The sequence below is a fragment of the Echinicola sediminis genome (assembly GCF_054777495.1).
Genome location: NZ_BAAHAP010000043.1, coordinates 1 through 45,915, shown reverse-complemented (window position 1 = coordinate 45,915; position 45,915 = coordinate 1). Strand labels below are relative to the sequence as shown.

The window sequence follows — 45,915 nt, the reverse complement described above, 5'->3', positions numbered from 1 at the left end:
GGACACTGGTGTCTATTAATAATTGATTCCCTTTCACTAGTCAACAGAAAAGCTCCGTTATCAATTTTGGAGCTTTTCTCATCTGTATATTTTTCGTTGGATGGTGACCTTCCATTATAATCCCAGCTTATTCATGTACAAGCAATATTTAAACAAGAAATAACTTAACCAATATTCCTCCAGCCAACCAGCCATAACATACAAGGGCCATCAATTTAAGGAAGCTTTCCAAAGCGGGACTTTTTGGAGCCATTTCTTTATGATAATTGACTTGTTTGTTATGGTAAAAGCCGAAATAACCCAGTAATCCAGACACCGCGAGGAAGCCAAGGTTTAGGAAAAAAGTATAATCAATTTTAAAATGCTGCTTTTCCGTAATACTTTTACCAGTACTCTCAGGTAACCAATCCAAAAGAATAAAACCATAATGCAACAACAGAGAGGTGACAATCAAACTAGTAAATAGTAAGAAGAGGATAAATAGCGACATTTTCCATCCATAGTACTTGGCATTGATCCTCAAAACCGGAAATACGACCAGATCACTGAAAATAAATGCCATCACTCCGGCAAAACTCACTCCCTTGCCAAATAATAGGGCTGCCAGGGGAATATTGCCCATAGAGCCTATAAAGGTGAGGAATGCGGCCAATGGACCTACCACCACATGTTCCAAAAGGGTCAAAAAACCAAAACCGTCGCTACCCTGTCCGGTGTTGATGAACAGGGTCTGAAAAAAGGAATCAGGGACAAAAGCGGAAACAATGCCGGCAATGGTAAAACCAACCGTAACATCCTTCCAAACCATTTTCCATTCCATCGCATATTGCTTGCCAACTTTAACCCAATTTTCACTAGAGGACATCCTTTCCTTTATTGAACCTTTGTCAGCCTTACCCTCATTGGATTCTCCCAACTGCTTTCTTGCCTTATCAATTAATTTCTTTGGACGAATCAATCGGATAAGCACCCAACTGCAAACAATTAATAATATCCCTCCCACATATTCTCCGACTACAAATTGCCAACCAAGGAAAATGGAAATGATTATCCCCAGTTCGATGACCAGGTTGGTCGAGGCCAGTAAAAATGCCATGGAAGAAGTAAAGCTGGCCCCTTTTTGGAACAGGGATTTGGAAGTGGCCAAGGCCGAAAAGCTGCACGAACTGCTGATAAAACCGAAAAAGGTAGCCAGAATCATACTTTTAGCGCCCGTATCGCCCATGGTCTTTTGCATTCTTTTCTCAGTGACAAATACCTGTATCATTGAACTGACCAGATAGCCCAGCACAAATGCCCAAAGAGCCATCCAAAAAAAGCCTAAACTAGTATAAGCTGCATCTCCCCAATGCTTTAGAAAATCATTCATAAAGAAAAGGTGTTAATTCAACATACCTACAAAATCAACGGATCAAAATATCCATGCCCATTAAGTTGGCAACTTAATTTATAAATGTCATACGGTATACTGCAAAAGCTTTACCACTTTGTTGATATCAGTCCCTATTAAAAGTAGCCTAAAAATTATAACCAAGCATAGATGCTTATTTTTAACTAGCAGATATAGAACTAACTTCCGTGGTGGCTACATGTTATTTTCCAATACCGATTTCCTTAAGCTATTTAAAATATTTCCCCAGTCTGTACGCATTTAGAGCATTCAGGTATAGCTTGGGCACCTTTATAGCTGTGGCTTCCATCTAGCATCATTTACCTCAGTAGGCCATTTGAAAGGGTCAATATAAAAGTCCAGTAGCATGTTACAAACATCCAATTACTTACCTGAAAATCATAAAATAAGGTATTTCTTGATCTGATATGCATCGTCCTAATTGAAAAACAGTGGACAGCTATTGGAATTGGAAATCCTAGGGACAGGAAGGTAAAGCCACAGCTTACAATCAGTTCGGTAATTTACTATGAAACAAAACTTAAAAAAGCCCGAAAGTACAACTTCCGGGCTATAGGTTTAGTAGGTTCGGTAATGACTATTCACTGTCCCACCATATGCGTGTGGTGAAAGTGTCAGGGCCCTGTCTTTGGATGGCCTGGTTAAGATGCTCCGTATTGATACTGTATTCTTCTCCCGAATAGGTCATCCTACGAGGGATTTGACCACCGGTCACATTTCCGGGGTAGTTGATCGGGGTGAGTTCAGGATAGCCTGTTCTTCTCCATTTGGCGTATCCCTCCCAATTTACCAAAAATGTCGCTGCCCAGTATTGCTCACCGATCATTTCCATGCCATTACTTGGATCAAATGGATGAGCGGCCAAGTAGGCATTGATTGCTCCGGTAGTAGGTGTGTCTACGCCAAATATGGACCACTGTTCCATGGAAGCGCTTACCCCTTTTTCGTAATGGACTGCTGCATTGCCACTGTGCCAACCTTTTAGGGCTGCCTCAGCCAACATCAGTTCCACCTCTGCATAAGTAAGGTGCAGAGAAGGGGAATCCCATTGCCTGATGGCAGGGTTGACATTGGAGTAAGTGCTCAAATCCGCCCCGCCTTCATAATCAATGATCGTGGAGTTATCATATCCATTGGGCAGTCCCTTATGTGTTCCGCCACTTTCTACCCAACTGATAATATCCAGTCTGGGATCATCATTGGATGCCATCCAATCCACAAAGGTGGCGGACAAGCGGATCCTGTCCCTGGTATTAAATCCGGCATTGAAGGGATTTCTATGCCCTCCCACCTGGTGAATGATGCGGGCCAAGTCATCATTGCTGCTCATTACGCCGCCGTTAATGGCCTTTTTTACCCACATTTCTGCATCCGAAGGACTGACATTAGAAATCCTCATACCCAATCTAAGCATCAGTGAATAAGCCAACTTTTTCCATTTCACAATGTCTCCGGAATACAAAAGATCATTGTTTTCCGGGCCCCTTAAATTAGGGTCAAATGATTGGGCTGCCTCTTCCAGCTCCTTGAGCATATCAGCATAGATGGCTTGCTGGGCATCATATTGGGGCAACCACTGGTTGTCGATATAGCCTTTCCCTGCTTCAAAATAAGGGACATCCCCATAAATGTCCGTCAGCCTATGGGCAGACATTACTTTCAATATCCTGCCCATGGCATAATAATTTACCGCCGTCGGATCCATGGAAGTACGGTTGACATAATCTGCCAAATCACGGTATTCATTAATATAGGCTTCGTCAAAGAAGGCCGAGGCAAATAAAGGATCGTTCAGGTACTTATCTCCGGGAAGAAATACCCCGGATACCGGGCTTTCCAGATCCGCCATTTGTTGGATGGAAGAAAAACAATAGCCAAGAGAGGTCCTAAAGATTTCATGGCTGCCTCCGGTATAGCTCAGCTGCATTTTGGTCAGCTGCATCCCGTAATCCAGGTCATTGATGGCATTGGGGTTTTCGTTCATTTCCTTAAGATCCTCGATGCAGCCAACCCCGAGTGTCAATGCCACAAGTGGTGCAAAAACACGTTTTATAATTTTATTTTTGATGGTATTTTTCATGATAATGACTTTTAAATCCAGAATGGTTTAGAATGAAAGATTAAGGTTGACGCCGTAGCTTCTGCTTTGGGGCAACTGGAAGAAATCCATTCCTTGGGCATTCCCTTCATTATAGGTAGACTCAGGATCGATGTTTTCCACTTTGGAGTGTAAAAGCAGCAGGTTTCTTCCCACCAGGGAAATCTTTGCGCTTCTGACTTTTAACTTGCTTAAAAAGGTGCTGGGCAGTTGGTAGCCAAAGGTCACTTCCCTTAATTTGACAAAGTCTGCGTCGTAGATGAACTGTTCTGCGATTTTGTTCCTGATTTCATTGTAGTAGGCGGACATTTCACTGGCCGGCACATCTCCGATACCATTTTCCCTGCCGACCAGGGTGTTTTTATGCATTCCCCTTCTATACAACCAAGAGTTGGTACCACTAAAGATCACCGCTCCCATCTTATAATCCACCAAGAATCCTAAATTGAAATTCTTATAAGTGAAGTTATTGGAAAGACCTCCCGTAAACGGATGCACACCGGATCCGAACGGTACGATCCCTGCAGCTTCATCCCTCATCGGTAGTCCAGCCGCATTGTGCACAATGTTTCCAGATGCATCCCGCAAATACATCCATCCTGTCACCTGTCCATAAGGAAGTCCTTCGATGTTGTGCACATAGGCTGTCTGTGCCCTGTTTTGGTCCAATTGCAGCCTTTCCCCTTCTACCTCCGGATCGATCAAACTCAACACTTCACTTTTATTATAGCCCATGTTCAAGGAAGTATTCCAACTAAAATCTGCTTTGTTTACTAATGCACCGGTGATCAACAATTCAAAACCTTTGTTGATGACCTCTCCCACATTGATCTGGGCAGAACTGTAACCTGAGGTTTTGGATATGGTCGCTGGAAGGATGTCGTCTTCGGTTTTACGCTGATAAAGTGTAAAGTCTATCCCTAAGCGGCTATCAAAAAACTGGGCATCAAAGCCGAATTCCACTTCTGTGGCCAATAAAGGCTTCAATTGTGCATTGGCTACAAAACCTTGGGCTATGCCTCCCTGGGCTACCCCGTTATGGGGCAGACCTAGACCATAGGTTTGGTTGAGCACATAAGGAGAAGTGTCCCCTCCTACTTGCGCCCAGGCTGCACGTAACTTAAAGTAATCCATGAAACCCGGCATTTTCAATAATTCGGAAAGCACTGCACTGGTACTTAGTGATGGGTAAAAAATGCCGCGACCGTTCAGGGTACTGAACCAATCTTTACGGCCAGTGGCTGTAAGGAACAAGGCAGTTTTATAGGAAATCTCTGCCAGACCATAAGCTGAATTGATGCCCTTTTTATAAAAGTCAGCTCCTCCGGTCCTTCTGATGGTATTGGATAAATTATCGAAGAAAGGAATGGCAAATTCGTAACCATTGGTACTATTACTATACCGCTCCTGTCTCATGCTGGCAGCACCTACCAGGACATTGTACTCCAGTCCATTGTCAAACATTTTGTTGGAACCCAACATAATGTCGCTGTTGATTTCCTTATGCTTGGTCTGTGACTGCTCTATATAGCCTTCTGGGCTTTGTGCACTGCCATAAGGCCGGAGGTTCACATTGCTCCTGTTCCACTGATCAATCCCTGCTCGCCCTTTGATGAACAACCAGTCCGTGAAATCATAGTTAAGGCTAAAACTGCCCAATGTTCTGGTCCTTTCACTCTCATTGTTTTTCTGGTAAGCACTATAATAGGGATTCTCAAACCAAACTGTCTGAGCCGGCAAGAACTCAAAACCATTGTCCGGTCTGGCACCCAGCCTGTTGGGATCACCTTTTAAGTCCAGTACATTGATGTTAGGGGCCAAACTCCAAACGGTATAATTGACATTGCTGACCAGATCCCCCTGTGCCGGTGGATTTTTTACATTTTGGATGATATAACTACCGCTGGCCTGGAAAGTCAGCTTTTCGTTTACTTTGCCCTGAGCATTCAGGGTAAAGTTGTTTCTGTCCATACCAGAATTGGGAACAATGCCCTTATTGCTCAAATCTGAGGCAGAAAAGCGGAAGCCCATTTTATCCGATCCCCCGGAAAGGGCAATGGTATTGGTAAAGGTATGTCCTACATCATAAAACCTTTCGAAATTGTCACCTGAATAAGCATAAGGCCTTTCCACTCCATCAAACTGGATCACTGAAGAACCATCCAGCTTTCCACCCCAGGCGGTATCACCCCCTGCCAGGGATTCTTCCAGTGTTGTAGGCTTCTTGCCATTGAGCCCATGTCCATATTCTCTCTGGGTGTCCAAGCGGTTGATGGCTTTGTCCATCACAAAATTGGAATTGACTTCCAGCCTCAGTCCCTCTTTGCTCTTTCCGCTTTTGGTGGTAATCAGGATTACCCCATTGGATGCACGGGAGCCATAAAGTGCGGCAGCGGTATTTCCTTTCAACACTGTCATGCTTTCAATATCATCGGGGTTGATGTTGCCTATACCGTCACCTTGGTCACGGCCGCCCCACATCCCTGCAGAGCCAAGGTTGCTGTTATCGATGGGAATACCGTCCACTACATAAAGTGGCTGGTTACTTTGGGTCAGGGAGGTATTCCCCCTGATCACTACCCTGGAAGAACCAGCCGGACCGGAGGCGATATTACTTACGTTTACCCCGGCCACTTTTCCTGCAAGACCATTGGCTATATTGGTTTCCCTGGCCTGGGTAAAGCCCCTGCCATCCAGCTCAGTGACCGAGTACCCCAGCGCTTCCTTTTCCCTTTCTATACCTAAGGCAGTCACCACCACTTCGGACAGGGCCTGCTCGTCCTGACCCAGAGTCACATTGATGATACTTTGATTTTGAACGGGTACCTCTTGGCTTTGGTAGCCGATAAAACTAAATACCAGAACACCGTTTGGGGAAGCCTGTACCTCATATTCCCCGTCGATATTGGTTACCGAACCCTGTCCGGTATCCTTGACCAGGATATTTACTCCCGGGAGGGGTTCTCCATCATCTGAGGAGACCTTGCCCTTAACCGTGGTTTGTGCCTGGGCAGCACTGTACCAAAGAGCCAAACAAATAATACCTAGCATCCTTAATAGGGATGGTTTGGTAATGGAAGAGTTAAGTTGTTTCATAATTTTTTGGGTTAGAATTGACATTATATTGATGAGGATATTGCTTATCCTTAAGTCCGGATTAATTGATCATGATCAACAATACTGCTATCGCTAAGATGATGACCACACAAGTGATCTCCAGCCATAACCACCGCAAGTACTTTCGTTTGGTTTTATTATTCATGGGAGATTGGAATCAGATAAGTCTTGAATACGTCTCCAATTTTAGCGACAACAGGAAGGATCAGCGGGATATAATTGGTCAAAATGGGGGCTGATATGTGTCATTTGTTTCCGGAAAACCGTCGAGAGAATCATTTAAATCACTTATTTACAGTCTGTTTCAATACTTTCGCCTTATACCTCTTTTAAAAATGGTTTTGGGGACTTTCTTCAAACTCCGTAAATTTTTATCTTTCATAAATAATTACCCAAAAGCCTGATGCCCTCATTAACATCTTTCAAACAATTTGTGCTGCTTTTCCTATTCTTTTGGATTGGTCCGGTTACGACCTGGGCACAATCTGATGTGGGCCATATCACCACGGAGAACGGGCTCTTGAACAATTATGTCAATTGTATCTATCAGGATTCGAAAGGATTTATATGGGTTGGCACCAAAGAGGGACTCAGTCAATTCAATGGGATGGAGTTTACCCATTTTACCCACAATCCGGCGGACTCTTTTTCTTTGAGCAGTAATATCGTCTTGGACATTACTGAGGACCAAAATGGAAGAATATGGATCGCCACCAATGAAGGGCTAAACCTGCTCAATGAAGATCAGGACCGTTTTGAGCATTTTTTCTTTGATGCTGAAGCGGCCAACACTACCAAGGAGAACTATATTTCAAAACTCCATGTGGATAATAACGGGCAGTTTTGGGTGGGCAATGGCAATGGGAACCTCTATCTTTATCGTCTTAAAACACGCTCATTTAGCCAGTTTCCAACTGAAGGTATGGCTGAAGTCAGGGATATCCTGGATGGACCGGACAATAGCCTGTTTGTGGCTTATGGGGCCTGGGTCTTAAGAAACAAAAAGGGGGGCATCAAGTGTTTCGACAGAAACCAGCTAAAATACCTTGACCATCCGGTCAGCCCCCTGACAGAAGAATTGTCGGTCACACAAATTTTGCGGGAAAAGTCCCTTCTTTATTTATCCACCTACAATGGCGGTTTTCATGTGTTTGATCTCAACTCTTCCCTCTTGACCAAGGAAAGCAGTGAGCTGAACCATACGGATTTAAACTATCATATGTTGGCTACCAAAGCGGGAAAGCTACTGATAGGCACTGATGGTGAGGGCATCATGGTATACGATCGCTCCAGCGGCCATTTTCATCCAATGGCCGAGAATAACCAGATCAACAGTAAGGCGGTCACCTACTTACTGGAGGACCAATCCGGTATCATTTGGGTGGGCACCGTCAACGGTGGTTTAAGTAAAATTGATCCGCACAAAAGTAAAATCGAACATTGGGGCTTTACAGACGATCCACTGGACGGCTTGAGCGGGAAGTCGGTCCTGAGCCTTGCCGAAAGCAAAAAAGGGGGAATATGGATCGGTCTGGACCACGGAGGTTTGAATTATTACCAGCCGGACCAAAACCGCTTTACTCATTATTTGCCTTCCAGTAGCCCGGAAAAAGGTCCTGCGGACCAAGTTATCAACGGTCTCTATGAAAGTAAAAAGGGAGACCTCTGGCTGGGATATTACCTTAATGGCATGGGCGTTCTCGAAGACCAGACCGGTAAGTTTGGTCATTTCATTGGACAGGATTGGCTCTATGGAGGCACCTATGTTAAGGCCTTTTGGGAAGAAGCGGATGGCAGCATGTGGATAGGCACTAGAAATCAAGGCCTTATTCATTATGACCCAAAGTCAAAAGCTTCCAGGAACTTCAGGCATCATAACGATGCCCCAAACTCCCTAAGCCATAACCATGTATCCGTTCTCCTTCCCTACGATAATGATAACCTATGGGTGGGGACCTTCCATGGCTTTGGTTTGTTCGATAAGTCATCGGGAAATTTCACCAATTATATCAATGATCCCTACAATGATAATTCCCTGCAGGGTAATTTGGTTTATTCCATGTGTTATGATGATCAAGGAAACCTTTGGATAGCTACAGACAAAGCCCTTAATTATTTTAACCCTGTAACGGGTGATTTCAGGCAATTTAATGTATCTCATGGATTGCCAAGCAATACCATCAAAGGAGTTATTTTGGATAACAACCAAGAGCTATGGATAAGTACCAATAGAGGACTTTCTCATTACTCGCAGCAAAGCGGTAAATTCAGCAATTATACTTACCAGGACGGTATCATCGGAGTAGAATTTAATGAAAATTCCCTGCTCAAAGACAACAACGGAAAGCTCTATTTTGGCAGTGTCAACGGGGTAAGCAGCTTTCATCCTTCCGAAATCAAACGGAATACCCTGCCCCCTCCGGTTTATATCACCCAGCTGTCCATTGCCAACAGCCCCGTAAAAATAAGACAGGAAAAATCAGTCCTGACACAGGCTATCACTGAGACAAAAAGCATCAAACTGGCACATCATCAGGCTGATTTCACCTTTGAATTTATAGCCCTCAACTATACTTCGCCGGAAAAAAACCAATATGCCTATTATCTGGAAGGTTTTGATAAAGAGTGGAATTATGTCGGCAAGCAAAGAATGGCCACTTATACCAATATTGATCCGGGTGACTATACCTTCATGGTAAAAGCCGCCAATAATGACGGTGTCTGGAATGAAAACCCGGTCACCATTGCTGTGACGGTGCTTCCTCCCTGGTACAAGACCTGGTGGGCCTATGGCCTGTATTTGCTGACGCTCTCTTTGGCCATTTTTGGGATTAGCAGGGCCTCTTTAAACAGGCTAAGGTTGCTCAACACCCTGAAATTGGAAAGACTGGAAAAGCAGCAACAAGCAGAATTGAATAAGTTGAAGATTAATTTTTTCACCAATATCTCCCATGAATTCCGTACGCCACTTACCCTGATCATCGGTCCAATAGAACGGTTGATTGCTTCCTACAGACTGGATGAAGAAGGGAACCGTCACCTCCATGTCGTCCAGCAAAATGCCCAGCGACTTAAAAAACTGATAAACCAATTGATGGATTTTAGAAAAGCCGAAGAGAAGAGAATCAGCCTAAACCTCGTAAGACGCGATATGGTTTCGTTTTTAAATGCCACCTTACATCAGTTTGATTACCTCGCGCGTCAAAACAATATTGCAGTGCTGAAGGATTTTGAAGTGGACGAGCTGGAGATGTGCTTCGATGAAAACAAACTGGACATTGTTTTTTATAACCTCCTGTCCAATGCGTTCAAATTTACCAAGCCGGGAGGTAAAATCAGCTTAGGGCTAAAAAAACCGGACCAAGAAGGCTTGGTAGCTATTTATGTAAAAGACAATGGGATAGGCATCCCTGCTGAGGAACAAGATAAAATATTTGAGAGTTTTTATCAGGCCAATCACCAGTTTGCCGGAACGGGCATAGGTCTTTCACTTTCAAGATCTTATATTGATCTACATCAAGGAAAAATCAACCTTAAAAGTACTTTGGGCAAAGGAAGCACTTTCACCGTTACCCTTCCCATCAACCATGCAGTAACGATTGAACATCAATTGCCAGCTTCCGATTATCCTGCCCAGATACCGTCAAAATATTATCAGGGGAAATCTTTAGCAATAGAGAAGTCAAAGCATAAAGTTCTTGTCATCGAAGATGAGGCCCAGATGCAAAACTTTCTATATGATCTGCTTAAAGATCATTTTGAGGTCAAAACCGCCAATAATGGAGCCGAGGGGAAAATCACCGCAGAGAGGTGGCAGCCAGACCTTATCCTCAGTGATATCATGATGCCGGAGATGGACGGGATGACACTCTGTAAACTGCTAAAGACCAATTTCATCACATCACATATCCCCATCATCCTTCTGAGTGCAAAATCCAATGAGGACAGTATTGCAGACAGCTATGAGTTAGGCGCCGATGATTATGTTACCAAGCCTTTCAACCTGAAGATTCTCATTTCCAGAATATCCAATATCATAGATAACAGAAGAAAACTCCAAGAAAGGTACTCCCAAGCAGCTACCCATGCTGTAGATACACTGGAACTTACGGATATGGACAAGGAATTCTTGGAAAAGGTGAATGCTATCTTGGAGAAAAAACTTTCCGACCCGCTATTTGATGTCAACCAACTGGTGGAGGAACTGGGGATGAGCAGAAGCCAGGTATTTAGAAAAATTAAGGGCATTACAGGTCAATCACCCCATCAATACCTGCAGACAGCCAAGCTCAATGAAGCGGCAAGGTTGCTGACCCGCAGTGGTTTGAACGTTTCGGAGGTAGCCTATGAATTGGGCTTTGGCAGTGTTCGAAATTTCAGAACCGCCTTCAAAAAACAGTTCAACGCCACTCCCACGGATTATATTCAGCACAGTAAGAAATAAAGGTGCTATATTATCTGTGGAAGATGGGGATTGCTAATGGGTGACAAGGTTATTAGGCTATATGATTATCCATAATTACATCAGTAAAATTATTTCTCACGGATTTCACAGATTTACACAGAATTAAAAGTCTTTTCTGTGGATTTCTGTGCATTCTGTGAGATATGGTTTTATAATTTGTAGTTACTAGCGTCTTTGAGGATATACATATTAGGTTAATTGGTTAACTGATTAGCTGAATGGTTCTTCATTCATCATTCAAAATTGGACATTCTAAATTCCCTTCCACTTAACCCTTCGACAAGCTCAGGGAGCGGACACAGAAGGTCCAAAGGAATAGAAATACCAAGAAACCTAACAGGTCTTCAGTGATGAACACAGACCTATATCAAGTAATCACTTATTGACGATAAAATATCTGATCCTACAGGCATTGCCGGCACTATGTGGATCCTTCTCTTCAGCCACCTTTATTTCTATAAGGTGCTCTCCTTTTTCCAAATCATCCTCCAATACATAATACCAGGGCAGGTGCAAATGTTTGCTCCATTTGGTATAGAGATTTTGGCTTTTCCATTCTCCTTTGTCCACCCTATAGCTGATGGTTCCGGCGTCCTGCCCAGCAGCAACGGCAATCCCCACAGCATTCCCCTCAAACCTAAATTTCAGCTTACTGCCCACCTGTTCACTGATCAACATGGGAACATCCACAAAATTGTTTCGGGTACCGGTACCGTCACTTGGCGTCCAGTTTTCCACTATACTCCAGCCTTTGCCCATGTTGGCTTCTTGGATCGGCACCAAGTGTCCTTTATCGTACGCCCCCTTTGTGAGGTAGTCAGGCAAAGAAAAGGCCTCCAATTTATCGTCCTCATCCAGGTGCCGGGAATAGGCGTTTTGCAGGAAAGAAACCATAGATTGGGCATATACCTGCTGTCCAAAAGGCGAGGGATGCAGGTTTTTGAAATCCCCCTCCCAGGTGAATTCACCATTGGCAATCCGTAGGCTTACTTCTTTGGCTAAATTGATGGAAGATACCCCATAATGCTCCGCAACTGCTTCATGGTTTTGGATGACTTCAGGGACATTCCCTTGATGATAGCTTTTGATTTTATCGGGATCCACAAAGTGGAACATCACAATATCTGTCTCCGGATTGGTTTTCCTAAGCTGCCTTATAATGCCTTCCATGCCCCTTAACTGTTCTTCAGCACTTCTTCCGTTGGACGCATCATTGACAGCGGCTTCTTCAAAAAGGAGATCTATCCTCCCTTTGGAAAGGATGTCTCTTTCCAGTCTAAAGGCTCCGGGTACAGTGCCCATGGAAGGGATTCCGGCATTGATAAACTCAAACTCCGTTTCAGGAAAACGTTCCTGCAAAAACACCATGATGCTGTCCCTCCAGCCCGGATTATAGGTAATCGAGCCTCCTAAGAAAGCCACTCTCCCTTTCTTTGTCCGTTCAAAAGTGATTTTGGAGTTTTTGAGGCTGTTGCGCAGTGTATGAAAATCAGCGGACTTGAGCTTGGACTGATCCACGGTATGGTAATAGATAAAGTCAGCAACCATCTTTGGGCTTTCTATGGGGAAATGGTGTCCAAACAGGTCTTGTTGCCCCTGCGTACAGGGAATAACGGTGGCAGGCCCACCTGCTTTGATGTAATTTTGGATCAGGAGATAGGTATTCTCCTCAGGAGGAACCACCTGATCATGCAGGCCTATCATGTGCAGCACCGGCACTTTCTTATCAGCAAGTGCCTGAAGGTTATTCATCGGAAGGTCTTTGTATGCTTTGGCTGCTTCATCTGTTTCAAAGCCATATACTTCTTTGAGCTTTTCCCAGTCACCGGGACTCCCCTTTCCGTTCCCAAAACCACCAGGCCAGCTTTTAAAATCACAGACAGGGGCTTCGGCATAGATGCAGGAAACTTTGTCCGGGTTCCTTTTTGCCCAATTATAGATAAAAAGCCCGCCTCTGCTCACTCCCATAAGCGCTGGTTTTTCGCTCAATTTGTATTCTTCAACCAACATTTGGTATAACCTGTCCCAGATATCCATGGCCTGTGGTGCCCCGAAAAGACCATTTGTGTTAATGTATGCCAAATGAAAACCCCTTTGGACCAAGATACTGTCCGCTTCGGTATGCCAATCAGGAAATCGTGCCCTCCAAATCCAGGGATTGCCTTCCAAGGACTGTTTGGGTTTGATGACTCTTAAGTCTCTTTCTTCAAATTGGAGATCATACCTGGTAAACCCCTTCCATTCCGATGTATCAACATCAGCTGCTGTTCCACCGATTCCCCTTTGGAAGCTCGCCAAAAACAAAAGGCCCATTAAACAGACCTTAACCCATCGTCGATTTTTATTCATTGGTCTTTGTTGTTCTAATACTGTTTCTGATCGTTTGTAATCTCGTAAATCAATAAATTATCTTGGATAAGGTTCTCAATTAAAATCTACGGGTTTTGGCGGCAATTTATATACTCTATTTACATTTACCCGGCCAAAACATGACCGTTCTGGTGGATCTTAGCCTGGGGCTGTCACCCCAGGCTGTTATTAATTTGCCCCGTTGGGGCAGCCCATTTCTCCCCTGCCTTACATGACTACAACGAAATATTATCTGTGTAAGAATCAGATAAATCTACAAATGAGACAGTCTCTTTTGCTTCCACTCCTTTAGTTTCTTAAGGCCCAATACCTGCAAGGCGAATACATCAATACGATTGGATGATCTCCCAAAGATTTTATCCTAAGTGCTATGGTTTCATTCTTAACCCACAATGGCTCATTTTAGGTAAAAAAAAATGCCCTGCAATCAAATCACAGGGCATCAATTTTATTTTACCAAGAAACCAAGCTCTGCTATGGCCGCATAAATATGGCCGCCTGCAATTCTTGTCGCTTCCAGTTTAATAAACCTGGCCTCAACCGCTTGGCCAAAATCATGTCTTCTTAAACTTGGATCATTGATCAGGTTGCCGAATTCAAAATCTTCCAGCAGTTCCCAATCCTTGCCGTCTGCGCTATAGTACAGCTTTCCTACTTCGATCATCCCTTCTTTATCCTCATTAGGAGGCAGATAGGTAAAGCCCGTCAGGCTAAGGTTTTGGCCAAGATCCAGGGTAATCTCTTGTGCCCCTTTGGCACTGCCTTTGGCTTTCCAATAGCTGCCCTTATTGGCATCAATGGCTTTTTCTGCTTCATGCCCCTCTTCCCCTGTAGAGGCAGCTACAAGCTTCCAATCTTTTTTGATTGCCCCAAACAAGGCCGAAGCCACAGCTCCCTGATCCTCTTTGCCAAAAGCTGCTGCTTTGACCTCTCCTTTTTCCATATTGAAGGGGCCTTCATATAAGGTAGAACCGGAGTTGGGTTCACTTCCATCCAAGGTATAGCGAATGCTCAAATCCCTGTTAAGGCTTCCGGCAATATCCTGCTCGTAGGTTTTCCAGCCAAAATCGGCTTTTTGCGCCCCTATACTCACCATACCTTCCAGGTTCCGCTCAATGCTCAGCTGAGGGGGACGGGTTTCATAATAATAGGCCGCCACCTTGCTGATGGCAGGTTCCAACCGTTCTTCCAAAATCCTTACACGCAGCTTGTCGGTAGTGACTTCTGGAAACCTTACGATACTTTTATAACCGATATTATGGTCTGTAGCTACTTCTTTCCATGATCCCTCTACCATGGCATCTAAGGCAAAAGCCGCTACCCTCTCACCGTGTGTGGTAATGGCTTCCTGAATCATGAACCGGTTTATCCTGGCAGGTTTGGACAGTGCCATTTCAAATGACTTTGACTTGTCCAGCAGCAGGTAACTTTGGTCATTATCATCCAAAACCTGATCAGGTCCACTGGCTCCTTCCAATAAATCGGTGCTATAGGTTTCTTTTATCCTTTTGCCCACTTCTTCCAAAACGGCTACATCCCTTGCTGGAAACTCTCCATTGGTATTAGGAGGGATATTTAGAAGGAAAATAGAATTTCCACCCACGGACCTCTCGTACATATCGAATACGTCATCAACACTTCTTACCCCTTGTTCGTCGTCATTTCTGTAAAACCACCCTTCACGGATAGAGGTATTGGTTTCAGCAGGCTGGTAATGTAAGAAGTTGGCTTCATAAAGCTTTTCCAAACTGGCCACATCCTCCCCGGTAATGTCTTCGAACCTGTTCATTTGATTAGGATCCTCCTGATAAGGGATGACGTTCCACTCGATTTCCCTGGTTTTTCCAGACTCATTGCCACACCAGCGGATATCCTGTCTTCCAAAAATCACCGCATCAGGTGCCAGCTTTCTAATCAGCTCTTTCCAGGCCGCATAATCATACGTCTGCCCGCCTTTTGTTTTGGGATGGGCACCATCAAACCAGACTTCTGTGATATGCCCATATTCTGTCAACAGCTCAAAAAGCTGGTTAAGAAAATACTCATTATAGTCGTCCACTTTGAATTCAAAGGTGGTCTTGTTTTCGAAAGGCCTGCCTTCCACGGCCCGTGGAATAGTTCTAACGGTTTTTTCACTGAGGTTACCGTACAGCCCTTCCGGGTTTTCTATTTGGTACAAATCAGCCGGAGAGAGGTAAACTCCCAGCTCAAGCTCGTACTTTTCACAGGAAGCAGCCAAATCTTTTAGTATATCCCCTTTTCCCTCTCTAAAACCGGTGGACATCACCCCGTGCTCCGTGTATCGGGACTGCCATAGGACAAAGCCATCATGGTGCTTGGCCGTGAAAATGACCTTGGTCATTCCGGCGACTTTCATGGCTTTACACCATTGGTCTGTGTCCAGGTGCTTTAAGTCAAATACCACTGGATCCTCCATCCCAGAGCCCCATTCCTTTGCCGTAAAAGTATTCGGGCCAAAGTGGACAAAGGCAATAAATTCATCTTTTAACGCTTCATATTGGTTCTCCGTGGGTACCACATGGGCAGCTTTGATCCTTATACTGTCCTTGGTGTCGTCATCATCGACGGCAAGGGTGGATTCGCTTTTCATATACAAACCATCACTGGACGGTGTACAGGAAAGGGATAAAAGTAATAGGGTCCCTCCTACCCAAATTGATTTTCTAGTAAAATATCCACTGGTATTCATAAACACTTATAAGTATATATTTTTGTTTAACTATATCAAACATACTAAAAAATTTCAAATACTGTCATTTTATTTGTTTAAAATATAGTTCAAAGACAGATTCAGATCCTTAACTTGTAAGTGAAGGTAATCTATTGGGTATAAAGGGGAAAAACCTAATTTTCTATGCCTGTCACGAAATTTGTACTTTTCTTATTATTCCTGCTGGAGAAAATTTAGAGGGTTATACGACTTTACGCCAGTGCACCAATATATAGAAGAACCCTGAAATACAGCAAAATCAATAGCTAAGAATCTGCGGCGATCTGCGAGCTTGGGAAACCGATTGTGAATATTGAAGCTTTAGGTATAATTGCCTATCACAATGAAATTTAATCCCAAACCAGCACCAATTATTACCAAAGGTTTTAAATTTGAAGCTGAAGATACCTTTTGAAATGAACCAAGTGAAAAGCATACACTTTATTCTTAACCCCATCGCCGGAAAGGGCCAACACCTGATGGATGAACTTTTCCTTCGACGATTTTTTCCAGTGGACCATTATAAGGTATGCTTAAAAAAAACTACGGGCCCTCAGCACGCGGCAGATTTATGTCAAATGGCCATTAAGGAAAAGGCAGATTTGATTGTTGCCTGCGGTGGAGATGGAACCATAAACGAGGTTGCCACTTCTTTGGTGGGCTCAAACATTCCCTTGGGGATCATTCCCATGGGTTCAGGAAACGGCCTGGCCTCCAACCTTAATATTCCCTTGGACATACCTAAAGCTTTGGAAGTTATTAAAACGGGAGGCATAGATAAAATTGATGTAGGAAAGGTAAACGGGACCTATTTTTTCAGCAATATGGGGATAGGTTTTGATACTGCTTTGATTCATCAGTACGATAAAATAAAAAAACGGCAATTAAGCGGTTATTTAAGGGCCATGCTCAGTACTGTAGGTACTTTTTCAGGGCTGAAAAATGTTCAGATTGAATATGACGGGAAGAAGATCGCACTCGATCCGTTTTTAGTCTTTATCTCCAACTCCAACCGAATGGGGTATGGATTTACCTTAACCCCTCAGGCTAAATTGAATGACGGTTTCTTTGACCTGGTGATCATCGATAAGTTGCCCAAACTAAAAATCCCCCTCTTGGCGGGGCTGCTTCTTATCAAAAAAGTTCACTGGCTAAAACAGGTCCGCTTTCATCAAGTCCAACACTTAAAATTAAGCGGAAACAAACCCATTGAAGCCTTTCAGATAGATGGCTGTTATGAATCCAATGATTCTACCGACCTGGAAATTGACTTGATAAGGCAAGGCCTAAGTGTCCTTACCCCTTCCTAAGGCGCTTAATTCCCTTCTTTATTCATATTCAGTACTGCTTTACTGTTTTTTCAAATAAGTGTGGCATATCTAACCCGGAATAGCATACGGTCACTGAGCTTGTCGAAGTGAGCTGCCATTTCTTTCAATGGTGAAAGTTCTTTTCCTGCCGAATTCTATTGGAACCGGACACCTTTCAACAACCAGGCTCTTTTTTTTCTCATAAACAGAAATTTGTCTACTTATAGTATTCCATATAGAACCAAAAATAATAGATGCGGATTATTAGGATGACGGTCTGATTTTTTACTGTTTTCTGTATGTTTGTAACAAATAAAAAACATGAAGCTTACTATTCAGACAGATGGAAATAGGATTTCAAAGACTTTGTGCAAATATCCTGATCGGCTTTTCATTTTGAAGCTTTGATAATCTGGACACATGAATATTTATTAATTTACCAATGAACCAGTTCCAAGGTAAAATCTCCAAAATTCAGACCAGTGGCCAATTGTCCATCGTTACCGTGGACATGGGAAAGCAGCTGTTCTTTAAATCTGTCATCATCGACACCCCTTCTTCCGCTCCTTACTTAAAGGAGAATGGAACTGTATCAGTGCTCTTTAAAGAAACCGAAGTGGTCATAAGTACGGAAGTACAGCCAAAAATCAGCCTTCAAAATCAATTGGAAGGTATTCTGTTGGAGTTAGAAAAGGGAGACTTGCTTAGCCGGCTGCGCATAGACACGGTTTTGGGGCAGGTGACCGCCATTATAAGTTCCCAAGCGGTAGATGAACTGGACTTGGTCAAGGGAAGTCAACTTACGGCCATGATTAAACTCAATGAAGTGATCTTGTCCCCCCAAACATGAACTGGATTCCGATTATATTGACCTTGGAACTGGCCTTTGCCACGACAGTGATCCTTTTTATCCTGTCCCTGCCCATTGCGTATTGGTTGGCATATAGCCAAACCAAGATCAAGCCGGTAATAGAAACGTTGGTCAGTATGCCTTTGGTGCTTCCCCCCACCGTCATCGGCTTCTATTTATTAATCGCCTTTAGCCCCCAGAATGCATTTGGGGCATGGCTGAAGGATGTATTTGGCTTGCAGTTGGTATTTTCCTTCCCGGGACTGGTGCTGGCTTCCTGCGTATATAGCCTGCCTTTTATGGTTCACCCCCTTCAATCTGGTCTTGCATCCATTCCTTCTTCGATCAAGGAATCCGCAGTATTATTAGGAAAAAATAGGGTAACGGTCCTTACAAAGGTGCTGTTGCCCAATATCAAACCTTCTGTTTTGACCGCGCTGGTGCTGACCTTTGCCCATACCATGGGTGAATTTGGCGTGGTCCTGATGATCGGCGGCAATATACCGGGCAAAACCAGAGTGGCCTCTATCGCTGTATATGATGAAGTCGAAAGCCTGAATTACCTGGCCGCAAACCAATACGCCATGATCCTTTTTGTGCTGTCATTCATTACCCTTTTCATTGTGTACATGTTTAACGGAGGATACCTAAAGAACCATTGGAAATGATCAATTTGAACATCAAAAAATCCTTGGGGACAGCAAACTCCTCCATCCAACTGGACATCCAACTTGACATCGAAGAAGGACAGCTGGTGACCCTTTACGGAGAATCAGGATCGGGCAAAACCTCTACCCTTCGAATGCTCAGCGGCCTTTTGCTGCCGGATGAAGGACAAATTATCGTTGCCGGAAAATCCTGGTTCGATTCTAAAAGCAAAGCAAACCTGGCCCCTGGAAGAAGAAAAATAGGCTATGTTTTCCAAGATTATGCCTTGTTCCCCAATATGTCGGTAAAAGAGAACCTGACTTTTGCATTGGCCGATAAAAGCGACCGGGAAATCGTCCGGGAACTGATCCAAACCATGGATTTGGAGGAGCTGCAGGAGCGTAAACCTGATTCCCTTTCCGGAGGACAAAAACAACGGGTGGCCTTGGCCAGGGCCCTGGTAACCAAACCCCGGATATTGTTGTTGGACGAACCCCTCTCGGCGCTGGACAATAAGATGCGGTATAAACTACAGCAGTATGTGCTGAAAATCCACCAGAAGTACAGGCTTACCACGGTTTTGGTCAGTCATGACATAGGCGAAATCCTAAAGCTTTCCGATAAGGTCTTCGAACTGAAAGAGGGTCAGGTTATCCGTGAAGGAAGCCCTAAGCAGCTGTTTGGACTGGGCAGCACCAGTGCCAAATTCCAGTTCACAGGAGAAGTAGTGGAAATCCATATGGAACAGGTGATCGGGATACTGACCCTGATGATAGGAAACGATATGGTCAAAGTGGTTTGTGATATCAGTGACCTTCAGCAGCTCAAAGTTGGGGACAAGGTCTTGGTGGGCTCGAAAGCTTTCAATCCCATTATCAGGAAACTTTGAATCTTTAATTGAGATTACCCATTCTAATTTGCTCCATAAAATTCCAACAAGGAAAAGAGCTGACCAGAGCTTAGAATCTATTTTGACCATTCTACAGGAACAAAGCCTGTTCATAAGAAGAATCTCCGACTTGAGGGAAATCAATTTATATTGGGGTACATTCAATAGGTATAAGAAGATTACTTCTCTGCCATGGCCACCCTCAATGATGTATACAAGGGATCAATTACCCATACTACTGAAAGGAACATGAAAACCCCAAGCTTTGCTCATATAGGGATTGTTGGAAAGGAAAAATACGGTTTGGTCTTCTACCGGTTCACTTTCCACTCCTCCCTATGGTCATCAAACAGTTCCTTTCCCCAAATAGGAAGTTCGGATTTGATGCGTTCTACCAATTCATTGCAGGCTTCAATGGCTGGTTTTCGGTGGGGAGAGGAAGTAAAGACAAACAAGCAGATTTCGCCGACTTTTACTTCTCCCAAACTATGGTAGATATGTAAGCAGGTAAGATCATACTTGGAAAAAGTATCCTCCCTTATTTCTCTGGCCTTTTCCAAGGCCATATCCCTGTAGGCCGTATACTCTATGGCAATTACTTTTCCACCGTTCCTTTCATCAGCTCTGATCTGTCCCAAAAATAGGGAATGGCCCCCTATCTCAGTTTTGGAACTGTGCTTGGCGATGGATGTGGCAATTTTATCCGGGGATATTGCCCCTTCTACAAATATGTCCTTTATTTTTCTGGTCTTCTCCATATGCTAGTTAACGATTTTTGTTCAAGTTTGGGATTTAAAAGCATTTTTCCAGAATTCCAGTATTGTTTTTTTTAAAACCGACCCATAGGTTTACTTTAAGTTTACCGAGTAAAAAAAATATTTTGAAATGTAAGAGGAGATAAAACGAAGAAACAAGGAAGGATAAAAGCTTATAATTTCAATGACTACTTTTACAATTAAGACTTACCTTCATGTTGAGCTTATTTTATTTAAAATAGTTGGGCCTATTTATGCATGAGGTCCATTTGTTCTAAACTACCAAGGCCATCAATTAGATATTTAAGTCAGAACAGGTCAATTTCCTACTAGCTAGGAGATTATAAAAAGGCATTCATGATTAAAGGCAACTTTGTCTTTGTAATTTAGTTTAAAGAGTCATAGTTGTCATAAATACATAACGCAAACCAGGCATGACCTTTATTCCCCAATTTGGAGGGTCCATAAGAAAGAAAGACCTCGAAAAGTTCAAAAAATCCGCCCATTGGGACGGAAAAAAATTCAATAACCTAACCCCCACTTTAATGGGCTTTAATTTCAGGGACCTTCCTGAAGTATTAAGGGACAATTTTTCCGACAAGCAAAAAAGAACCCCGGCTAAAAAACTCCCTATACAAGCTTTTGATCCGAAGAAATTCCAGGCAGCAGATCAGACGCCCAAATTTATCTGGTACGGGCATTCGGTCTTGCTGCTTCAGTTCAACGGTAAAAACCTGTTGATCGATCCTATGTTTGGGGAGAACGCCTCTCCCATCGCCCCTTTCAAAACCAAGCGCTTCAGCAGAAACACTCTTCAGCTGATTGATCAACTTCCCCCCATAGACGCGGTCTTATTGACTCACGACCATTATGATCACCTCGACTACAGCAGTATTCTCAAACTGATTCCAAAGGTCAATACCTGGATAGTGGCTTTGGGAGTTTCCAGGCACCTCGAAAAATGGGGCCTGGAGGCCGAGAAGATCACGGAAATGAATTGGTGGGATGAAATCAGTTTTGAAGGTATAAAAATCACCTTTACCCCCAGCCGTCATTTTTCCGGACGTGGTGCCTTTGACCGGGCCAAATCACTGTGGGGAGGATATATCTTCCAAAGCCCTGATCATAAAATCTATCACAGTGGCGATGGGGGCTACGGAGAGCATTTCAAACAGGTCGGAGAAAAATACGGCCCCTTCGATCTCATGTTTGTGGAATGTGGCCAATACTACAAACACTGGGCAGAGATCCATCTATTTCCGGAAGAAAGCGTTCAAGCAGCCAAGGATGCCCTGGCCAAAGTAGCGGTGCCCGTGCACTGGGGAGCCTTCACCCTTTCCCCCCATCAATGGAAAGATCCTGTAGAACGCTTCTGCAAAAGTGCCGAAAAGCAGGCACAAGACATTTTTACCCCCGAATTGGGAGCAATCAATTACCTGGATGAACTGCAATTTTCCAATAGATGGTGGGAAGAATTGGAATGAGCTTTAATTTAAGAAAGATCTGCTAAACCAAACAATTCACGGCTTGTAGTCCACTGACCACGGTCAACCGTCGACTGTTGTCTGTGGACTATATACCTTTACCTCCCACCATCCAGGATTTTTTTTCAATTCCCGCTCAGGGTAAGGTTTTTTATAAGTGTCCTACTATTATAGAAGAACGGAAAACCATTAAATTTAAAGAACATTTACCAGAAACAGGTGGAATATTCTCCCAATAGCATCATATCTGAACGCATAGATGAAGGGAACTTTGAAGATACCTTTAAGACCTACTTCAAAGCCCTGCATGCTTATGCCTGCGTCCTACTGAAAGACGAGGACGAAGCAGAGGAAGTCGTACAAAATGTCTTTCTAAAACTATGGGAAAAGCGGGGAGACATACAAATCCAAACCTCCCTCAAGGCTTACCTCTATCAAATGGTGTATAGGGATAGTATGAACCAGATCAGGCATCAAAAAGTGAAACGGAAACATGAGCATATTACCTTGTATCAAGCGGCCGCTGATCCACTTCGGATGGATGAAGGAGGTGATGAGGAATTGATGTTCGAACTGAAAAAAGCCCTTCATACCTTGCCTGATAAATGTAGAAAGGTGTTTTTGCTCAGCAGGTACGAATCCCTGAAATACCAGGAAATAGCAGAGCGGCTGGATATTTCAATAAAAACGGTGGAAACCCATATGGGCAAAGCCCTTAAACACCTGAGGGCAGAGCTGGCCGACTTTCTCCCGATCATCCTGTTTCTGTTGACTAATATTTAAGCCATGGAAGAGAGCAAATTGATAAAATATATCCTGAAGGAAAGCAGCGAGAAAGAACGTTGGGAAGTGGAAAATTGGCTACAGGAGCATCCTGATCACCAAAGGAAATACAACCATTTACAGTTGATATGGGAAAAAAGCATCAGGATTTCCCCTTCCAAAACCATCGATGTAAACGATGCCTGGCAGACATTCCTTGAAAACAGGGAGGGATCTTCTACAATTCCTTTAAAAAATAAGTCCCTGAGCAGTGCTTTTAAAATTGCGGCAGCCATCAGTGTTTTCTTCGTAGCCACGGTTTTGCTGTATTCCAATTATATGCAGCCCGATAATTTCTTCCTCTCCAATCTGCAACTGGAATCAGAGGGATCAAGCACTGCAGATACCTTATTTGACGGGTCTATTATTACATTAAACAAGAAGAGTCAATTATCTTTTAATCAGTCGATTATATCAAGTAAAAGAAAAGCAAGTTTAACCCAGGGGGAAGCCTTCTTTCAAATTGCCAAAAACGAAAATCAGCCCTTTCTGCTAGAAGCAGGGCCGGTGTCCTTAAGGGTTTTAGGCACTTCTTTTAATGTGAAAAGAAAAGCATCTTTGGTAGAAATCGTGCTTAAAACAGGGTCGGTACAAGTTGATTTTAAAGAGGAAACAAGAATAATTAGCCCCGGTCAAATGCTGTCCATCAATACACAGACCGATTCAATTGCGTTAACATTGGCCAAGGATAACCTTTATGACTACTATGTAGGAGAATTCTTTAAAGCAGAACAGACGCCTCTTTGGCGCATCGTAGAAATCCTCAATGAAGCCTATGGGGCCAATATCACCATTCTGAACAATAGCTTGCGAAATTTACCTTTAACCACTACCTTCAGAAACGATTCTCTCGAAAACAATCTGGAGGTGCTCAAAGCAACCTTCGGACTCAATATCATAAGAGAGCCCGACCGGATACTGATAAAATAATTTGAATAACCTGTATGGCTTCTAACGGACTGGCAAAAGGGTGCTTTGCCTTTATCCTACTTTTTCTGTGGTTTGGAAAGCCGCTTTATGCCCAGGGGAATCTGGATAAAAAAGTTTCCCTTCAATCCTTGGAACAAAAGACCGTTGGTGAAATACTGGAAAATGCGGCCAAAGAGCAGGATTTTTTCTTTTCGTACAACAGCAATATCATTCCCGAAGATAGTTTAGTGCATATTCCCCACTATGAAGGAAGTATTCGTGGACTACTGTCCAAGGCGCTTGGTGGTAAGTATGAATTTATAGAGACCTCTGGCTATATCGTGATACGGTATGCGCCCAATAAGCTTTACCTGGATGACAGCAATGAACTTGCTAGCGGTAAAAGCTGGGTAGTTTCTGGTCGGGTAAAAGACCTCCAAAGTGGAGAATTGATTGCCTACGCCAGCGTCTATGACCGCAGCATGCTGGTTTCCTCCATGACAGACCAGCAAGGTTATTTTGAGCTTAAGGTGAAGAATCCGAATCAGTCGGTTATGCTTACCATCAGCAAGGAAAATTACCGGGACACCACTTTTATGCTCCTTCCCTCATATGACCTTACTGCCAAAAGGAAAAAGGGCAATGTACAGTACTACCCCAATGGAGAGGAAGAGACCATACAGGAGACTTTTTTTGGAAGGATGCTGATCGGTTTCAGGCAACAAATGCAAGGCCTGAATATTGGGAATTTCTTTGCTGAAATGCCCGTCCAAGTTTCACTTGTCCCCCGTTTGAGTACCCATGGAATGATGAACAGCCAAATCATCAACCATGCTTCCTTTAATATCCTGGGGGGATACACTGCCGGAGTGAATGGCGTGGAATTGGGCGGGGTATTTAATATCAACCGAAAAAACGCCGATTGCCTACAAGCTGCCGGCGTATTTAATTTAGTAGGAGGCAATTCCAAAGGTGTCCAACTGGCAGGTGTTTCCAATAGGGTTTTGGGAGATACCGACGGGCTGCAAGCTGCGGGAATATTTAACGTGAGCCATCAGTTCCAAGGCCTGCAACTGGCAGGACTTTATAATAAAGCCTACAGAACAAAAGGCCTTCAATTGGCCGGTTTGTTTAACAATAGCAGGAAGGGTACGGACAACCAAGTGTCAGGCTTATTCAATATAGGTGGAAAGGTGAGCGGTCTGCAGCTGACTTCTTTGGTCAATATTGCCGACAGCAGTGCCTACCCTATTGCGCTGCTTAATATCATCAATAGTGGGGAAAAGAGTTTTTCTATAGGCTATGATGAGCTGCAAATGGGTACTTTTACCGTCCGGACCGGGGGGACTTATACCTATGGGCTGCTGGGCTTGGCCTATGCCACAGAGGATAGGCAATACAATTGGGCCATAGATGCCGGACTCGGGCTTCATATGGTCAAGACCCCTTATTTTGCCCTGGATACAGAATTGTTTAGCCGGACTTCATTGGGCCCTCCCAAAACCACGGTCAACCTGGCTGCCCTGAAGTTATTGCCCGCTATCAAAATCAACCGCCATTTTAGACTTTTCTGTGGTCCATCCCTCAATTACCTTTACCGGCACAATCCAGAAGAAAACACTATACCCGGTTGGATCATCGAGGATAATTCCAACTCACAAGCTGTACAGGGCTGGTATATCGGTTTGAGCGGAGGACTTCAATTCGTATTTATCTGATTTTTCCGTTTTCTGTCAGGGTATCATCTAAGAAAGGTGTCCTTATATCAAGAAGGAACACAAACTATCTACAGATATTACCATGAAAAGAATCAATTTAATTTTATTGGGCGCGCTATTGTTCATTGGCCAATCAGTCTTCGGGCAGGAAAGCTTTCCGCCCCTCTACACAGTCGTTTACAACCATGCTCCCGAACATTTCCAATACCCCTTGATCGGCTTTGTCAATCATGGCACAGGAAGCCACAAAGGTGCCCAAATAGGCTTTGTCAATATCAATACCAAGAACTTTAGCGGGGTCCAGGTGGGCTTTGTCAATACCGTGGGCAAGACCATGACCGGATTACAAACCGGCTTTATCAATATTGTGGCCGATTCCATCCATGGTAGCCAGATCGGTTTTATCAATACCTTTGTCAAAAAATCATCTGGAGTGCAGATCGGTTTTGTCAATACTGCAGCCCATTCTTTGGACGGAAGCCAGGTAGGTTTTGTCAACCTAAGCCCTAAAGAGGTCAAAGGGGCACAGATCGGCTTTGTAAACACCGTAAAGAAACTAAGCACTTTCCAACTGGGTTTTGTTAATTATGCGGACACACTGGATAAGGGAGGCGTTCCCATTGGTTTTTTATCCATCATCAGACAAGGAGGATATAAAGCGCTGGAAGTCAGTTACAATGAGCTTTTTCCTTATAGCCTGGCTTTAAAGATCGGTGTGCCAGCTTTCTACACAAGTTTCATTGGCTCTTATAATCCCGATTACGAGGATGAATATGCCTTGGGGGCTGGTTTTGGAAGTATTCTTACGTTGGGAAATATTTTCTTTGTGAACCCTGAGGCAAGCTATCAGCATCAGCTCCACGGTAATAATGACCTTACCCGGCTCAATTTAAATTTTGGACTTAACATAGGTGAAAATATCCAATTGCTTGCCGGTCCAAGTGCTACCTGGTCACGGTTGGAAAAGGACGGGGAATTTCTGGAGTCCACATTCTACATCCACCGGGAAAGATTTGATGATGACAATGAACTCTTGGTGGGATTCAATGCCGCGCTAAGGATTAATTTTTCGAACTGATAAAATAGAAATTGTCCAAAGAAAAACAGGAGAACTGACTGTAACTTATTCTTCTAACCAATAAAAGCCTGTTTCATAAGTAGATTTCTCTGAGTACTAAACAAATAATACTTCGTTGAAGTGTGTAAGTCAGTGGAGAAAGGGACCGCCCCAAAGGGGCGAACTCATATTAGCCTGGGGTGACAGCCCCAGGCTAATATGTATCAGTATGGTCATGTTTTGGCCGGATTAATACCAATAGAGCATACCACTTGCCGCCAAAACCCGTAAATTTCAATTGAGAAATCTAACCAAGATAATGTCTATGATTACGAAATTGCAAGAGATCAGAAATCCTTACCCATATAATATTTCGTATACAGATGTTAATCTTGGCCTAAGAGACAGCCCCTATTTTTTATGCATTCTAAACTTTTTAAGAACCTGGGCAAAGAGGGGAACATTTGGATAAGTGAATTGCTCCAAATCCTCATCCGGGCTGAAAAACTTGATCTCCATGCATTCCGGTGAAGGCTTGAACGCAAGATGAGGCAGCTCAACCCTATAAACAATATTGGCAATCTGTTCACCTTTAGGATTGATGCAGGTAAAGAACAGTAATGGCTGCTCAGCAACAAAACTGGGGATGATGCCCATTTCTTCCATCAGCTCCCTTATGATTCCCTCCTGAGCCGATTCCCCATGATCCAATCCACCACCGGGCAAATCCCAAAGGCCATTATCTTCTTTGATCAGCAGAAAATCCCCCTTGGAATCTTCTATCAACGCTTTTACACTGATCCGATAGCAACACTCCCCCATCATGCATATATTATTATTTCAGCAAAGAACTGCCGTCCAACTGATATTTATCGGTATTAATCTCCAGAAAGTCAAGGATGGTCGCAGCTACATCCAACTGGGTGGGAACTTTGTCATAACCGTATTTTTCCAGGTCCGACAACGGCAGTTGATCTTCTTGCTTCAGTACAGCCGGCTTTGTCGGTTTGATTTCCTTTGAGAAAATATTATCCCCCGCCGCCATGACGAAGATATTTCTTTCTTGAAGAGTGGTTCCACCATGTCCTGTCTTATATCCACCATGATCGGTGCTTAACACGATCAACCACTCCTCTTCCTCTCTCGATTTCCTACTGTTTATGGCATCCAAAAGATCACCTACATAACGGTCAAATTGGACGATTTCTTCATAGTATTGGGGCACCTCTTCATAAAAGCCATAGGTATGACCAGCAATGTCCACATCTCCATAGTAAACCACCGTGGCATCCGCTTTTTCATGGGAAAGATAGTCTATCGCCGCTTTATGAACGTATGCATCTCCGTTGTGCGCGTATTTTCTGGATACATTCAGATCGGTCTTGTCCAAAATTAACCCAACAGGCAACCAGGTATAAAAGGCCGCGGTATGGTATTCCGGTAGGTTTTCTTTGATGACTGTGAGAAAGTCCGGATGAGAACCGAGGTTATGGTCTTTAAAGGAATTATCAATCACCTTATGCTTGCCTTCTCCTACCCCAGTGAACAAATTGCTCCAACCTGGCCCACTGATGGTGATACCATTATTGATGGCATCGTAACTGTAAATGGCTTTTTGGGACAGTAGATCCAAATTTGGCGTTGGGATACTTCGTAGAACTTCTCCCCTTGTTCCGTCAGTACCGATAAATAACACTTTCTTTTGTTTTTGGGCAGAAGCTTCGAAACAAGTCAAAGATAAAAGAGTGAGTAATGTTAATAAGGATTTCATTTTTGTTTAAAGGTTTCAGTTAATCAAGTGCCTAATTTACCAGTTTGCAGATTAATTATGGTACAATCGCTCATTAAATTTTATTAATATTCAATTAATTTTAACTATAAGTAAAAAAAAGAAGTATTAAAGTGAATACCTCAAGAGCTTTGAATAATAAAGCCTAATCTGCATACCTATATGAAAAAAATACATTAAGGAACTTCTATTACTATTTGGTGAATACATTTACAGAAAAATCATCGTGTAAACACCAGGGAGATTTAACACTGATATTTTTGGTAATTTTATAAATTATCCATTTTTTATATTAAATTATATGTGAAAACAAGCATATAATGCAGTCAAAATTTGAAACAATTGATTTTTTAGCATTGGATGGTTTCAAATGCAACCTTAAACACTACCTGTCCAATATCCCTACAAAAGGCCCAGTGCTTTTGGTACACGGTGCAGGTGTGCGAGCGGATATTTTTTGTGCGCCTACTGAAAAAAACATCGTGGAAATGCTGGCTGAGGAAGGTTATGATGTCTGGCTGGAAAATTGGCGCGGCAGCATAGATTTGGAACCAAATAAGTGGGACTTGGACCAAGTTGCCAAATATGACCATCCTGCAGCAGTGAAAAAAATAGTTGAACTCACTCGGGCCAGCGAGATCAAAGCCATTATCCACTGCCAGGGAAGCACCAGCTTTATGATGTCTGTTGTCTTGGGGCTTGTACCTGAAGTCAAGACGATTATCAGCAATGCCGTTTCCCTACATCCAATTGTACCGAAGTTTTCCGTTTTCAAATCACGTTTTCTGGTTCCAATAGTGAGGCAGTTCTTTGAATACATCAATCCCCAATGGGGCATTCATGCCCCTGATTTCAAGACCAAACTGATGAAGGCCTTGGTGATGGTTACCCATCCTGAAAAAGACACCAAGGTGGGGAAATTTGTCAGCTTCACCTATGGATCCGGCTTCCCTGCTCTTTGGCTATTGGAAAACCTGGATGAGCGTACCATGGAATGGATAAAGACAGAATTTGCCAATGTGCCCATATCCTTTTTTGACCACATAGGAAAAGGAATCGAAAAAGGAGTCCTGGTTCCCAATATTAATACTCCCGGCCAAACCTATGCTCCGGAAAAACACCAGTTTATGCCAAGAATAATTTTGTTTGCAGGCATCCGTAACTTGTGTTTCCTTCCGCAGAGTCAACAAGCGACCTATGATTACCTTGAACAGTGCCAACCTGGAAAACACAGGTTGCACCTGCTCGATGAATATAGCCATCTGGATGTTTTTCTTGGTAAAGAAGCTCATAAAGAGGTATTTCCCCTTATGATTGACGAACTGAATAAAAACTAAATTTTTATGCCATGCCACCTAAAAGAATCAAACGCTACGCTGGAAGATACGCCCTTGTAGACGGCATCCCCTATCAGATGCCCGTCAATGCCAAAAAATCTCCTGCCTTTATGGTAGGCTTCAGCTGCGATTGGGAAAAGGCCAATGCCCTATTGCCTGGAGATGAAATCCATGCCCTAAAACTGCCCAACGGCCGGGCCGCACTGTTGATCACTGTAATCAATTATTTGGACACCAGTATCGGCAAATACATAGAATACAGCATTGCCATTGGATGTACCCACGGAAATAAGCCTGCCCCAAAAGTCCTCAATGCATTGCTGATGAAAAGTTACGGCACAGGCCAGTACATCCTGGACCTTCCGGTCAGTTCAGAAATATCCGTCAAAGGAGGCAAAGGCATCTGGGGTATGCCCAAGCATAAAGCCAACCTGGATTTTAAGGTGAACGAGGAACAAATCAGCGCCCAATATGAAAAGAATGGGGATTTTGTCTTTCGGGTTGAAATGGATCGCCCCAAGTCCCCTTCCCTTCGGGTAAAAGTTGGCACCACGAATTATTGCCGGTTCAGAAACATGCTGATGGCTTCTTATATTTATTTTAATACCAAAGCCGATGTCAATCTGTTCGGTAAAGCCAAGGCCAATTTATACATCGGTGACCATCCCAATGTGGCTTTTCTCAGGGACATAGACATCAATCCCGATCCTTTCTTTACCATGTATATGCCGGAAGCCAACGGAGTTCTTGATGACCACTTTGAATGCTGGTTTATGACTTATGATACTCCACCGGAAATGATGCCAGAGGGGCTGGAAACGGTGGTTGACCTGGGTCTTTCAGAAGATTGGCTGCCAGATCCCTCCATTACGGATTATGAAAAATATAAAATCTGAAACTTTTAAAACACTCCAAACCATGAGCCCTCTTAAACAAACATTGATAGACATCAATAATGCCTATATTTTCTTTTGTGCCTCCATCTATTTGGGCCTTTTTTGGTCTTTGCACCTTTTTTGGTTCCCTAATTATCCCTCGACCATCACTTTGGACAATTATTACGATTCCATTATCCCTCAGACCACCTTGGCTACCAAGTTTTTCTTTATCACCATTCCGATCATGGCAATAGCCATTGTGGTCATGTTGATCACAGAATGGAAGGGGCCACTGCGGTGGGTGCCCATTCTTTGGGCTCCCGGCTTACTGGCTCCTGTGCTCATACAGCAGGCATATATTGAAAAGATCAACAACCAGTTTATCGAGGGAGTATCTGACGAAGCCACGCTTCAGGACCTGCTCAATCGCTGGATGTACCTTAATGACTTGAGATGGATTATTCTATCAGTTATGTGGGCTATTACCATGTATTTCTTTATCGCAAAATCCAAGAAATGGTACCGGGACAAAATGGGCTATGCCTCTTAAATACAAAGAAAAATGAGAAAGAACCTGACTTTTATCGTACTGGGCATTTCCGTGATCACCATCATTTCCGGACTTTCACAGGTCATCATGCCGGATGTTGTCTTAAAAATCATAGGCGCCGAAATAAGCCCCATTTCCCAGCACCTGTTTGCCATAGTGGGGATGTTTATGGCGCTTTTCGGTTCTTTGATGGTTCACACGGTATACCAGACCCATACTTCCCCAACCGCAGTCTTGTGGTGTGGCATGCAAAAACTGGGGGCTTGTATCGCGGTATCCATTGGAGTATTTAATGGCTTGTTTTCCTGGATGGCCATGGGCGTGGCGCTATTTGACCTCTTTTCCGCCGGAATCTTTTTCTACTATATGAAAACACTCAAAGCAATATGAAATTCCTCAGCTATTTTTTCTTTTATACTTATGTTGGCTTAGTGACCTTTGCCGGATTTTGGGGTGCCTTTGTTTATCCCGCGCTGGATTTCAAGCTACTTTTTTCGCTCGATGTGTACCAACAATTGGATGGTTTTGCCAAAACCAACCTTTTAAGCCAATACCGCTTTCTTAGAGCCCTTGAACTTGGCTTTGGAATTTTCAGCCTTTATTTTGTCCATTCTATTTTTACACTGAAACCCTTCAACTACCTCTTTCTATTGATCATGGGATTGGGTATTTTGGCCAGGATCTTTTCTTGGATTTTTGATGGTAACCCTAGTCTACTGACCAAATTTTTTATGTTTTACGAAGCAGCTGGCTGGATATGTATTGCGATCTACTCCACTCCTAAACTGAAAGCCTATGTTCACCAGACCAGCTGAAAATAGCAGTCCAAAACGATCCCTGATCCTGGCAGGAGGTGGTATGCGTGTCGCCTATCAGGCAGGAGTTTTGTTGGCATTGGAAGAAGCCGGATTGGAATTTTTTCACGTGGACGGCACTTCAGGAGGCATATTCAATACGGCCATGCTGGCCAGTGGTCTAAAGCCCAAGGAAATGGCCCGGCGATGGAGAAAGCTCAAGTTGAAAAGCTTTGTGTCCGGAAGGAAAGCCCAAAACTATCTCAAGCCTTTTAAGATGCAGGGATATGCAGATGCGGACAATATAAGAAACAAGGTTTTTCCTTCTTTGGGCATATCATTGAATCAAATTCAATCGGAACAGCATGCCCATGTGACCTTCAATGTCTGTAATTTTTCAGAAAAGAAAGTCGAAGCCCTACCAGGAAATCAAAGCACGGAAGACCACCTGATTGCGGGTGTTTCCTTGCCCATATTTATGCCGGCCCTTAAAATAGGTGAAGATTGGTATTCCGATGCTGTATGGATAAAGGACGCCAATCTTGTGGAAGCGGTTCATCAAGGAGCCGATGAAATTTGGTTGGTTTGGGCCATAGGAAACAGTCCAAGCTATCTAAGAGGAGCCTTTTCCCAGTATGTCCATATGATAGAGATGAGTGCCAATGGAGGGCTGCTGGAGGACTATAAACAGATAAAGCTTATTGACCAACTGCACCAAAAGGAAATACCTACCAAACTGTTTGTCATCAAATCCAGTATTCCACTTCCATTGGATCCCGACTTTTTCTTCAATAAAATAAATGCACGTGAACTGATCAATATGGGCTATGCCCATGCAAAAGAGTACCTGTTGACCAGTAGTCAGCACGGTGAAAAACTGGATGAGTCCGCCACCCAGTGTAAAGAGCCAAGTCACACGCTATCTTTCAGGGGAACCTATGAGGGAACTTTGGTATCCGAAAATTCCAAAGTCCCTGTCACCTACTATGTATTCTATAGGTTCAGTAGCTTCTCGAATACCGAGAAAATATTGGAAAGCTATTCCAGCATTCAGATAGCCAATGAGGAAGAAATACCGCTATATGATCACCGTTTTGAAGCGAGCAATGCGAATTCCCATAATACCCACACCATTAAAGCAAGGTTCCATCGAAACGGAGAGCTATTATCATTGACCTCTGTTCAACAAGTAGATGGCCCTTGGGATATCTTCACAGGATTAGGTTTCAAAAAGATCACGCTGTCCCTACGGGACAATATGGGAAAAGAGTTGTACACCGGCACACTCTATCAAAGCCTTGCAAATAGACTTAAATCAAGGTATTTCACCAAACTTACCAGCTGGTTGCCTGACAAAACAGGAATTAAAACCAAGTTTAACCTGATAAAAGACTTTACGGAATATGGACTTTAGCCCCAAGAAAATGGTCAATTGGTATGACCCTAAGCAGCTGGCCTTCACCGGTATGAAAACCGTAGTGTCCGGCATATTTGGGAATTTTGCAGATAAACGTGAAATACAGGCTGCTTTGGATAAAAACACGTCTGGAGAGTATGATTATAGCCTAAAAGAAGAAATCTGGATAGATTATATATCGGATCTTGGCGATGGCTTCAATGCCACTTATACCATGGCACATCTGCTGGCCCAAAATGAATTGGAAGTTCCTAACAAACGTATTCCGCGAGGGGATATTTTGATTATGGGAGGGGATCAGGTTTATCCCACTCCTGAACTTGACGAATACCGTAACCGGCTGCAGGGCCCCTACCATGCCGCTTTTCCCAAAGTAAAGGAGGATGCCAATCCACCGGACCTTTTTGCTATTCCGGGAAATCACGATTGGTACGATGGACTTACCAATTTTCTGAGGATTTTTTGCCAAAAGCGTTCCATGGGCAACTGGAGGACAAAACAAAGCAGAAGTTATTTTGCCCTCAAACTCCCCCACCATCATTGGCTGATAGCCTTGGATATACAGCTCAATTCCGATATCGACTACCCTCAGCTGCAATATTTTAAGGAAATTGCCCAAAATCAAATCAAGGCAGGAGATAAGATCATCATTGCCACAGCTGAACCGAACTGGGTCTATCGGTCCTTTGATAAGAAAAACTCCTCACATGACCGCTTTGAGTTTTTCATCAATAATATATTGTATGGGAAAAACGAAAACTGTTATGGAGGCAAGAACGAGAATATCCAGATCAGCGCGATTTTAACAGGAGATTTGCACCACTATGCCAGGTACGAAGAAAAGGACAAAAACGGTAGAATGAGGCAACTGTTTACCGCTGGTGGAGGCGGTGCATTTATGCACCTGACCCATAACCTAAAAGATACCATCGTCAACAGTGAAGGCAATGAAGGAACATTAAAATCCGTCTTCCCCTCCAAATCGGTTTCAAAAGTACTGTCCTTAAAAAATTTACTGTTTCCCTTTTTCAGCTATACCATGTTGTTTCTTTTTGGCCTGTATCACGTTATTACCGGCTGGGTCATGGACAACTACCCTAAGGATATCATTAACGGAACCATACAAAATGATGGTTTGATTTTCTTTGTGGGCGCTCTCCCAATTGACACAGGAGTCATTTTTCTCAATTTCCTTCTGCTAATTGGAATTACCCTATTTTCCGATACCTCCTCCGGGGCAGGCAAATGGAATTATATCGCCGGTTTTATACACGGCCTGCTTCAGGTAGCCAACTTTTATTGGATGAGCTATATGTTGTCGGCCATTGGATTTGAATCCATCGTGGCTTTCTATCTAAGCCTGTTTGTTTTTGGAGGAATTGTTAGCGGAATCATTTTTGGGATTTATCTGCTGATCAGTGTCACTTTTTTGGATAACCACATCACAGAGGGATCTTCCTCTTTCCGTCATGAAGGATATAAAAACTTTCTGAGGATACACATCAGCCAGAAAGGCTTGGCCATTTATCCCATTGGGGTAAAGTCCATTAATAAAGATTGGAAAATGAAAGCGAAGTCATCCGTCGAGGAGGACAATATTTCATTTAACGGAAGTCAAGTGCATTACGAACTAATAGAAAACCCAATCCATATTCACCATGAAAAAGCTCTCTAAACCCATCACTGCATTAAAAAGTCACTACGATGTCATTGTCATTGGATCAGGGTATGGCGGGAGTATCGCCGCCTCCAGAATGTCAAGGTGTGGCAAATCGGTTTGTTTGCTGGAAAAGGGTAAAGAGTTTCTTCCTGGCCAATTTCCGGACAGCCTTAAGGCTGCAGCAAAAGAAATGAACTTTAACCGTGGTAAAAAGTCGGCTGACAACAATGGGCTGTACGATTTTACTATAGGAAAAGACCTGAGCGTGTTCAAAGGATGTGGTTTGGGAGGCACCTCCTTGGTCAATGCCAATGTATCCATCAAGCCGGAGCCTAGGGTCATGGAGCAAAAAGAATGGCCAGAAGCCCTTAGAAATGATCTAGTGGCATTTCAGGAGGGGATGGACAGGGCCTGGGAAATGCTCAAGCCCACCCCCTATCCAGAAAACCAAGAAGGTTATCCTGTACTCAAAAAGACGCAGGCCATGAGAAAATCTGCTGCCTATATGTCAGAAGAGTTTCGCCTATTGGACATCAATGTCAACTTCAAAGATCAAGAAGCCAATCATGTGGGGATCAAACAACCAAAGTGCAATAACTGTGGAGACTGTGTGACCGGATGTAACGTAGGGGCCAAAAACACCACTGCCATGAATTACCTGCCCGATGCCTATAACCATGGAGCCGAAATTTTCACCAATATTGATGTAAGGAGTGTGGAGAAACGGGATGGAAAGTGGAAGGTGAATTTTTCCCTTTTAAATGTGGGCAGGGAGAAGTTTGATGCTCCGGAAATGTTTGTTTTTGCTGAAATGGTGGTCATTGGAGCGGGGGCATTGGGATCAACAGAGATTTTGTTAAGGTCTGCAAAAAGAGGACTTACCCTATCTCCTATGCTTGGCAAAAACATGACCGGGAACGGCGATGTACTGGCTTTCGGCTACAATAACGACCTACCTATAAATGGCATAGGCTTGGGAAATAAGGTCAAGGAAGGGATCAATGATGTGGGGCCGTGCATTACCAGTGTGATTGACATGCGAGAGCGGAAGGAGTTGGAAAGTGGTATGACGCTGGAAGAAGGAACGGTTCCCGGACCGATCAGAGGGATTATGGCTGGTGCTTTGGTGACCTTTTCGCGCTTTTTTGGGAACGATACGGACCGGGGTTTTAAGGATTTTTGGAAGGAAAAATGGCGTGAAATCGTAAGTATTTTCCGGGGGCCATTCCATGGCGCTGTCAACCACACGCAGATTTACCTGGTCATGACCCATGACGATGCCAGCGGTAAAATGGAGTTGGAGGACGACCAATTGGACATTCATTGGAAAGGTGTGGGCAAAGCTGAGATCTTCAAAAAAGTAAATGGGGAACTTTTGTCTGCCACCATGGCCTTGGGCGGGAATCGTGTGCCCAACCCCACTTGGAATAAATTGCTGGATTATGATCTGGTGACCGTACATCCTTTGGGGGGATGCGGAATGGCCGATGATGCTAGCAAAGGAGTGGTGGACCATAAGGGACAGGTTTTTGCAGCAGAAACCGGAACCTCATTGCATGAAGGCCTATATGTTATGGATGGAGGGGTCATCCCCAGGGCTGTAGGAACCAATCCGCTTTTGACCATCAGTGCCCTGGCAGAAAGAAGTTGTAAATTAATCGCAGAGCAACTGGGTTGTAGCCTGGAATATGGCTTGGATCAACGTCAAATAAAAGATGGTCAAAATATTGACACTAAGGGAATACAGTTCACCGAGACCATGAGGGGGTATTTCTCAATTGGAGAAACCGGAGATTACGAGAAGGCTTATGCCCATGGCGAGGCAAGTAATTCTCCCTTCGAATTTACCCTGACCATTGTTTCCATGGATGTGGACACTTTTGTCAAAGACAAAAACCACCTGGCCGGTCTGCTAGGTACCATGAAAGCGCCAGCTCTTTCTGAAAAACCCTTGATAGCTTTGAACGGATCATTTAATTTATTCATAAACGATCCCTCGGATAAGGAACGGAAAAAGATGCTGTACCAAGCAGTTTTGATGGACCAAGATGGTAAAGAATATTACTTTGAAGGATACAAGGATGTACATAATGACAAAGGACTGGATGTATGGCAAGATACCACCACCCTCTTTATCACCCTACGCAAAGGTGCTGATAAGAATGGGGAGATTCTAGGTAAGGGCAAGCTTAAAATTCTAACGGATGATTTTGTTAAGCAACTTACCACTATGAAGGCCCTCAACACCTCCGGTCCTGTCGAAGACTTCAAAGCTGTGGCGAGCTTTGGTAAATTCTTTTCAGGCAATGTCTTTGAAACCTACTTTAAGAAAATAAAATAATATGTATATCCGCAAAGACACCAGTAGCTCTAAATTAGCAAACCATCTCTCACAGAATACACAGAAACCCGCAGAAAAGATTTTTAATTCCGTGTAATTCTGTGGATTCCGTGAGAAATAAATTCAATGGTGTAATTACGGATAATCGTATAAAATAAACATTAATTCTCCTTTAGCTTAAGCCCATTGGAATTGAGGTAAATGGTGGCACCCTGCTTTTCTTTGGTTTTACTGTTTACCCAGTCCTTCGTTTTCTCTAAAAAGGATTTATGGCGTTCTTCTTGATGAGCATCCATTAGCGTCCTAAAAAACGCTTCTAGTTCCAAGGATTGACTTTGATTCAAGCTCGGTTCTTTGTCGGACAGAACATGCTTCAAGCTGTCTGTCTCTTTGATAAATACAAGGCCTTCGTTGATCTTGAGTAACTTATCCTCTTTGAATTTCTGGGCTATCAAGGGAGGTAACATCTCCTCCAGTTTCAACGCTAGTTGATATACTTGTAATTTGTCCGTATGGATGTCGAACAACCAAATATGCTCCAAACTGTCCTTTGACAAACTCGTGTTGGATTTTGGTGTTGCATCGGATAGAATTTCCTTATTTTTCAGGAATCGGCTTAACATCTCTTGATTGATCGTCACGGGATATAATTTGTCCCTCAGATACTTGTCTGTTACCGAATCTGTTAAAACAAACAAGCGTATACTGTCTCCCTCCGCGAATGACTTATAGTCAACAACCTTATGGTTGGAAAACAGCTCCCCTTCCCCAAATGTCTGTTGACTTACCATAATGCTATCAGGAACATTTCTCATCACTGAAGCCGATTGTAATGTGCCGATCAGCTGATTATAGGCTTGGATATAGGGATATGGCTCTTCCATCCAATAAGGTATGAATTCAAATGTTTCAGTTTTTAGACTGTCTTTTTTTAAGATATCCACAGGTTTAGTTACTTCCCGATAAACAGTTAACACGCTGTCTTCTTGGTCATCAATCAAGCTGTCCAATGCTATATCTGTGCTTAATTTGGAAAAATAGTTGAATTGACTTCCATCTACCTGATAAGGGAACATTTGAAATCTAGAGAGTACTTGCTTCAAGACTCTTTCCTTTTGTTCGGCAAAACCTAGATTGACGGAACGGTTACTGATAGATGTTTTGAGCGCTTTTATTTCATTGACTTCAAGTCGAACCAGTGAATCCAGCACATAGGCCTCAGCATAGCTTATCATTTCATCCTCCTCCGCCAGCTTTACAAACTCAAGAAAAGGGGTGTCATGAAAGATGACCTTTTTGATCTCATTACCTGTAAGTAAACTAAAAAGATTTTTTAAGGTTTCGGCACCTTGGCTTTTGGCATTATCCAATATTCTTGCCTGATGGGCATAAACCGTCAACTTGTCAATACAGTATTGTTTGACTTTTTTTGCATCATAGAAGTTTACTGGCCCTTTTTCATCCAATATCTGAAATCCTGGGATTCCCTTTTCCGGTATGAACCAAGGGTTGATGTCGGCATTCAAAATTTTAGGAGAAATTCCTATCAGGTGAATTTCGCCTAGGTCCTCATAATACAAAATGGATTCCTCTCCTAAGTCACTGAAATCAAAACCCGCTTTTACCCAACCTCTTCCGATCATCGTCAGCTTTTTTCTCAAAGCTTTTCTGCTCATCCCTTCTTGGACATTGGAATGATAGGTTTGTATAAACCGGTTCTTTTGCTCCTCGGTAAAGTCCGCATTTTCATCCAAACCCTTATACATTCTAAAGAGCAGTTCGCGGAGCTCTTTTTCTTTGGGAGCATCTTTTTGATCAGCTCCCACCTCTTCTCTCCATAAAAACTCCAACAGATCATCGAACAAAGGCTCTGCTTGCAGCTCGGTTAAGAAACCATGGTAGTCCATCTTATCCATGATATTTTTGCTGTCCACATCCTGCCGGATGATCTTTCTCCAGTTTCTTATTTTAGGACCTTGCCGATATTCTTCTGTGCGCTCATTAATATCCAAAGATTGATAGTCATGTAAATTTTGCAAACCGACCAACAAGTCTGCATACAGTACAGCGGCCCGTTCACTGATTTCCTCGTTTTGTAAAGGATTAAGCCTAGCCTCATCAATGGAGGTGATGACTTCCCCGTAATATTCGGCAGTTACCAGTTCCCCTATCTCATTGACCTCGGTCACCATATTGGCCGAATCCTCCAATTTTAATCCCCCACCAAACAGACCCATAGGATTCCACCAGAAAAGCAATAGAACGACTGCCAGTACCAAAAGTACATCCACAATAAAGCGCCAATTTTTAAACAATAATGTAATCACTGGCCTATTATTTCATCCTGCTCTACCAATAGATTGACCTGAGGAATGATCAATTGATCACTTTTAAAACTGATATAAATCTCCCTAAAACCTAGGGAACTTAACAGCACCTTAAACATTTTGCGGGTGTGCTCCTGGGAGGTCCTTACCAAACCCATGTATTGCAAGTTGGAGCGTATATCCAGCTCGGCCATCCTGAAAAATTCCTCCTGATCCCTGATGTTGATCTTATTCAACAGTGCACGGGTATCAGAGATCAAAGAATCCTCTACGAAGCTGGAAGGGGGATAAGAAAAATTGATCACCTCAATAGCAGGGAGATGGAGGCTGATGCGCTGTTGGTCGATCACGATGTCTTCAGCACTTATCTTGCTAAGGTCTATACCCGTTTTGACCGATGCTTTGGAGTAGGCGAGAAATTGCGCTTGGCTGATATTGATGAAGAGCAATTTTTTGGTTTTGGTACCGAAAACCACCTTATCAATCACAAACTCGGTAGTGGCCAGGTCACTCGCCTGTTGGATTTTTCCCACGACTAAGGCCCTTTGGTCCCGTTGACAAGACACCATGAATATTAAAAGGATTATACCGCCCAAAGCGCTTATCCATCGACCATATGTCCGAATTCGTCTCATGCCGAAGCCCCTTTGAATTTTTCATAGGCCTCCGCCATTCTCTTATCATATTGATTGACGGCGTAGCCGCGTCCGTTATAACCATAGGCAAAAGAAGCCCAGTCATATTTTCCTTTGTTATCTTCCGAGATATAGTAAATCAGGGGCTTGCCTTTTACTTTTTTGGCCTGAATAAAAGCAAGGAAATCTAAGAAGTGATAAAATTCAGCCTCATGTTGTTTCTCTTCAAATTCAGCATAGTCCCTGTATTTTCTGCTTTTAATATTATGCTCCAGATTTTCTCCAAGAATTTGAAAAAGGCCCCAAGAGGTACTGTATACCGCTGCTTTTTCATAAATTTCCTTGGCTTTTTTCAGGCGCTTGTATTCGCCAAGTCCTAACCGGTAATGTTCCTTTGTCCATTTTGGATAGAGAATATTCGGGAATTCCTTTTGCAGCTCCAGAAGCTCTTCCTCTGACTTTCCTGATTTTTTTAGCCAATACCAAAACTTATGTCCTTCGAATAAAATTTTCGCCCTACCGTCTGGCAAATGCCCTCTTCCGGAAGATTCCACGCTGATTACCGCTTTTACGACAGGCAAGGCCAATTTGATCCCCTTTTCATTTTGAAGCTCCGACAAAGCATCCTCTATTTCTTCATCTATTAGTATTTTTCTATTGGTATTGTCCATGATCTGCACGAAGGCGGTCCCTCCAAGCAGATCTTCCTCTTCTCCACCTGACAGGGCTTTTTTCAAATTGGTCAGCGGTTTGTCCTTTCCTTCTTGAGATAAAGCGAAACGTTGGTCCTCCAACATAAAACTACGGTCTTCTACTTCCACCTCGTCCAGCATGCTAACCGTTCCTTTACTTTGGTCAGACTTGCCTGCATGGCCTTTTCCTTCCTCATCTTGGAGGTCTGTATCCCCTCCTTTAGAAACATTCCAACGGTCCCGCAAATACTTTAGTGATCGGTCACCAAAATAAAAAGCGATCATCATTAAAAACGCGGTTTCAAAAAATTCAAACTGTTTTACTCTGAGTGCGGTTTCCGCATTGGAAACATAATCCAATCCATAACTACTGATCAATAGGGATATGCCCCCCAATAATAAGGTAAAAGCAATCATTCCCCTGACTGTCCCCGGGGGCAGGCCAAATGTCTGACTCCGGTAGGGATTGTAGAGCGGTTCCGATATTCCTGGATCATTTTGGGTGAGCCCAAACTCATTGAGCTCCTTGGCACGGAAAATCTTTTCCCATTCTTCATCGGTTATGCCATAGTTGATGTTATAAAAGTAAACAGACCAGACAAAGTAAATCATAAATACAGCGATCCAAATTACCATGACCAAAAGACCGATTATCCGAAAAGGATTTCCTCCCTGCAAATAGCTGATCAGCCCATAGAAATTGCCCAATATGGCCATTAAAATGGCAAAAACCACCGTACCCTTGAAAAACACATCGTGATAACTGTTTCGGTAAATGCCCATCTTTCTCTCTTCCCGCCGGAAATACTTGGCCACAACCCCATAGCTGAGGATCATCCCAGTAACCAATAGCACCCCTGAGCCTACAAGGATATAGCCCTCAAACAAGGGCAAGACAAAAATTCCCAGTAAGAGCAGTACCACCAGAATCGTGATTACCTGCAGTATGGGAAGGCGGTATAAAAGGATAAATTTTTTCATGCGGGGAAGAATTTGCTTTTCTCAAACCAGTCCTCATTGAGTATATTGATCTTGACGGGTTCATTTGCTTTCAATAATTCACTTACTTTTTTATAAAACCGTTCAAACGCCAACCTTGACTGGGTGATCGATTTACTAATTCCGGCGTTTACGCCGTCAGCAATCAACAAACAGCCCTCGGTGTCTTCATGGGTATTCCCCACGTGGATATAAACCCCTGAAAAGTTGGGGATATCCTTGATTTCCAAATGAAAATCAAACCATGGACGGCTCTTCCTGTAAGCCTTGGTCATTGGGGTCAGGTTCCGGTTGAAATCCAAGGGATAATATCCCGCTGGAATCCTGGTGCTTCCACGTACCTTCACCTCTCGAAAAGTATCTTCCAAGGTGTAAGCAAAAAACTTGTTTTTAAGAAACAGTAATCCCAAGGTGGTTTCCCCATCATCGGTATACCTGAGTACAGTGATGGTTCCCAATCCAAGTGGGCTTCCCTCCTTTTCTTCCTTTTCCAACTTACCTTCGAGTTCCCGGATCTTTTCTTCCAAGGAATCTACTTGGTCATTTTGATAGTTGACAGGAGCAGGAACTACATCAGTTGCCGGTTCAGGGGGTACTTTGTCTCTCTTAAATGCTTCTTTGACAGAAGTGAATCCTTTTTCCAGGAGAACAACGATATATCCGATAAAACCGACAATGTAAAGCCATACCTTATTCAATAAATCGGGATTTGTTACAAATAACAAAATGACAATGGCAACCAGGGCGATTACAAAAAGTCCAATAAATCTTTTCATGGCAGAAGGTGTTTGGGTAGGGACAAAATAATAAAGGCCAAAACATAATTTCCTACAAATAAAATTTAACCATTAATCATCTAATTATCAAGAATATAATACAATTAATGTGTATAGTACAAAAATGAATTTCATTGAATACGTGTTGGTCAAAGAGGGTGTTTGTGGGAATGGAAAAAATGTGCTTCCATTTCCATAACAAAAGGCATGAAACTGTAAATTTGTTACTGGTAATAAAATATGCCTGCTCTTTAAATGACGTATTTGTTCTCATAAATAATCAATGGAAATAGTGAAAACCAACCAGTCAAACTTCTAAAAACTCCCTAATTTTTAACAACCCTTCCTGAATCTGATGAAATTAACAAATGCATTAACGGCCTCTTTAAAGTGTATTCTGCTATCAGGTTTACTCATTTCTCTCCTAGGCTCTTGTCAATCGAGTGACAGTGGAAAACTGGTAATAGCCACTGCGGCCAATATGCAGTTTGCCATGAAGGCACTTACCCAAGAATTCACCAAGCAAACAGGTGTGGCCTGTGATCTGGCGGTCAGTTCTTCCGGAAAGTTGACAGCGCAAATAAAAGCAGGCGCGCCCTATGATGTATTTGTTGCCGCCAATATGAAGTACCCCCAAGCTGTGTATGATGCAGGAATGGCCTTAGAACACCCAAAGGTTTACGCCAAGGGAAGGTTGGTTTTGTGGACAATGATGGACGACTATACTCCTTCACTAGCACTTTTGACTAAGGACAGTGTAGAGTACATCGCTGTCGCAAATCCGAAAACTGCTCCCTACGGAGCAGCGGCCATGGAAATAATGGAAAAAACCGGGCGATTGGACAAGCTAAAGGAAAAGTTGGTGTACGGCGAGAGCATTGCCCAAACCAATCAATTTATCATTTCCAAAGCTACTGAAATTGGGTTTACAGCGATGTCCGTGGTCCTATCGCCAGAAATGAAGGGCAAAGGAAAATGGGTAGCACTTTCTCAGGCGCAGCACTTTCCCATAGAACAGGGAATTGTGCTAATAAACAGAAAAGACGGCCCCAGTGAGAAGGGAAAGAAATTTCTTGAATTTATCTTTTCTGAAAAGGCAAAAAGCATTTTACAGGAATATGGATATGTAACGGAATGAGGTAGAAGAGATAGGGGCTTCTTGTGACTTTTCAACTTACTTTTTTGTTATTATCCGTTGGACTGGGATAAATACTCCATTCACAGGATCGGCCTGAAATCACAAAACATCCCCCCTATTTGATTATAAAAGAAACATAAGAGGGATAAAAATCGTCCTAAACATTACAATCAGAAGGAATCTACTGCTATAAATTGAACAAAATTCAATAAATTATACTTCACAAACCTATTCCTTCTAATAGGACCCCTACTGCAGTACGCCGACCTTCATCCATGTTTTAGGTATTGCTGGTTTCACACCAAGCAGTAAGTGCTCAAAAAGCTATCTTTTTATAACCTTGACCTGATAATCACAAACCCTAAACTCAAAACCCTATGAAAAAACATGTACCCGGATACTTTCTTCTACTGCTATTCATATGGCCCATTTACACGGAAGCCCAAGCTTTTTCCATGGGAAAAAAATGTGAAATTATGCTGGAAGAAGCCAACAGCCTAATCAACTCGGAAGCTTATATAGAAGCTTTGGCAAAGTTAGATGAATTCTGCGGCAACTGTAAAAACAAAGAAGCCAAAGAGCTCGGTGCAGTCCATAAAGCAGAAGTCTATAACGCTTTGGGAGAACATCAAAGAGCAATCAAAGAGGCCAATATAGCCTTGGAGATTACCAAGGAAGAAAGCTTGTCTGCCCATTTTCAAAAAGGAATTGCCCTGGAAAAACTGGGGGACATGGGCGGTTCAAAACAGGCATTCAATACCGTTTCGCAGCTGATAGAGACCAGTGAAAATCCCAGAGAAAAGGCAAGCAAATACGCACTCATGGCGAACATTTATAACCGTCAGCTTAACCTTAGGGACAGCGCAATGATGTATCTTGACAAAGCCATGGCCCAAGATCCCGACAACACCTCTTTTGAAATCCTGAAAGGAGACATGTACCTGTACCACAAGGAATACAAGGAAGCCTATGCCGCTTACGACCAAGCATTAAAAAACGGTCATAATTCCTTGGAGGTGTTTAAATGCCGTAGTAACACCGGACTTAGGTGGTTAGAAAACAAATACGGTACCAGCACCGCAATGGAGCTACGCGATCTCATGACAGAAGACGATAAACGTCAAGTGTGTTCTGATATTAAAAAAGCACTCAACCTGGGGTATAAAAGCCTTAATATGGATATGTTTTCTACATTGATTTGCAATTGAGTAAACCCAAACATTAGACTGAAGAGTCCTGCTGGTGAATGCCCCGGCAGGACTCTTTTTGGTAATGTCTTACCCTCTGATTTCTTTGATAGGAAACTTGTCGGTAGGCGATCCTTGTATACATTAAATTGTACCCGAAATGTTTTTCCCTGTTTTATCAGCAAATATACTGTCCTAGGAGAGAAGTGGCGCATAGATAAATGGGCGGATAAAATCATAAGTACACCAAAAAATTACTGGGTGGATCAAATTAATTTTTGAATATTTTTTAGTAGATTCCACTATAAATGGTATGAGCTTTGCACTATAATTGACCAAAATAAAACGCTAACCACAAATCAACTGAATCATGAAAAAGACATTAGCCTTATTTGCAGTAGTTGGAATGCTTTCACTATATTCCTGCGGGAACGAAAAAAAGGACAAAGATGTGGAAGATCATATGGAAGAAGCTGGTGATGCAATAGAAGACACCATGGAAGATGCTGGTGATGCTATTGATGATGCATCTGAAGATGTAAAGGAAAAGGTGGATGAAACCACCGATAAAATTGATTAAAAAGTGAAACAAGGTAAAACCCTATGATATAAAGGTGCTGAGAACTTTCCTCAGGGGAGTGTTAGCTAAACTCTGTCCTTTCCCTTCCCTGGGGCTAGCCCCAGGGAAGGGAAATTTCCACTAAATAATTAGGTTTCCGTATTGATGTCCAAACTGATCCTCCCCTCAAATTTAATGGCCA

The 45,915-nt window shown here is 43.1% G+C and carries 34 protein-coding genes; 22 read left to right on the top strand and 12 right to left on the bottom strand.

Annotated elements, in window-relative coordinates:
- Positions 1–148 precede the first annotated feature (148 nt).
- From ACYVAA_RS12630 to ACYVAA_RS12620, 3 genes are all read right to left on the bottom strand, one after another.
- Positions 149–1,369, bottom strand: coding sequence for a permease (locus ACYVAA_RS12630; protein ID WP_460542193.1), 1,221 nt, complete (start codon positions 1,367–1,369; stop codon positions 149–151).
- Between the two features lie 619 nt (positions 1,370–1,988).
- Positions 1,989–3,491 (bottom strand): RagB/SusD family nutrient uptake outer membrane protein, encoded by a 1,503-nt coding sequence (locus ACYVAA_RS12625; protein ID WP_460542190.1) that lies wholly within the window; start codon positions 3,489–3,491, stop codon positions 1,989–1,991.
- Between the two features lie 27 nt (positions 3,492–3,518).
- Complete coding sequence (locus ACYVAA_RS12620) at positions 3,519–6,605, bottom strand: SusC/RagA family TonB-linked outer membrane protein (RefSeq protein WP_460542188.1); 3,087 nt, start codon at positions 6,603–6,605, stop codon at positions 3,519–3,521.
- 71 nt (positions 6,606–6,676) lie between these two features.
- Here ACYVAA_RS12620 and ACYVAA_RS12615 point away from each other — a divergent pair, with 71 nt between their 5' ends.
- Entirely contained in the window at positions 6,677–6,865 is a 189-nt protein-coding gene (locus ACYVAA_RS12615) for a hypothetical protein (protein WP_460542186.1), read from the top strand.
- 164 nt (positions 6,866–7,029) lie between these two features.
- Positions 7,030–11,070, top strand: coding sequence for a hybrid sensor histidine kinase/response regulator transcription factor (locus tag ACYVAA_RS12610; protein ID WP_460542184.1), 4,041 nt, complete (start codon positions 7,030–7,032; stop codon positions 11,068–11,070).
- A gap of 396 nt (positions 11,071–11,466) precedes the next feature.
- On the opposite strand, the gene ACYVAA_RS12605 is transcribed toward ACYVAA_RS12610, so the two are convergent.
- A complete protein-coding gene (locus ACYVAA_RS12605) occupies positions 11,467–13,440 on the bottom strand; it encodes an SGNH/GDSL hydrolase family protein (RefSeq protein ID WP_460542182.1) in 1,974 nt (657 codons plus the stop codon).
- A 469-nt stretch (positions 13,441–13,909) separates the two neighbouring features.
- On the bottom strand, positions 13,910–16,171 hold the full coding sequence (locus ACYVAA_RS12600; RefSeq protein WP_460542180.1) for an alpha-L-fucosidase: 2,262 nt from the start codon (positions 16,169–16,171) through the stop codon (positions 13,910–13,912).
- A 413-nt stretch (positions 16,172–16,584) separates the two neighbouring features.
- Here ACYVAA_RS12600 and ACYVAA_RS12595 point away from each other — a divergent pair, with 413 nt between their 5' ends.
- The 4 genes from ACYVAA_RS12595 to ACYVAA_RS12580 all read left to right on the top strand — a co-directional run bounded on the left by ACYVAA_RS12595 (position 16,585) and on the right by ACYVAA_RS12580 (position 19,889).
- A complete protein-coding gene (locus tag ACYVAA_RS12595; protein WP_460542178.1) occupies positions 16,585–17,502 on the top strand; it encodes a diacylglycerol/lipid kinase family protein in 918 nt (305 codons plus the stop codon).
- 442 nt (positions 17,503–17,944) lie between these two features.
- Entirely contained in the window at positions 17,945–18,352 is a 408-nt protein-coding gene (locus ACYVAA_RS12590) for a TOBE domain-containing protein (protein WP_460542176.1), read from the top strand.
- On the top strand, positions 18,349–19,020 hold the full coding sequence (gene modB, locus ACYVAA_RS12585; RefSeq protein WP_460542174.1) for a molybdate ABC transporter permease subunit: 672 nt from the start codon (positions 18,349–18,351) through the stop codon (positions 19,018–19,020). The genes ACYVAA_RS12590 and modB overlap by 4 nt, the downstream gene beginning before the upstream one ends.
- Complete coding sequence (locus ACYVAA_RS12580; protein WP_460542172.1) at positions 19,017–19,889, top strand: ABC transporter ATP-binding protein; 873 nt, start codon at positions 19,017–19,019, stop codon at positions 19,887–19,889. Before modB ends, ACYVAA_RS12580 begins: the two co-directional genes overlap by 4 nt.
- A 311-nt stretch (positions 19,890–20,200) precedes the next feature.
- Here the strand turns inward: ACYVAA_RS12580 and ACYVAA_RS12575 are convergent, their stop codons facing one another.
- Positions 20,201–20,647 (bottom strand): molybdenum cofactor biosynthesis protein MoaE, encoded by a 447-nt coding sequence (locus ACYVAA_RS12575; RefSeq protein ID WP_460542170.1) that lies wholly within the window; start codon positions 20,645–20,647, stop codon positions 20,201–20,203.
- A gap of 431 nt (positions 20,648–21,078) precedes the next feature.
- Here ACYVAA_RS12575 and ACYVAA_RS12570 point away from each other — a divergent pair, with 431 nt between their 5' ends.
- From ACYVAA_RS12570 to ACYVAA_RS12550, 5 genes are all read left to right on the top strand, one after another.
- Positions 21,079–22,128, top strand: coding sequence for an MBL fold metallo-hydrolase (locus ACYVAA_RS12570; protein ID WP_460542168.1), 1,050 nt, complete (start codon positions 21,079–21,081; stop codon positions 22,126–22,128).
- Positions 22,129–22,347: 219 nt separating this feature from the next.
- Positions 22,348–22,911, top strand: a complete 564-nt coding sequence (locus ACYVAA_RS12565; protein WP_460542166.1) for an RNA polymerase sigma-70 factor — start codon at positions 22,348–22,350, stop codon at positions 22,909–22,911.
- 3 nt (positions 22,912–22,914) lie between these two features.
- Positions 22,915–23,880 (top strand): FecR family protein, encoded by a 966-nt coding sequence (locus ACYVAA_RS12560; protein ID WP_460542164.1) that lies wholly within the window; start codon positions 22,915–22,917, stop codon positions 23,878–23,880.
- A gap of 14 nt (positions 23,881–23,894) precedes the next feature.
- A complete protein-coding gene (locus ACYVAA_RS12555) occupies positions 23,895–25,577 on the top strand; it encodes a peptidase associated/transthyretin-like domain-containing protein (protein WP_460542162.1) in 1,683 nt (560 codons plus the stop codon).
- Between the two features lie 82 nt (positions 25,578–25,659).
- The gene (locus ACYVAA_RS12550) at positions 25,660–26,655 is read left to right on the top strand and encodes an LA_2272 family surface repeat-containing protein (RefSeq protein ID WP_460542160.1); all 996 of its coding nucleotides are present in this window, start codon (positions 25,660–25,662) and stop codon (positions 26,653–26,655) included.
- A gap of 390 nt (positions 26,656–27,045) precedes the next feature.
- Here the strand turns inward: ACYVAA_RS12550 and ACYVAA_RS12545 are convergent, their stop codons facing one another.
- Both ACYVAA_RS12545 and ACYVAA_RS12540 read right to left on the bottom strand, forming a co-directional pair.
- Positions 27,046–27,459 carry an NUDIX hydrolase gene (locus ACYVAA_RS12545; RefSeq protein ID WP_460542158.1) on the bottom strand — a complete coding sequence of 138 codons (414 nt, stop codon included), beginning with the start codon at positions 27,457–27,459 and terminating at the stop codon, positions 27,046–27,048.
- A gap of 10 nt (positions 27,460–27,469) precedes the next feature.
- Complete coding sequence (locus tag ACYVAA_RS12540; RefSeq protein ID WP_460542155.1) at positions 27,470–28,405, bottom strand: alkaline phosphatase family protein; 936 nt, start codon at positions 28,403–28,405, stop codon at positions 27,470–27,472.
- A gap of 338 nt (positions 28,406–28,743) precedes the next feature.
- Between ACYVAA_RS12540 and ACYVAA_RS12535 the strand changes: the two genes are divergently transcribed.
- From ACYVAA_RS12535 to ACYVAA_RS12500, 8 genes are read left to right on the top strand one after another with little or no spacing between them, the layout of a single operon-like run.
- Positions 28,744–29,760 (top strand): lipase family protein, encoded by a 1,017-nt coding sequence (locus ACYVAA_RS12535; protein WP_460542153.1) that lies wholly within the window; start codon positions 28,744–28,746, stop codon positions 29,758–29,760.
- An 11-nt stretch (positions 29,761–29,771) separates the two neighbouring features.
- A complete protein-coding gene (locus tag ACYVAA_RS12530) occupies positions 29,772–30,656 on the top strand; it encodes an acetoacetate decarboxylase family protein (protein ID WP_460542151.1) in 885 nt (294 codons plus the stop codon).
- A 22-nt stretch (positions 30,657–30,678) separates the two neighbouring features.
- Complete coding sequence (locus ACYVAA_RS12525; protein ID WP_460542149.1) at positions 30,679–31,188, top strand: hypothetical protein; 510 nt, start codon at positions 30,679–30,681, stop codon at positions 31,186–31,188.
- A 12-nt stretch (positions 31,189–31,200) separates the two neighbouring features.
- Positions 31,201–31,578, top strand: a complete 378-nt coding sequence (locus ACYVAA_RS12520; protein ID WP_460542147.1) for a patatin — start codon at positions 31,201–31,203, stop codon at positions 31,576–31,578.
- Positions 31,575–32,003 carry a DUF4345 family protein gene (locus ACYVAA_RS12515; RefSeq protein WP_460542145.1) on the top strand — a complete coding sequence of 143 codons (429 nt, stop codon included), beginning with the start codon at positions 31,575–31,577 and terminating at the stop codon, positions 32,001–32,003. Before ACYVAA_RS12520 ends, ACYVAA_RS12515 begins: the two co-directional genes overlap by 4 nt.
- Complete coding sequence (locus ACYVAA_RS12510) at positions 31,984–33,396, top strand: patatin-like phospholipase family protein (RefSeq protein WP_460542143.1); 1,413 nt, start codon at positions 31,984–31,986, stop codon at positions 33,394–33,396. The genes ACYVAA_RS12515 and ACYVAA_RS12510 overlap by 20 nt, the downstream gene beginning before the upstream one ends.
- The gene (locus tag ACYVAA_RS12505) at positions 33,386–35,074 is read left to right on the top strand and encodes a metallophosphoesterase (protein ID WP_460542141.1); all 1,689 of its coding nucleotides are present in this window, start codon (positions 33,386–33,388) and stop codon (positions 35,072–35,074) included. Before ACYVAA_RS12510 ends, ACYVAA_RS12505 begins: the two co-directional genes overlap by 11 nt.
- On the top strand, positions 35,058–37,400 hold the full coding sequence (locus tag ACYVAA_RS12500) for a GMC family oxidoreductase (RefSeq protein ID WP_460542139.1): 2,343 nt from the start codon (positions 35,058–35,060) through the stop codon (positions 37,398–37,400). The genes ACYVAA_RS12505 and ACYVAA_RS12500 overlap by 17 nt, the downstream gene beginning before the upstream one ends.
- 161 nt (positions 37,401–37,561) lie before the next feature.
- Here ACYVAA_RS12500 and ACYVAA_RS12495 read toward each other — a convergent pair whose 3' ends face one another.
- The 4 genes from ACYVAA_RS12495 to ACYVAA_RS12480 form a co-directional block, all read right to left on the bottom strand.
- On the bottom strand, positions 37,562–39,727 hold the full coding sequence (locus ACYVAA_RS12495) for a hypothetical protein (protein ID WP_460542137.1): 2,166 nt from the start codon (positions 39,725–39,727) through the stop codon (positions 37,562–37,564).
- Positions 39,724–40,260, bottom strand: a complete 537-nt coding sequence (locus ACYVAA_RS12490; RefSeq protein WP_460542135.1) for a DUF4230 domain-containing protein — start codon at positions 40,258–40,260, stop codon at positions 39,724–39,726. The genes ACYVAA_RS12495 and ACYVAA_RS12490 overlap by 4 nt, the downstream gene beginning before the upstream one ends.
- A gap of 98 nt (positions 40,261–40,358) precedes the next feature.
- Positions 40,359–42,035: an N-acetylmuramidase family protein gene (locus ACYVAA_RS12485; RefSeq protein WP_460542133.1), complete on the bottom strand. Its 1,677-nt coding sequence runs from the start codon at positions 42,033–42,035 to the stop codon at positions 40,359–40,361.
- Complete coding sequence (locus tag ACYVAA_RS12480; RefSeq protein ID WP_460542131.1) at positions 42,032–42,829, bottom strand: DUF5675 family protein; 798 nt, start codon at positions 42,827–42,829, stop codon at positions 42,032–42,034. Before ACYVAA_RS12480 ends, ACYVAA_RS12485 begins: the two co-directional genes overlap by 4 nt.
- A 355-nt stretch (positions 42,830–43,184) precedes the next feature.
- Between ACYVAA_RS12480 and modA the strand changes: the two genes are divergently transcribed.
- The 3 genes from modA to ACYVAA_RS12465 all read left to right on the top strand — a co-directional run bounded on the left by modA (position 43,185) and on the right by ACYVAA_RS12465 (position 45,734).
- Positions 43,185–43,967 carry a molybdate ABC transporter substrate-binding protein gene (gene modA, locus ACYVAA_RS12475; protein WP_460542129.1) on the top strand — a complete coding sequence of 261 codons (783 nt, stop codon included), beginning with the start codon at positions 43,185–43,187 and terminating at the stop codon, positions 43,965–43,967.
- A gap of 377 nt (positions 43,968–44,344) precedes the next feature.
- On the top strand, positions 44,345–45,175 hold the full coding sequence (locus ACYVAA_RS12470; protein WP_460542127.1) for a tetratricopeptide repeat protein: 831 nt from the start codon (positions 44,345–44,347) through the stop codon (positions 45,173–45,175).
- Positions 45,176–45,524: 349 nt separating this feature from the next.
- Complete coding sequence (locus tag ACYVAA_RS12465) at positions 45,525–45,734, top strand: hypothetical protein (protein ID WP_460542125.1); 210 nt, start codon at positions 45,525–45,527, stop codon at positions 45,732–45,734.
- Positions 45,735–45,915 lie beyond the last annotated feature (181 nt).

Excerpts from the sequence above, each read along its gene's own strand:
- ACYVAA_RS12465 (WP_460542125.1), top strand. The coding sequence starts at position 45,525 with ATGAAAAAGACATTAGCCTTATTTGCAGTAGTTGGAATGCTTTCACTA.
- ACYVAA_RS12560 (WP_460542164.1), top strand. The coding sequence starts at position 22,915 with ATGGAAGAGAGCAAATTGATAAAATATATCCTGAAGGAAAGCAGCGAG.
- ACYVAA_RS12515 (WP_460542145.1), top strand. The coding sequence starts at position 31,575 with ATGAAATTCCTCAGCTATTTTTTCTTTTATACTTATGTTGGCTTAGTG.
- ACYVAA_RS12540 (WP_460542155.1), bottom strand. The coding sequence starts at position 28,405 with ATGAAATCCTTATTAACATTACTCACTCTTTTATCTTTGACTTGTTTC.
- ACYVAA_RS12525 (WP_460542149.1), top strand. The coding sequence starts at position 30,679 with ATGAGCCCTCTTAAACAAACATTGATAGACATCAATAATGCCTATATT.
- ACYVAA_RS12520 (WP_460542147.1), top strand. The coding sequence starts at position 31,201 with ATGAGAAAGAACCTGACTTTTATCGTACTGGGCATTTCCGTGATCACC.
- ACYVAA_RS12510 (WP_460542143.1), top strand. The coding sequence starts at position 31,984 with ATGTTCACCAGACCAGCTGAAAATAGCAGTCCAAAACGATCCCTGATC.
- ACYVAA_RS12545 (WP_460542158.1), bottom strand. The coding sequence starts at position 27,459 with ATGATGGGGGAGTGTTGCTATCGGATCAGTGTAAAAGCGTTGATAGAA.
- ACYVAA_RS12625 (WP_460542190.1), bottom strand. The coding sequence starts at position 3,491 with ATGAAAAATACCATCAAAAATAAAATTATAAAACGTGTTTTTGCACCA.
- ACYVAA_RS12530 (WP_460542151.1), top strand. The coding sequence starts at position 29,772 with ATGCCACCTAAAAGAATCAAACGCTACGCTGGAAGATACGCCCTTGTA.
- ACYVAA_RS12580 (WP_460542172.1), top strand. The coding sequence starts at position 19,017 with ATGATCAATTTGAACATCAAAAAATCCTTGGGGACAGCAAACTCCTCC.
- ACYVAA_RS12610 (WP_460542184.1), top strand. The coding sequence starts at position 7,030 with ATGCCCTCATTAACATCTTTCAAACAATTTGTGCTGCTTTTCCTATTC.
- ACYVAA_RS12570 (WP_460542168.1), top strand. The coding sequence starts at position 21,079 with ATGACCTTTATTCCCCAATTTGGAGGGTCCATAAGAAAGAAAGACCTC.
- ACYVAA_RS12505 (WP_460542141.1), top strand. The coding sequence starts at position 33,386 with ATGGACTTTAGCCCCAAGAAAATGGTCAATTGGTATGACCCTAAGCAG.
- ACYVAA_RS12615 (WP_460542186.1), top strand. The coding sequence starts at position 6,677 with ATGATCAACAATACTGCTATCGCTAAGATGATGACCACACAAGTGATC.
- ACYVAA_RS12575 (WP_460542170.1), bottom strand. The coding sequence starts at position 20,647 with ATGGAGAAGACCAGAAAAATAAAGGACATATTTGTAGAAGGGGCAATA.
- ACYVAA_RS12600 (WP_460542180.1), bottom strand. The coding sequence starts at position 16,171 with ATGAATACCAGTGGATATTTTACTAGAAAATCAATTTGGGTAGGAGGG.
- ACYVAA_RS12590 (WP_460542176.1), top strand. The coding sequence starts at position 17,945 with ATGAACCAGTTCCAAGGTAAAATCTCCAAAATTCAGACCAGTGGCCAA.
- modA (WP_460542129.1), top strand. The coding sequence starts at position 43,185 with ATGAAATTAACAAATGCATTAACGGCCTCTTTAAAGTGTATTCTGCTA.
- ACYVAA_RS12550 (WP_460542160.1), top strand. The coding sequence starts at position 25,660 with ATGAAAAGAATCAATTTAATTTTATTGGGCGCGCTATTGTTCATTGGC.
- ACYVAA_RS12535 (WP_460542153.1), top strand. The coding sequence starts at position 28,744 with ATGCAGTCAAAATTTGAAACAATTGATTTTTTAGCATTGGATGGTTTC.
- ACYVAA_RS12605 (WP_460542182.1), bottom strand. The coding sequence starts at position 13,440 with ATGAATAAAAATCGACGATGGGTTAAGGTCTGTTTAATGGGCCTTTTG.
- ACYVAA_RS12620 (WP_460542188.1), bottom strand. The coding sequence starts at position 6,605 with ATGAAACAACTTAACTCTTCCATTACCAAACCATCCCTATTAAGGATG.
- ACYVAA_RS12480 (WP_460542131.1), bottom strand. The coding sequence starts at position 42,829 with ATGAAAAGATTTATTGGACTTTTTGTAATCGCCCTGGTTGCCATTGTC.
- ACYVAA_RS12555 (WP_460542162.1), top strand. The coding sequence starts at position 23,895 with ATGGCTTCTAACGGACTGGCAAAAGGGTGCTTTGCCTTTATCCTACTT.
- ACYVAA_RS12630 (WP_460542193.1), bottom strand. The coding sequence starts at position 1,369 with ATGAATGATTTTCTAAAGCATTGGGGAGATGCAGCTTATACTAGTTTA.
- ACYVAA_RS12500 (WP_460542139.1), top strand. The coding sequence starts at position 35,058 with ATGAAAAAGCTCTCTAAACCCATCACTGCATTAAAAAGTCACTACGAT.
- ACYVAA_RS12470 (WP_460542127.1), top strand. The coding sequence starts at position 44,345 with ATGAAAAAACATGTACCCGGATACTTTCTTCTACTGCTATTCATATGG.
- modB (WP_460542174.1), top strand. The coding sequence starts at position 18,349 with ATGAACTGGATTCCGATTATATTGACCTTGGAACTGGCCTTTGCCACG.
- ACYVAA_RS12485 (WP_460542133.1), bottom strand. The coding sequence starts at position 42,035 with ATGAAAAAATTTATCCTTTTATACCGCCTTCCCATACTGCAGGTAATC.